We start from the raw sequence: 57671 nt of genomic DNA on the forward strand, positions 1-57671 counted from the left end.
AGACTCAATGTTGATGGTTTGTAGACGAATACCGGCACCATAGTTGTCGAGATAGGACTGCAGACGACTAGCGACCGAGCTACCCAGAATTTCACGACCCGAGGTCAGGATATCGATCATATCGGTACCACCAACGACGTGACGGAGCGCCGAATCCAGTGCGTTCTCAATCGAGATGGCAGGATCACGTACGTTAAGTACGAAATCGCCCGGATTAGCCACTTGGTACTGGGCAGAAATTTCCACTTCGACGATGTTTTCGTCGCGGGTCAGCATCGACTGCGTTTGTGACAGCGAACGCACACGTGTCACGTTGACCATGCGGACATCATCAATCAACGGCGGATTCCACTGGAGACCGGGGTTGACAACGCCTTGGTATTCACCAAAGCGGAGTACAACACCACGTTCGGATTGGTCAACCAGATAGAAGCCCATGGCCGCCCAGATAGCCAGTGCCACGATAATCAGCAAGCCTGGCAGCGCAAAGGGGTTGCGGTTTTTATCACTACCGCCACCGCCGGTTTTTTTACCACCGCCTTTTTTACCACCACCCAACATACCGTTGAGCTTGTCCTGAAACTTTTTCAGCGCTTCATCCAGGTCAGGAGGCCCTTGGTTGTTGCCCCCTTTATTACCGTTATTGCCGCCGCCGTTGCCATTGTTATTGCCACGGTTTCCATCACCATCATTTCCACCGCGTCGGCCGCCGCTACTCCAAGGGTCGTGCTGGTTGCCACCACCAGGCTCATTCCAGGCCATACTTCTTCTCCACTAAGGGTATTCGCTCGCGCATCTGGCTTCGTAAATCAACGAAGCGCTGGCGTTTTGATATTATTGCTATGTAAATCTTGTACCGTTTTTATACAAAAGCAGATACTGACAGCGTACTAGACATTAAACGGTGAGGCTACCAATCTTCAGTTTCCTGCAACGCTGCAGGTAAATAGGTATTGGCACGCTCGCCTAGCTGAGCCATTAGCTGGTTGAAATCGCGCCGCGGCAAACGCACATCCAGCACCGACTGCCCCTGCTCGTCAAAAGCCTCTTCGCGAACAGCATTCAACTCGTGAAGGCCAGCGCGCAGCTTACCTTGCTCAGGAGTGAGTGTCAGCGAAAAGCCAATGACATCGTTGGCCAGGCGCTCGGTTAATGCTTCATGGAGTAGCTCAAGGCCCTGCCCCTGCTGGGCCGAGAGCCAAACCACTTCGGGTACGCCATGGCCATCACGCTCTATGCGTGGGGCACTATCGAGCTTATCAATTTTGTTCATGACCTTGAGTACCGGCACATCATCCGCGCCGATCTCTTTGAGCACTAACTCCACCTGCTCCACGTTTAACTCGCGGTCAGGGTCTGCGGCATCAATGACGTGCACCAACAGCGACGCTTCCGATGCTTCTTGAAGCGTGGCTTGAAATGCCTCAACTAACTTGTGTGGCAAATGGCGAATAAAGCCCACGGTATCGGCCATCACGACGGCGCCAACGTCTTCAATCTCAAGCCGTCGCAGCGTGGGGTCAAGTGTCGCAAACAGCTGGTCGGCGGCATACACCTCGGCGTTGGTCAAGGCGTTAAACAGCGTCGACTTCCCGGCGTTGGTGTAACCGACCAGCGATACGCTATGAATTTCCGCGCGCGCACGCGCACGGCGATTCTGGTCGCGCTGGCTACGTACTTTATCGAGGCGTTTATGAATCGATTTAATTCGCCCGCGCAGCAGGCGGCGATCCGTTTCAAGCTGCGTCTCACCCGGGCCGCGCAGGCCAATCCCGCCTTTTTGGCGTTCAAGGTGTGTCCACCCACGAACCAAGCGAGTCGACATATATTCAAGCTGAGCAAGCTCTACTTGCAGCTTACCCTCATGCGTTCGAGCCCGCTGCGCAAAGATATCGAGAATCAGACCGGTACGGTCAAGCACTCGGCATTTGAGCTCTTGCTCAACATTGCGCTCTTGAGAGGGACTTAAGCTATGGTTGAAGATCACCAGCTCAGCCTCGTGAGCCGCGAGCAATGCCCGCAGCTCTTCCAACTTACCTGACCCAATAAAGGTGCGCGAGTCAGGTCGGTGGCGGCTAGCAGTGAGTAGAGTCGCAGGCTCTGCACCCGCAGAGCGTACGAGCTCTAAAAACTCACCCGGGTCTTCACGTTTTTGTTCATCATGAAAATCGACATGAACAAGAACTGCCGTTTCACCGGCGTCTGGGCGTTCGAAAAACAATCAATACCTCGTGGACTCTCTTGCTGCTTCAGCGGTGTTAAATCTCCGCATCTTGCTCTGCCGGGTCTTGCGCAGGCAGGCGTACGTTGCGAGATGGAACAACCGTAGAAATAGCGTGTTTATAAACCATCTGACTGACGGTGTTACGCAACAGGATAACAAACTGGTCAAACGATTCGATCTGGCCCTGCAGCTTAATGCCGTTGACCAAAAAGATAGAGACCGGAATGCGCTCCTTGCGCAGAATGTTCAAGTACGGGTCTTGAAGGGACTGCCCTTTGGACATGTTGCTCTCCCTAAAACTGTCGTTGGGGTTAATTATCAAATGGCGTGCCCTACTGGTGCTACGCCGCACTATTTATTACTGCCCGAAAGGCCGAGTGATGCCCGAAGAGCTTTGAGGTTCGCGACAGGCCCAATCACTCAGCCAATCGAAAACACACTTACTAAGTTACTATCTTAGCGGACTATCTTACGCTAAGCACCGCTGTCACGCACGAGTTTCAGCACCTGATCCAGCGCGTCTGAACGCTGTGAATCAACCCAATTAAGCTCTGGCCAGCTTCTTAACCAGGTTAATTGACGCTTGGCTAGCTGACGAGTTGCGATCACGCCTCGCTCAACGAGCGAGGAATAGTCATACTCACCTTCCAGGTACTCCCACACTTGGCGATAACCAACACTCTTCATCGCCGGCAGGCCTAAATGTAAGTCATTACGCTTTTTGAGGGCGGCGACTTCATTTATCAAGCCCTCACCCAACATTACTTCGAAACGCTGGGCAATGCGTTGATGCAAAAGCGCCCGATCATTAGGTGCCAATGCTATCGACAACACACGCCAGGGAAAGGTTTCCGGCTGTTGTTCCGCCCATAGCTCACTCATTGGACGCCCACTGGCGTAGTACACTTCCAGCGCACGCATTATGCGCTGGGGGTCATTGGGATGGATACGCTGAGCAGAGATCGCGTCCACCTCAGCCAACTGCTTATGCAGCGACGATAGCCCTTCACTTTGCCATTGCGCTTCGAGCCGCTGACGAATGACCGGGTCAGCAGAGGGTAAATTCGCCACACCTTCGATTAGCCGCTTGTAATAAAGCATGGTACCGCCGACCAGGAGAGGAACTCTGCCCGCCGCGCTCATTTGTCGCATTAGCCGTAGCGCATCTTCACGGAAGTCGGCGGCGGAATAGGGTTCGGCAGGATCACGGATATCGATCAAGTGATGGGGCGCTCGGGCAATCTCAGCCGCGCTGGGTTTGGCGCTGCCAATATCCATGCCGCGATACACCATCGCCGAGTCAACGCTGATCAGCTCGTGCCCCAGCCGCTCGTGGAGCGCCATCGCGGTATCGGTTTTCCCGGCGGCCGTTGGGCCCATCAAAAAAATCGCCCAGGGGCGCGTATCAGCCATGCGCGGTTCCATCAGGTAAGAAAAGAGTAGCTGTAAAAGAGTAGTGACTATTGCCCGCGCAAGAAGAGCCGATCGAGCGCTTTAAGCCCCATCTGTGTCCAGGTAGGGCGGCCATGATTGCATTGGTCGCTGCGCTCGGTGCGCTCCATATCCCGCAGCAGCGCGTTCATTTCGTCGATCGTCAGCCGTCGGTTGGCACGTACGCTGCCGTGGCACGCCATGGTGGAAAGCAGCTCATGCAAGCGCGCCTCGACTTGATGGGTACGTCCATAACGCGCCAGCTCCTCCAGCATCTGACGCACCAGCGCTTCAGGGTCAGCCTGGGCAAGCAAGGCGGGCAATTGGCGCACCAGCAGCGTCTCTGGCCCGGCAATATCGAGCTCAATGCCCAGCTGGGAGATCGCCTGTTGCTCGCTCTCAGCAGTGGCCACCTCTGCCCGGCTAGCGGCAATGGAGACGGGCACCAGCAACGGTTGCGCATCCAACCCTTTAGCAGCGGCCAGCTGTGTTTTCATACGCTCATAGACAATGCGCTCGTGGGCGGCATGCATATCCACCAGCACCAGCCCTTCGGCGTTCTGGGCCAGAACATAGATACCGTGCAACTGCCCTAGCGCAAAACCTAGCGGCGGCGCTGCAGTGGGGTCGTTGTCGGGCATTGCAAGGGGCGCTTCACGCACCTCACTGCCCCGCCCACTGGGGACATTCGGCTGAGGCGTTAATAGCGTCTCTTCATGATCGGGGTGAAGCGCCTGATAGCCCTGCATAAAGCGCCGCACGCGCGCCGCACCTGGGTGGCGATCCGGCGAGTGGGTTAATGCGATGCCCTGCTGCTGCCATCGGGGCTGCTCGGCGCTCGCCTCTGAAGCCACGCCCTGTGGCGATGCGCCTGGCGTATTGGCCTCATCGGCAACCCCCTCGTCTGAACTATCGCCCGAACTATCTCCTGAACTATCTCCTGAACTCTCAGCAGGTTTAGCGGAGGCCAGGCAGTGGTGGAGGCTCGAATAGAGAAAATCATGCACCATGCGGCCATCGCGAAAGCGCACTTCGTGCTTGGTGGGGTGAACGTTGACGTCCACCACATCCGGTTCGAGCTCCAGATAGAGCACAAACACCGGATGACGGCCGTTAAACAACACGTCGCGATAGGCCTGGCGCACCGCGTGGGCAACCAAACGGTCACGCACCACCCGCCCGTTAACAAAAAAGTACTGCTGGTCGGCCTGGGAACGCGAATGGGTGGGTAGACCCACCCAGCCGCTTAGCCGCAAACCGCCCGCTTCGCGCTCGATATAGCGGGCGTGCTCGATAAAATTTTTGCCTAGCAGCGAGGCAATCCGCCGCTCCCGGGCCGACGCTGAGTGACCGGCAGGCAGTTGGTGAATGACTTTTTGGTTATGGCGCAATACCCAGGTGATGTCGTAACGCGATAGCGCCTGGCGACGAAACGCCTCTTCCACGTGGGCAAACTCGGTCTTTTCAGTCCGCAGGAACTTGCGCCGAGCGGGGGTATTAAAAAACAGATCGCGCACGCCGACGCTGGTGCCACGGGGGTGCGGTGCTGGCGTCACTCTGGCGTCCATACCCCGCCCTTCGGCTACCACTCGCCAGCCGTGACGGGGATCCTCTTCGGCATTGGAGATCAGCTCCAGCCGTGAAACGGAGCTAATTGAGGCCAACGCTTCGCCGCGAAAACCTAGTGAGCTGACACCCTCTAAATCTTCCAGACTGCCAATCTTGCTGGTGGCGTGGCGGGCCAAGGCCAGCGGCAAGTCCTGTTCGCCAATGCCGATACCATCATCGCGCACCTTAATCAGCCGCGCGCCACCCTGCTCAATTTCCACCTCGATGCGCTGGCTACCGGCATCGATAGCGTTTTCAATCAGCTCTTTGGTTACCGATGAGGGGCGCTCAACCACCTCACCGGCGGCTATCTGGTTAGCCAGCCGCGGGTCGAGCACATGAATACGCGGTGCAGTAGCGGKCACATCAGTCAACACGACACCTCATGAACGGGGAATCTGTAACACTTGGCCAACGCGGATCACGTCACCATTCAGGTCGTTGGCCTGCTTCAACTGATTCACCGGTACGCCGTGGCGCACGGCAATCGCCGACAGGGTATCTCCCGACTGAATACGGTACTCATTACCCGACGGCTGGCGTTGGTTATCACGCTGCCAGGCAAGCAGGCTGGCCGGCGGTGGGAAGCGCTCAAAGTGATCGCGCAGCCCACTGAAAATTGCTTGCGAAAGCCCCGACTGGTGCACAGGGTCGCGTAGACGACGCTCTTCGTCGGGGTTCGAGATAAACCCCACCTCAATCAACAGCGAGGGGATATCGGGAGACTTTAATACCATAAACCCAGCCTGCTCGACGCGGGACTTATGTAGCCGATTAATTCGCCCTAACTGTTCCAACACCTGCCCGCCGATAGACAGCGAATCGTTTAAGGTAGCGGTCATGGTTAAGTCCAACAATACCCCGCGCAGCACCTGATCTTTATCGCGCAAAGAGAGGTTGCCATCAACGCCGCCAATCAAGTCGGAGCGGTTCTCGCTATCCGCCAGCCACTGGGCGGTTTCCGAGGTAGCGCCGCGCTGGGAGAGCGCATACACCGAACTGCCTTGAGGGCGTGGGCTAGTAAAGGCATCGGCATGAATGGAGACGAAGAAGTCCGCCTTCTGCTCCCGCGCCAATGCGGTACGCTGGCGCAACCCTATATAGTAGTCGCCGTCGCGCGTTAGCACCGCCTTGAAGCCCGGCGTGTCATTGACCTCCGAGGCCAAACGACGGGCAATTTCCAGCACCACGTCTTTTTCACGGGTACCTGAAGGGCCGATGGCCCCTGGGTCTTCGCCACCGTGACCGGCATCGACGGCGATAATAATGTCTCTACGCGGATGCGGCTTGGCTTCCTGAACCTCAACCGGTACTGAGTCACTGGGTGGCTCTGCTGTGCCCGGCAACTGGTTTTGCGCCGATGCCCGCTGGGCCTGAATTTCCTGATCCCGAATCATCGCCTCGATAGGGTCGATCGGGTTCTCAACGGCGCTTTCACCGGGATATTCGAGATCCACTACCAGGCGGTGCCCGTATTGATCATTGGGCGTCAGGGTGAAATGACGCGGCTCAATCTCACGGTTAAGTTCAAGCACCACCCGCAGGCCACCTCCCTCCCGTACGCCTGTGCGTACCGATTCAATCGCACTGTCATTCAAAGGCAGCGTGCTTGGGTCGGTACCCATTTGGGTATCATCTAAATCAATCACCAAACGCGCAGGATTCTCCAGCGAAAACACGTTGGCATTGGTGGCAGCGGAGAGATCAAATACCAGCCGGGCATGATCCGGCGCCGCCCACAAACGCATACTTTCGACGCTGGACGCTTGAACATTAACCGCCGCTAGGGCAAAAAAACTGGCGGCCAATAAACGATATACGCGTGCCGCTATGCCCTTTATTTCCATTGAATCACACCACTCTCCAACTGGTCGGAACTTAGCTTACTTGCGTTACTTAGCTGACGTTGCAAGGAGGTCAATATGCGTTCACCTTGCTCACTACCCGCGGCCAAGGAGACCAAACGCCCTGGATCAGCCACTTCCAGCACCAGACGAAGATCCGGCACTGGCAGCCATCCTTCACCGCGGCTGGGCCACTCAATAATGCAAATCGCATCGTCGGCCAGCACGTCACGACCACCGATAAACTCTAGCTCTTCTGGATCAGACAAACGGTACAAATCTAGATGATAGATCCGCTGGGAGCCTAGTTCGTAAGGCTCCACCAGCGTATAGGTAGGACTTTTAACCGCCCCTTGATGCCCGTAAGCGCGCAGAATGCCACGTGTTAGTGTCGTTTTACCGGCACCCAGTTCACCCTCTAGATACACCCGTCCGCGTCCTTGCAACACTTGCCCTAATGCTTCGCCAAAAGCTACCTGGGCCTCTTCACTGTCTAATCGCACCTGCATGTGGGCTGCCTTCACGGATTAATCAATTTTCGCGCATAGGATGCCAGATCGCTGGCCAGCAGGCCACGCTCGCCTTCTTCCTCGGCTGCGCGATCTGCCGCTAGCGCGTGCACCATGGTACCCAGCCAAGCGCTAAACTCCACGTCACCACGCTGCGCCATCAGTGCCCCCAGCATGCCGCTGAGCACATCGCCCATACCCCCGCTGGCCATGCCTGGGTTACCGTAAGGGCACACCACCAAGCCACTGGGGCCAGCAATTAAACTGCCTGCACCTTTTAGAATCACCACGCCCCCCCGGGCACGTTGCAGTGCCAGGGCGGCGGCAGGCCGATCCGCCTGAATATCGGCCACTTCACAGCCCAGCAGTCGCGCGGCTTCACCGGGGTGCGGCGTCAATACCCAGTTATCGCGGCGAACATCCGGCCACTGGCGCGCCAAAAGATTCAAGCCATCGGCATCAACCACCAAGGGCGCGTCTGACTGCAGCGCACTCTGTAGCACCGCCTGCCCCCAAGCAGCCTGACCCAGCCCTGGCCCGACCACCACAACGTCAACGTTGTTGGGCAACTCAGCGGCCTCAGCGCCACCGCGAACGCCATGGGCCATCACTTCCGGGCAGCGCACCAAGCTGGCGGCAATATGTTCAGGCGCCGTTGCCAAACTCACTTTACCCGCCCCCAACCGCGCGGCGGCCTGGCAGGCAAGTAGCGCCGCCCCGCCAAATCCAGGAGCCCCGCCCATCACCAGTACGTGGCCCATATCCCCTTTATGGTGGGTACGCAGGCGGGGCGCAAAGGCCTCTTCCAGTAACGAATCATCCAGCCGCCAAGCCGTGGGCGGAATATCAAAATAGGCCTGAGCCTTGACGCCTAGGGGGCGAAAATCTATTTCGCCGGTATAGGCCGGCGCATTCCCTGTGTGCAAACCCACCTTATCGCCAATAAACGTCACCGTGCAGGCGGCTTTAACGGCAATACCCAGCACGGCGCCAGTATCAGCCACTAACCCAGAAGGAATATCAATCGCCAGTACCGGCTGATCTGCGGCGTTAATCATTTCAATAGCCCGCTTGAAGCGCCCTTCTACCTCACCGGTCAAACCGGTACCTAGCAGTGCATCGACAATTATTTCGCCAGTAAGCACTATCCCGGCGCTCCACTCTTCGCAGCCTACGCCTGCGGATGTCGCCAGCGCTGCTGCACGCGCCGCGTCGCCGCTTAGTTCCTCAAGGGGTTTAAGGGTTACCCGCTGCACTTTAAGGCCAGACTGCATGGCCAGCGCTGCCAGCACATGACCATCGCCGCCGTTGTTCCCGCTGCCACACATCACGGTGATGCCACGCGCTTGGGGCCAGCGCGAGCGGAAGCTGTGCCAAGCGCTCGAGGCGGCGCGTTGCATCAACGCAAATCCATCGATACCACCGGCAATGGTGCGGCGATCGAGCTCCTGCACCTGGGCGGCTTTATATAATGGGCGTAGCATGGAAGTATTCGGGATCGACACGATCGCTCCTTTCACATGTTTTGATGGCTGCCAATGCGTTAGCATAGCGCGGCTAACGTCTAGCCGTTGAGTATCAACTTCCAATTCCTTTGGCTTTTCATTTTTCGCGACAAAACGGCGCCCATGCTTTCAGAAAACACTCTTACCGATCTTGCCGACCTGATTAAAACCTGGGGACGCGAGCTGGGCTTCCAGCAGGTAGGTATTACCGATACTGAACTGTCCGCTCATGAAGCCCACCTCGACGCATGGCTGGAAAACGGCCATCACGGCGAAATGGGCTTTATGGCCAAGCATGGCACCAAGCGTACCCGTCCTGCAGAACTTGAACCCGGCACTCAGCGCATTATCAGCGTGCGCATGGATTACCTGCCTGCCGAAGKGGAGAGCACCAAGGTGCTTGGCCAGCCCAGCCGCGCCTATGTTTCGCGCTACGCTTTAGGGCGTGATTATCACAAGCTAATACGCAAACGGTTAGCCCTATTAGCAAAAAAAATTGAGCAGGAAGTCGGCGACTTCGGTTATCGCGCCTTTGTCGACTCCGCGCCGGTCATGGAGCGCGCCCTAGCGCAAAAAGCCGGGCTCGGTTGGTTCGGCAAAAACGCCATGCTACTCAACCCCAAGGCGGGCTCGCTATTCTTTCTGGGCGAACTCTATACCGACCTCCCGCTACCCATTGATGCACCCTTTGAGCATGAACACTGCGGAAGCTGTAGTGCCTGCCGAACGGCCTGCCCCACCGGCGCCATCGTGGACGACAAAGTGGTCGACTCACGCAAGTGCATTTCCTACCTCACCATTGAACTGCACGGCGCTATTCCGGTTGAGTACCGTCGCGCCATGGGTAATCGTATTTACGGCTGTGACGACTGCCAGCTTGTGTGCCCGTTCACTCGCTTTACCCATATTACCCAGGAAGATGACTTTGCACCGCGCTACGATCTAGACCGCGCAACGCTTATCAGCCTGTTTTGCTGGGGTGAAGCGGAGTTTCTGGATAAAACCGCCGGCAGCCCAATCCGGCGCATTGGCTACGAGCGCTGGCTGCGCAATATCGCCGTTGGCCTGGGCAATGCACCCTGGAGCGAAGCCGTAGAGGCCGCACTGTGGGCACGCAGAGCCTACCCAAGTGCCCTGGTACGCGAACACGTCGCCTGGTCGCTTGAGGAGCAGCGCCTTAAACGCAGTGAGCGCATTGCCACTGACGCGTCTTAAACGCTACTCTTCTTAGCTATTCTTCTTCGTCGCTGCGCTGATCAACGCGCAAAAACGTATTGCGATAATGAGCGAGCTCGGCAATCGACTCTTTAATATCGTCCATGGCCAAGTGCACATTTTGCTTACTAAAGCCGGCCAGCGCGCCGGGGTTCCAGCGTTTGGCGACCTCTTTAAGTGTCGACACATCGAGATTGCGGTAGTGGAAAAAGTTAAGCAGCGCAGGCATCTCACGCTCCAGAAAACGCCGATCCTGATGGATACTGTTACCGCACATCGGCGACGAGCCTGCCACCGCGTACTGCTGTAAAAACGCCAGGGTTTGCTGCTCGGCTTCAGCAGTTTCCACTTGGCTGGCTTTAACACGGGCAACTAAGCCCGACTCGCCGTGGGTTTTCTGATTCCAGTCATCCATCTGCGCCAGCAAGCTGTCCGGCTGTTTCACCGCAATCACCGGCCCTTCCGCGACCACGTTTAAATCCGCGTCAGTAATCAGTGTGGCCACTTCAATGATGCGCTCTATATTAGGATCCAGACCGGTCATCTCTAGATCAATCCACACCAGCAGATCATCCCGTGGCACCGCTGAATCCGTCTTTTCGTTGCTCATTACCGTTCTTCCTTTGCCCAAATGGCCATTAATATCATCCAAGTGTGCCTTAAATAAGCCCATCAAGCAGCTATACAGGACAGCTTGGCTAGTTGGTAGGTACAATGACCGCCATTGTAACGATCATCAGGTGATCATGAGCAAACGTAAATTAAGTCGCCAGCAGCAGTGGCGAGTCGAGAAAGTCCAGGCGGAACGTGCCCAGCGTGCGGAAAAGCGCGACGTACAAGACGCTGAAAAACTTGCCGCGGGCGAATACGGCGCAGAACAGCCGGGCCGTGTCGTTGCTCACTTTGGGCGCACTCTAGAGGTGCGCAACAGCGACAATGAACCGGTTCGCTGCCACTTACGCGCCAATTTGGACGGCCTGGTCACCGGTGACCGGGTGATTTGGCGCGCCGGGCAAGAAGGCTCCGGCGTGGTCGTCGCTCGAGAGGAGCGAGACAGCGTGCTCAAGCGCCCTGACGCCCGCGGCCTGCTCAAACCGGTAGCTGCCAATATTGATCAGCTGTTGATTGTGTTCGCAGTGGAACCCGCGCCCCACGCCAACCTTATTGATCGCTATCTGGTGGCTGCCGAAGCCACCGGTATAGCGCCGGTGCTGGTGCTCAATAAAACCGATTTGCTGCCGGAAGATGGTGGCGAGCTGGGTAAACTACTCGAGCGCTATCGTGAGTTGGGCTATCCCGTGGTGCGCACCACCACCGCCACAGAAACGGGGCTAGACGAGCTGCGCAGCCAGCTTGAAGGGCGTACGTCGGTGTTTGTTGGCCAGAGCGGCGTCGGCAAGTCATCGCTGATCGACCTTTTGCTACCCGACGAAACCCTGCGCATTGGCGCGCTTTCGGAAGATTCCCGTAAAGGTACCCATACCACAACCACGGCACGCCTCTACACCATGAGCCGCGCTGAAGTGGCTGACGGCGATCTCATCGATTCTCCAGGTATTCGCGAGTTTGGCTTGGTGCACCTTAATGAGCAGGAAGTCACCGACGGCTTTATTGAGTTTCACGACTATATTGGCCACTGCCGTTTTCGTGACTGCCGCCACCGCAATGAGCCCGGCTGCGCTTTACTTGCAGCGGTTGAGGCAGGCAAGATTCATCCAGCACGCTTTACCAGCTATCGGCGCATTCTCGATAGTTTGGATAGCTAGGATTTACAGGAGTTAGTCATGAGCACAGCAAGCCAATCGTCGGAAGCCAACCTGCTGCCGCTGATCGTTGAACCCGAACAGCTGCAGGAGCATTTGGGTGATTCACAGCTACTGATTATCGATGTGCCGGTCAACGGCGACAGCTATCGCCAGGGCCATGTACCCGGCGCTATATTCCTCGACTTCCGCTACTTGATGCGCGGCGAAGGGCCGGTGCCCAGCGATGTTCCCGATGTGGATGCGCTATCAAGACTATTTAGTGCCTTAGGCCTGACACGCGATACCCATGTAGTGGCTTACGATGACGAAGGCGGCGGCTGGGCGGCACGGCTACTGTGGACGCTAGACCTGATCGGCCACACCCGCTACTCCTACTTAAACGGTGGTATTCACGCTTGGCGCGATGCAGAATTCGACGAGAGCATCGAACCGACAGCCCCGACACCCAGCGATTACCATGCTGAGATCCTCAACCCCGATGCCCTGATCACTTGTGAAGAGATCAAAGAGAAGCTCAGCGATAAGCAGTTCGCGGTATGGGATGCACGCTCCAAAGATGAGTACGATGGCGTACGCGGTAACAATAAGCACCTGGGCCACATTCCCGGCGCGGTCAACATGGACTGGCTGCAGGCCATGGATCGCTACCGCGCGCTGCGCATCCGCGATTACGCCGAGCTTATCACCGAGCTAGGCGCACTCGGCCTCACGCCCGACATGGAAATTGCCACCCACTGCCAGAGCCACCACCGCAGCAGCTTTACCTGGCTGGTAGGTAAAGCCTTGGGCTTCAATATGCGCGGCTACGCGGGCTCCTGGGGTGAATGGGGCAACCGCGACGACACACCGATTGAGAAGTGAAAATATTACTGTGACTCTTTCCCAAAAAGCCTTTTCGCTACTCCAATATCCGCTGCCTCACCACGCGCTCTCGCGCCTGACTGGCAAGTTCGCCCAGTGCGACAATCCGTGGGTGAAAAACACCCTGATTAACGCCTTTATCAAACGCTTTAATGTGGATATGAGCCAAGCGCTGGAGCCCGACCCCACCGCCTACGCCACGTTTAACGACTTTTTCACCCGCGCGCTAAAAGCCGATGCGCGCCCACTGGGCGATGGCATCCTGAGCCCCGCCGACGGCACGCTCTCCCAATACGGGCTGCTACAGGCTGGGCAACTGGTACAGGCAAAAGGCCACACCTACTCCGCCCAAACCCTGCKCGGCGGCGATACCGCTCTGGCAGAAGAGTTTCTGGATGGCAGCTTTGCAACGGTTTACCTATCGCCACGGGACTACCACCGGGTGCATATGCCGGTAACCGGCACCCTGCGAGAAATGATCTACGTCCCTGGGCGATTGTTCTCGGTCAACCAAGCCACCGCCAACTACGTGCCAGGTCTGTTTGCCCGCAATGAACGATTAGTCTGTATCTTTGATACCGAGCAAGGCCCCATGGCAATGGTATTGGTCGGTGCCATGATTGTCGCCGCCATTGAGACCGTCTGGTCTGGGCAGGTAACACCACTCTCGGGTTACCCTCAGCGCATGCAGTTTGGCCAACCGATCACACTAGAAAAAGGCGCCGAGATGGGCCGTTTCAAGCTCGGCTCCACGGTCGTCATGTGCTTCGCCAACCAGGTCAATTTCGCACAGCTTCCCCCTGCCACCATGGTGCAAATGGGGCAGACGCTAGGAGCGGGCCACACCCGATAGAAAAATCGCGACACAGCGCCTTGCCCGGGCGCTGCACTGCGCCTCGTCAAGGCACAAACTGCGGCCAAGCAGCGCGTCAATATGCCACTCACCGAGCAACATACCCATAAACATACCGGCTGCTTCGCGGGGATTATCGAGGTTAAGGCGACCGGCGGCGGCCTGTTCGCCAAGATACATCGCTAACGCCTGACGCGTCTGGTCGGGGCCGCGAGTAAGGAACAGCTCGCAAAGCTCGGGGGACCGCTCGGCCTCAAAGGCCAAGCCGCGAACCAGACGAATCACACCGGGGTCACACACCAGCGTCAACATGCGGCGTCCCAGCTCATAAAGCACCTGCTCTAGGGCATGATGATCCCGCCGCCCCTCTTCCAGCACGGCCCAGGCGGTAGAGATATGGCGCTCCATGGCCGCGGTAAATAACCCCTCCTTGCTGCCAAACTGCTTGTACAGTGTCGCCAGTGACCCACCCGCGCGGGCAACCACTTCATTAACACTAGCGCCTGCATAGCCCTGTTCAAGAAAGACATCTCGGGCAGCGTCCAACAGGCGTTCGCGACGCGCCATACCCCGTGAAGTCACTATGGCATCCGCCCTATTAGGGCAATCGGGCGGACCTGATATTGTTGAACGAGGCATTTCCACTCCCGTTGAAGCATCCGAGTAATCGTCAATGATAGAGGCGCTAAGCGTGAATGACATGTGTTAGTGCTAGATATGTAGTGTAGCATTCATTACACTATGTATCTTCACTTCCAAGGGTGGTGTCTGCACCTCCCAGGAAAGCCCCTTTGTGACGGTAGGTATTGAGGAGTGGCCATGACAACGGATGGCAAGCGCAGCGAGGCTCAGGCCAAACACCAGCGCGACGATTCAGTCACAGGTCGAAAGGCAGGATCCAAAGGAAAAGCTAAGCGTAAACTACTCATCGTACTGGTCGGGCTCACTGCCTTGTCGGCGTTAGCCTGGTGGGGGCTGGGCTGGTGGCAAACCGGCCGTTTTATCGAAGAAACCGACAACGCCTATGTGCGCACCGACAGTGTCGCGGTGCGCACCGAGCTTTCAGCGCGGGTCGCCGAAGTAGCGGTGGACGACAACCAGATAGTGAAACAAGGCGATTTGCTCGTACGCCTGGACGCCGAAAGCTACCACGACCAAGTCACCCAGGCTGAGGCGCAGCAGGCCGTGGCGGCGGCCTCTATTGCTCAGTCCCGTCGTCAGGTGGAACTCCAACAAGCAGCTATCGATCAAGCTATAGCGGAGCAGCAGGCCACCCAGGCTAACGTTGATCAGGCGCGTCAGCACCTCGAACGCTCCTCCTCCCTGGCTGCCAACAACTATGCCTCACGCCAGCAGCACGAGGACGACCAAGCCACACTGCGGGTTGCCGAAGCCAACCTGGCTAAAAGCCGTGCCGCCGTCGTATCGGCCCGGCGACAGTTGGCCGTCGCCGAGAGCGATGTAACCCGCGCCGAGGCTAATCTAGATGCTGCCAGCGCCGATCTTGACTATGCTCGCCACCAACTGGACAAGACCCAAATCGTCGCCCCTCGCGATGGGGTGATCGGTAACCTGAGGGTCGAGACCGGTACGCTGGCACAGCCATCGTTGACACTTCTGCAGTTAGTGCCGATTGATTCGGCCTACGTGGCGGCCAACTTTAAGGAAACCCAGCTCACCCGGATCCGTGTCGGCCAGCCGGTCGAAGTGCACCTTGATGCCTACCCGGACATCACTTACCAGGGGGTGGTCGACAGCTTGTCGCCAGCCACCGGTACCGAGTTCAGCCTGCTGCCCCAGGACAATGCCACCGGCAACTTCAACAAAATCGTCCAGCGAGTACCGGTCAAAATTCGTGTTACCGGCCCCGCCGAGGCGCTAGGCAGTTTGCGCGCAGGGTTATCCGCAGTGCCCGAAGTCGATACCCGTGATTTGAACCCTCGAAAGGATGATGCGACCGAAGAGAGTCATCGTCCGATGGCCACATCTTCCGGCACTCTGGCCGATTCGTGAGCAACGTGGCCGCAGGTTCAGTCGCAGGCGTCAGCGATATGCCACCCTGGCCGCAGCGCATCGGCTTCATCGCCGCAGTGTTTGGCATGTTTATGGCGATTCTGGATATTCAGATTGTCGCCAGTTCGCTCAACGAGATCCAAGCGGGTCTGTCGGCTAGCGAAGACCAGATCTCCTGGGTGCAGACCGCCTACCTGATCGCCGAGATTGTGATGATCCCGCTATCGGGCATGCTGATGCGGATCCTCTCGACCCGAGTCGCCTTCACCCTCTCCTGCGTCGGCTTCACCCTGGCGAGCCTCGGCTGCGCGCTGGCCACTTCGATTGAGCAACTCATCGTGCTGCGGGCCATTCAAGGCTTTATGGGCGGGGCGATGATTCCCATTACCCAGGCGGTGAGCTTTTCAATTTTTCCCCGGCGCGTGATGGGCAGCGTCCAGGCAGTGATCGGTATGGTGGTGACCATGGCACCCTCGGTCGGCCCCACGGTAGGCGGCTATATTACCGACACACTGAGCTGGCACTGGCTGTTCCTGGCCAACGTGATTCCCGGCGTACTGGTCTGCTGGCTGGCGTGGTCTTACTTAGATATCGACAAGCCTAACCACGCGGTAGCGCGCAACCTGGACGTCATCGGGCTGATACTGATCGCCTTGTTTCTCGGCTCGCTGGAGTTTGTGCTTGAGGAGGGGCCCGGCGACGACTGGTTCGCCAGCCAGCGGATAATACTGTTCAGCCTGACTTGTCTGGTAGCGGGGGTGTGGTTTTTTACCCGCACCTTGCGCCACGACCATCCGATTGTCGATCTGCGCGCTTTTGCCAACCGCAACTTCGCGATCGGCGCGGGAATGGGTTTTATCATCGGCATTGCGCTCTATGGGCTGGTCTACATCATGCCGCTGTTCTTCGGTTTTGTGCGCGGCTATTCGAGCCTGCAGATCGGCCAAGTGATGTTTGTCACCGGGGTAACGATGTTTCTGTGTGCACCGGTCGTCGGTCAGCTGACCAACCGCCTTGACCTACGCATTATGCTGTTCATTGGCCAGCTGCTGGTTGGCGTGGGCACCATGATGAACAGCAACCTCACCGTAGAGTCGGGTTTCTGGCAGTTCTGCGTGCCCCAGATCGTACGCGGCATGGGGCTGATCATGTGTATCATCCCAGCCTCACGTATCGCCATGGGCACGCTGCCGCCCAGCGAGGTGGGCAACGCCAGCGGGCTGTTCAGTGTAATGCGCAACCTGGGTGGCGCTATTGGGCTGGCGCTGCTTGATACCGTGCGCGATATTCGCGAGGACTTTCACTGGAACCAACTGATTCCGGCCATCGATACCAGCCGTGAAGTGGTGGTGGCAGAGATCGCCAAGTACCAGACGATGCTCGCCGGCTCGGTGCCCGATGCCTACCACGCCGCCGTCGCGATGCTGGCCCAGAGAGTCTCACAGCAGGCCCAAGTACTGGCCTTTAACGACATTTTTACCTGGCTGGGGCTAATCTACATCGCCACGGTGCCGTTGGTGTTCTTACTTAAACGCATCGAGGCTTAGGCCCTAGGCTTACGCCGCCCCTAGCAATTGGGTGTCGAGAACGCCAGCACCTCTTCCAGACGCGCCTTACCTAGTGCCAGTTGAATCAAACGATCAATCCCCAGCGCCACCCCGGCACCTGCCGGCATCCCGTGTTCAAGGGCGGCCAGCAGGCGCTCATCGATATCCACTTCCGGTAAACCTAACCGGCGGCGCTCGGCGTTATCTTCAGCAAAGCGGGCGCGCTGCTCAGCCGCATCGGTCAGCTCATCGTAGCCGTTGGCCAACTCAATACCGTTTAGATACAGTTCAAAGCGGGACGCTACCCATTCACCGTCGGCATCTTGGTGGCGGCGCGCCAAGGCTGCTTGGCTTGCCGGGTAATCAATCACCACACTTAGCTCATGCTGGCCTAGCTGCGGCTCGATCACCATGCTCATCAACAGGTCAAGGCAGGTATCACGGCCTTCGCCAGCTAAGGACTGGGCAGTCATTTGCGCCCGCTTAGCGGCCAATGAGCGCAGCTTTTCCAGCGAGGTGGTAAAAGGGTCAACCTCTAAGTGAGTATGAAACAGCTCCCGGTAGCGGTAATGCACAAGCGGTCCCGGGAAACTGGGTAGCAGCGACATGACCAGGGTAGCGGCCTCATTAATCAGCTTTTCCAGCGTAAACTGTGGTCGATACCACTCCAGCATGGTGAATTCGATATTGTGGCGGGCGCCGATTTCAGCGTCGCGAAAACTTCTGGCGAGCTGAAAGATCGGCCCACTGCCAGCCGCTAACAGCCGCTTCATATGAAATTCAGGGGAGGTTTGCAGCCACAGACGGCGCTGACCTTTATCCGTCCGCGCCAAGGTGTGCAGCGACACCAAATGCACATCCGTACTGCCCCCCTGCCCCAGCACCGGTGTTTCTACTTCCAACACGTCACGCTGGGCAAAAAAAGCTCGCACTTTGGCCATTAACCGCGCACGAGCGCGGAGCGTTTCAATTGACGCCGAGGGTTGCCAGTCAATGGCCATCACTACTCCTTAGACACACGATTCACAAGTAAAAATGGCCMCGCACAAGGCGTGGCCATCAAAAAGTGCGAGTAAAAAGTGATTAAGCGCGGGAGACGTAGTCGCCACTGCGGGTATCAATTTTCAATACTTCGCCCTGATTGATAAATAGCGGTACGCGGACAACAGCGCCAGACGACAGCGTCGCAGGTTTAGAACCGCCCTGCGCAGTATCGCCTTTCAAGCCAGGATCTGTTTCAACGACTTCCAACTCAATGAAATTGGGCGGCGTCACAGAGATCGCCTTGTCATTCCAAAGCGTAATAATGTAGGGCACCTGCTCCTTGAGCCATTTCTCGGTGTCACCCAAGGCTTTCTTCTCCACCGCGTACTGCTCGAAGGAGCCATCGGTTTTCATAAAGTGCCACATGTCGCCGTCGGTGTAGAGATATTCCATCTCCAAATCCATGACATCAGCACCTTCCAGCGAGTCACCGGACTTGAAAGTCTTCTCACCCACGCGGCCGGTCATCAGGTTGCGCAGCTTAACGCGGTTAAACGCCTGCCCCTTACCCGGCTTGACCAGCTCATTTTCAACGATCGAACAAGGATCGCCGTCGAGCATTACTTTCAGACCGCCTTTAAATTCATTGGTAGAATAGTTCGCCATATTGCCTCTCAATTACCTATTCTTAACGACTTTGTCTGCGAAGCCGCAGCTTCACGCTTGTGATCAGTGCGCCGCATGATAACCCGAAGGAGGGCTTTTTTGCAGGAGAACATCATTATTGCCGCGTCTGAAACGCAAAGCCATGGCAGCTCAATGGCACGACCCACTTGGCAGCAGCAACTTTCCCATGCCATTCGCGACCCTCAGGCACTATGCCAACGGCTGGGGCTCAGCCGCGAATGGTTGCCCGGCGCCAAGTTAGGCCACGAACTGTTTGAGGTATGCGTGCCTGAAGCGTATCTCACCAGAATAGCCTATGGCGACATAAACGACCCGCTGCTGCGCCAAGTAATACCGCTAGGCGAGGAAGCGCTTACGCCTCAGGGCTACGTTGTCGACCCCCTGGAAGAGGCCGATCACCGGCCCGCTAAAGGGTTGATTCATAAGTATGCGGGCCGGGTGCTGCTGATCGCCAGCCCTAACTGTGCCATTAACTGCCGCTACTGCTTTCGCCGCCATTTTCCCTACAGCGACAATTCACCTTCCAGAGCCCAGTGGCAGGAAGCCCTCGACTACTTACACAACGACACCACTATCCACGAGGCGATTCTTTCTGGCGGCGACCCGCTGGCCGCCAATGACCGCCAATTGGCATGGCTGGTGGAACAGCTAGAAAGCATCCCGCACCTTAAGCGGCTACGCATTCATACCCGCCTACCGGTCGTGGTTCCTGACCGCATTGATGACGCCCTACTCAATTGGTTATCCACCACCCGACTACAAAAAGTCGTGGTGCTGCATATTAACCACGCCAACGAGATTGACCAGGCAGTCGTTGATGGCTGCACGCGGCTTAAACAAGCCGGGGCGACGCTACTCAATCAGAGCGTACTGCTGCGCCGAGTGAACGATAGCGTCAGTGCGCTTGCAGCGCTATCTGAGCGGCTATTTGAAGCGGGCATTTTGCCCTATTACCTACATGTATTAGACCCCGTGCAGGGCGCTGCGCATTTTGATGTGCCGGATAGTGAAGCCAGTGAACTCGTTGCTCAACTGCGCGATCATTTACCGGGGTTCTTGATGCCACGCCTGGTGCGGGAAATTCCTGGTAAGGGCAGTAAAACACCTCTTTGACGCTGACCAAGCGACACAAATCAGTGCAGAAGCCCACTTTTTCGCACTATTAAGATGCATGAAGCGGGCCCATGCCCCTGCCGCTCTGCAGGATTTTGCACTGTAATTATCTGAAACGGAAAGATTTAGATTGAATCGGCCACGATTTTGCCTTGTATCTAAGCGTAACAAACGGGGTATCGGTGGCTAACGCTGCCACACAATTTAGTTTCCAATAGATCGCTAGGGTTCCGACACCATCAACGTACGCCCCCTGATGGCTGTGGCTGGTCCGAGAGCAATCGACCTAACGCTAAGGCGTTAGGTTACACGGCGGGACAAAAGCCCGGGAGGATAAGGTGCAGTGATGCGCCGATGCCCCCGAGTTTTCTCTTAGCCGCTGGAGGCTGCCATGACCCGTTGCAAGCGCATTTCCCCAAATCGTGTATCCCCAAACCGTACTTCGAAAAGCCTATCCCTTGCGCCGCTATCGGCTGCCCTGGTGATAGCCGCTCTTACCTCCCCMCTCTCGGTTACTTCTGCCCAGGCCCAAGAGCGCGATGAATTCAGCGTCTGCTGGTCGATTTATGCTGGCTGGATGCCCTGGGCCTACGCCGATGTTGAAGGCGTCGTCGACAAATGGGCCGACGAGTACGGCATCAGCATCGATGTGGTGCAGGTCAACGACTACGTTGAGTCAATTAACCAGTTTACCTCGGGCAATGTTGACGGCTGCGCCATGACCAATATGGATGCGCTGACAATCCCCGCCGCCAGTGGGGTTGACTCCACCGCACTGATTATTAACGACTACTCCAACGGTAACGACGGCATAGTGCTCAAAGGCAGCGACGATCTAGCCGATATCGAAGGCCGCGAGGTCAATCTCGTTCAGTTCAGCGTCTCCCATTACTTTCTCGCTCGCGCCCTTCAGAGCGTCGGCTTAACCGAACGCGACATCGAAACAGTCAACACCTCCGATGCGGATATTGTTGGCCTGTTCTCTAGCGACACCACCGAAGCCGTGGCCGCCTGGAACCCACAGCTAAGCGCTATTGCTGAGATGCCCGACAGTAACGTGGTGTACACCTCAGCGGAAATTCCCGGTGAAATCCTCGACATGATGGTCGTCAACACCCAAACCCTGGCGGACAACCCAGAACTTGGTCATGCCCTGGTAGGCGCTTGGTACGAAGTGATGGACTTGATCGAAGCAGACGACGAGAACGCGCTGAGTATTATGGCTGACGCTGCAGGCACTGATGTGGAGGGCTATCGTAATCAGTTAGACGCCACCTACCTCTACACCGMCCCTGCCGAAGCTATCGAGTTGATGGAGAACCCCGAACTGCTTGACACCATGGAGCGCGTAGCCGAATTCAGTTTTGAGCACGGTCTACTCGGCGATATTGCACCCAATGCAGGCGTGGTCGGCATCGAAACCCCCAGTGGCGTATTCGGCGATGAGAGCAATGTGCAACTGCGCTTCGACCCTAGCTTTACCCAAGCTTACCTCGACACTCAGTAACGGGGTCCTCCTGCATTAGCGCGATGGGAGCGGCGCCTGCCGCTCCCTCTGCACTCATCTTCTGTGGACAACCGCCATGAAGCGATTGATTAACCTAGCGCCCTCCCGGGGCAGCCGCTGGCTTTTAGGCCTACTGCCTTTTTTGCTATTGGCGATGCTGTATATGAGCTTCTCCAATGCAAGGCTGGCGGAAAACCCTGATGACCGCCTGCTGCCTACGCCCTCGACCATGGCCAGCACTTTTTACCATTTGGCCACCGCTGAGAACGTGCGTACAGGGGAGGTGGTGCTGTGGACAGACACCTTTGCAAGCCTGGAGCGCATCGTCATTGGAGTGGGGATCAGCGCGTTGATTGGCTTGGTCGTGGGCATCTTAAACGGCGGCATTCCCATCCTTCGTGCCAAGTTCTCGCCGCTGGTCACCGKCGCCTCACTGATTCCTCCCATGGCGATACTGCCGATTCTATTTATCGCCTTTGGTACCGGCGAAGCCGCCAAGATTGCACTGATTGTGATTGGGGTAACGCCCTTCCTTATTCGTGACCTACAAGGCCACGCCTTGCGGCTACCCGACGAGCAGTTGATCAAAGCGCAAACCTTAGGCGCCAGCTCCTGGCAGGTGTTGTTAAGAGTTCTGCTGCCACAACTTACCCCACGGCTATTAAACGCCACCCGTTTGGCACTGGGCACCGCTTGGCTGTTTTTGATCGCCGCCGAAGCCATTGCCGCCCAGGAAGGGCTTGGCTACCGCATCTTTTTGGTACGCCGCTACCTCTCCATGGACGTGATTCTGCCCTACGTGGCCTGGATCACCCTGCTGGCGTTTTTGCTTGACCAGCTGTTGGCCTGGGTATCGCGGCTGGCATTCCCTTGGTACCACGCTGGCGAAGGAGATAACTCATGAGCCTGCTAGCGGCCAAACGGCTAGAAAAGCACTACGGCAATCATGTGGTGCTCGAAAATCTTAATTTCAGCGTTGAGCCTGGAGAATTTGTCACCTTAGTGGGTGCTTCAGGCTGCGGTAAAACGACTTTTCTGAAAATGCTGTTAGGTACCGAAGCCATTTCGCGCGGCAGCTTAACCCTGGATGATCAGCCCATTCCCAATGAGCCAGGACCAGATCGCGGCGTGGTGTTTCAGAAGTACTCGGTGTTCCCCCACTTAACCGTGCTCGGCAACGTAATGATTGCCGATGAGTTACACAGCTCAAAACTGCTGGGCAAAAGCTTCGGTGCCGCCAAGCGCCGCGCAATAGAAAAAGCGCGCGCTCGGATTGAAGAAGTCGGCCTGGGCCACGCGCTTAATAAATACCCTCATGAGCTTTCCGGCGGTATGCAACAGCGCCTGGCCATTGCCCAGGCGCTGATGATGCGGCCACGCATTTTATTACTCGATGAGCCTTTCGGTGCGTTAGATCCCGGCATTCGCCAGGATATGCACGTGCTGATCAACCGCCTGTGGCAAGAGCAGCAGCTGACCATCTTTATGATCACCCACGACCTTAAAGAAGCCTTTGAGCTGGGCACACGGCTGTGGGTATTTGATAAAACCCGCCACGATCCCCAGGCGCCGGAAGCCTATGGCGCCACGATTACTTACGACTTACCTATTTCACGCGATCGTCCTTCGAACGAACTTAAAGAAGCGCTTCACCAGGGCGGCCTGCAAACTCACACCCAGGAGACGCTGCTATGACAGACGCTGTTATGAATAGCCAACCCGCTTACACCACCCMCTTACCCGGCGGGCATCACTGGTCGCTGCGCCTGCGCCGCGGCACCACCCTCACGCTGACGGCCAAAGAGGCCGACAGCAACGTGGGGCTTTTGTGCTATAACCCGGAAAACCTGCTGGAACGCTTAAACCTGCCCGATACCTTGAAGGGCCAGCACACCTTTAAGCTTACCCAGGGTCACTGCCTTTACTCAGATATGGGGCGCATTTTCGCCTCTATCACTCATGACGACCTGGGCTGGCACGATAGCGTTGGCGGCAACCTGATGCCCCATCACTTGCTAAAGAAAGGCTGGCAGCCGGTCAGCTATCAGCAGGCTCACAACGACTGGACGCTTACTGGCTTCGACGCCTTTTTGGTTGAGCTTGCCAAGTACGGCCTGGGCCGTCGGGATATGGCGGCCAACCTCAACCTGTTTTCTCGGGTAGAAAGCGACGACGAAGGCAAGCTGCGCTATGTGCCCGGCCACTGCCAGCCGGGCAAAAGCGTCACGCTGCGCTTTGAGATGGACACGCTTGTCCTGTTGCATACTTGCCCTCACCCCCTCGATCCCAGTGCTGACTACCCCCACCGTGGCGTGGACATTGCCCTCGGCACCGCCGAGCCGGTGACAGAAGACGACCCCTGCTACCGCTCGCGGCCTGAAAACGCGCGTGGTTTTGCCAATAACCGCCTTTACCACCTCGGCTTATAAGGGAGACACCGCATGATTATTGAAAGCACTCTACGCCCCGAAAACGCCTTGAGCCGCACAACGGTGAACGCAGGTGATCACTACATTGGCACAGTCAAGCGCGGCCAAACCCTGCGCATTCTCGATTTAGAGGGTAACCAGGCCGCCGACACGCTGTTCTTTAGCGCTGACGATACCAGCGAACGCTACAGCGCTATGGATACGGTACGCGAACAGGGCGCGGTTTATCTCACCGCAGGCACGACGCTAATGTCCAGTGAAGGCCGCGCCATGCTGACGATCAGCGCCGATACCTGCGGCCGTCACGACACCCTGGGCGGCGCCTGCGCCAGCGAAAGCAACACCGTGCGTTACGACCTGGAAAAGCGTCATATGCACTCCTGCCGAGATAACTGGATGCAGGCCATCGCCAACTTTCCAGAGTTCGGCCTGACCAAGCGCGATATCACCCACAACATCAACTTCTTTATGAACGTGCCGGTCACTGCCGACGGCGGGCTGACCTTTGAAGACGGCATCTCCGCGCCGGGCAAGKATGTGGAGATGATCGCTGAGATGGATGTGATCGTGCTGGTCTCCAACTGCCCTCAGCTCAACAACCCCTGCAACGGATACAACCCAACGCCCATCGAGCTATTGGTTTGGGAATAAGTACTTCGCCCTAGGGACGACCCTAGAAGGCCAAGCAACCTGCGGGACGACCCGCCTTTGTTTGCAGGCAGTGCCATGTCCATCAATACAACGTTTAGCAAAGTTCTGATTGCCAATCGCGGCGCCATTACCGCACGCATTTTACACACGCTGAAAGCCCTCGGTGTGGGCAGCGTGGTGGTTTACGCAGATGCGGATCGCGACGCCCCCTACGTCCACCAGGCCGATGAGGCTTACTCTCTCGGCGAAGGCGGCGCCAGCGATACCTATCTTAATATCGATAAGTTGATCGCCATTGCCCAACAGAGCGGCGCCCAGGCAGTGCACCCCGGCTACGGCTTCTTGTCAGAGAACACCCGCTTTATCGCTGCCTGCGATGCCGCAGGGCTGACCTTTTTAGGCCCAACCGTCGAACAGATTGAGCAGTTTGGTCTTAAACACCAAGCGCGTGCGCTGGCCGAAAAAGCCGGTGTACCGCTAGTACCCGGCTCCGAGCTGCTTGCAAGCGTTGATGAAGCACTCAAAAGCGCCGAGCAGATTGGCTACCCGGTGATGCTCAAATCCACCGCCGGTGGTGGCGGCATCGGCATGCAGGTATGTCAAAACGCCGCCGAACTTGAGCGCGCCTTTGACTCGGTCAAAGGTCTGGGCGAGCGCAACTTCGGTGACGGCGGCGTGTTTCTCGAGGCCTATATCGCCCGCGCCCGCCATATCGAAGTGCAGCTCTTTGGCGATGGCCAGGGCAATGTCGTTGCCCTGGGCGAGCGTGATTGCTCGACCCAGCGCCGCCACCAAAAAGTGCTCGAAGAGTGCCCGGCCCCTAATCTACCGGAACATGTTCGCCAGGCGCTGCACGCCACCGCTGTTCAGTTGGGCAAAGCGGTCAACTACCGCAGCGCCGGTACCGTTGAGTTTATTTACGATACCCAGCGCGAGGCATTTTATTTTCTTGAAGTGAATACCCGGCTCCAGGTTGAGCACGGCGTCACCGAGATGGTGTATGGCATTGATATCGTTGAGTGGATGGTAAAACTGGGCGCAAATCAACTGCCCACGCTTGAAACACTGACAAAAGATCTCGCCCCCAGCGGTCACGCAGTGCAAGCACGCCTCTACGCCGAAGACCCCGCCCACGATTTTCGCCCCAGCGCAGGTTTGCTGACTGAAGTTGATTTCCCACAGGCTGACGGCCTGCGTATCGACCACGCCATAGAAGCCGGGCTGGAGATCTCAGCGCTCTTCGACCCCATGCTAGCCAAAGTAATCGCTCACGCCAACAGCCGCGACGCTGCTATTGAGCAGTTAGCTGCAACGCTTGATACCGCCAGTGTTTATGGCATCACTACTAACCGCATCTGGCTGGCCCATGTGCTGCGTGCCGAGCGTTTTCAACATGCCGACCTGGATACGCACTGGCTTGCTACCCTTGAGTGGGCGCCCCCCGTCGTAGAGGTGATCGCTCCTGGCACAATGACGACGATTCAGGACTTCCCAGGCCGCCAGGGCCACTGGGATGTGGGTGTGCCGCCTTCCGGGCCATTTGATGACTGGTCATTTCGCCTGGGCAACCGCCTGCTGGATAACCCCACCGATGCCGCCGGGCTTGAAATCACCCTCACCGGTCCAACGCTACGCTTTCACCGTGCGACCCAGATCGTGCTGGCAGGTGCCAGGCTCCCCGCTACGCTAGATGGAGAAGAAGTAGCCTTTTGGCAGGTAGTGGATATTCCTGCCGGTTCCACGCTGACGTTGGGCAAGGCCGCGGCGGGCGCTCGCGCCTATCTATTGGTACGCGGCGGTATTGCCTGCCCTCGTTACCTGGGCTCCCGCAGTACCTTTACCCTGGGCCAGTTTGGCGGCCACGGCGGCCGCGCGCTAAGAAGCGGCGATATGCTAGATTTACCTCTGCTCTCGCCTACCTCGGCGGCTCAGCTTGATAAGACGCTCATCCCGACCTTTGGCAATCAAGGCAGCGGTAAAACCTGGCGAGTGGCGGTACTTTACGGCCCCCACGGCGCGCCGGACTTTTTCACCGATGACGATATCGAGCGCTTTTTCGATCACGAATGGGAGGTGCACTACAACTCCAGCCGCACAGGGATCCGGCTGATTGGTCCACGCCCCGAGTGGGCGCGAGCCGACGGCGGCGAGGCGGGACTACACCCCTCCAATATTCACGATAACGCCTATGCCTTTGGCACTATCGACTTTACCGGCGATATGCCGGTTATTCTGGGCCCCGATGGGCCTTCACTTGGCGGCTTTGTCTGCCCCGCCACCGTAATCCGCGCCGAACGCTGGAAGCTGGGACAGCTCGCCGCGGGCGATAAAGTACGCTTTGTCCCGGTCAGTCTTAACACCGCTCGCACCCTGGAAGAGCGCCAGCTAGACCAACTGGCGTCTCTCACAGCAGCGCCCGTCGAAGAGATTCAGCCAGAGCGTGACACCCCTGTTGTGCGCGACGTACCCGCCGAGCAAGCCGGTGAGCGAATTGTCTACCGCCGCGCCGGGGATGATTTCCTGCTGATCGAGTTCGGCGCCATGGAGCTGGATATCGCGCTGCGCTTTCGGGTTCACGCCTGGATGCTGTGGCTACGGGAACACTCGCTGCCCGGTCTGCGGGAATTAACCCCCGGTATTCGCTCGCTGCAGATTCACTATGAGCCATTAGCACTGTCCTTGGATAAGCTGCTCGCCCATCTGCAAAAAGCCGAGCAGGCGCTAATAGATGTGGAATCGCTGGAAGTGGAGTCGCGGGTGGTGCATCTACCGCTCTCCTGGGACGACCCCGCCTGTCAGGAAGCCATCGATAAATACCAGCGCAGCGTGCGCCCGGATGCGCCCTGGTGCCCCAGCAACCTGGATTTCATTCGCCGTATCAATGCGCTTGAAAGCGAACAGCAAGTGCGCGATATCGTCTTCGATGCCCGCTACCTGGTAATGGGGCTGGGGGATGTCTACCTGGGTGCGCCTGTGGCGACTCCTCTTGACCCGTGCCAGCGGCTGGTGACCACCAAGTACAACCCCGCTCGCACCTGGACAGCTGAAAACTCCGTGGGCATTGGCGGCGCTTACCTGTGCGTTTACGGTATGGAAGGCCCCGGCGGCTACCAGTTTGTTGGCCGTACGCTGCAAATGTGGAACCGCTACCGCACCACGGCACACTTCGAGACCCCTTGGCTGCTGCGCTTTTTTGATCAACTGCGTTTTCATGAAGTCAGCCACGAAGAGCTTGAGCAAATTCGCCGCGACTTTCCCCATGGTCGATATGACCTATCTATTGAAACCGCACGTTTTCGCCTAGCGGACTACCAAGCCGAGATCGATAAAAATGCTGAAGCGATTGAGACCTTCCGCACCAAGCGCGAAGCTGCTTTCCAGGCAGAAATAGCCGCTTGGCGGGCCAATGGCCAATTCACATTCGAAGATCAGGCACCGGAAAGCGCCGAAGTAACAGCGCTGGATGACAACGAGCTAGGCATCGAAAGCCCCGTCACCGGCAGCCTTTGGAAGTTACTGGTTGCAGAAGGTGAGCAGGTAACCGCTGGCCAACCGGTGGCACTGGTGGAATCGATGAAAATGGAAGTTGAGATCACCGCCCACTGTGGTGGCCGCGTCGTTCGCCTGCCGCTTACAGAGGGAGCATCGATTGCCCCCGGGCAGCCCATCGTGGTGCTTAGCAGTGAAGCGGAGGCAACCCCATGAGCCAATCAACGAACGATCAGCGCCTCGCCGATTTTCAGGCGATCCCAGTGATCGATATTCATGACCTGCTACATGGAGATGTAAGCGCGCGCCAAGCCGTTGCCGAGCAACTTGGCCGCGCCGCCCGAGAGGTGGGTTTCTTTCAAATGGKGGGGCACGGCATTGATCGCCCCCTTCGCGAAGGGCTAATCAGCCAAGCCAAGCGCTTCTTTGCCCAGCCAACCGAGACCAAAATGGAGCGCTATATTGGTCTTTACCACCACCACCGGGGCTATGTGCCGCCCGGTGAAGAGTCGCCGGATCCCAAAAAGCCGGATATGAAAGAGGCCTTCGATCTTGCCTTTGAACTCCCCAGCGATGATCCTGAGGTCTTGGCAGGCACTCCCCTGCTCGGCCCCAATCCCTGGCCCGACCTTGAGCACTTTCGCGAGCCGGTCGCAGCCTATTATGACGCGGCCTACCAGGTTGGCCGCACACTGATGGGCGGCTTTGCCCTAGCGTTAGGGCTTAAAGAGAACCACCTACTTCACCATGTGACTAAACCGCCCAGCCAGCTGCGCCTGATTCACTACCCCTATAACCCCGATGCCGAAGATGCTCAGGGCATTGGTGCCCATACAGATTATGAGTGTTTCACCCTATTGCTCCCCACCGCACCGGGTCTTGAGGTGATGAACGGCGCAGGTGAATGGATTGATGTGCCGTTTCGAGACGACGCCTTGGTGGTCAATATCGGCGATATGCTGGAGATATGGAGCAACGGCGAGTTTGTCGCCACCTCTCATCGGGTGCGTAAAGTAAAGGAAGAACGCTACTCTTTCCCGCTGTTTTTCGCCTGCGATTATCACACCGTGGTCGCCCCGCTGCCCGAGCTGGTGACCCGCCACGGCCAAGCATATTACCCACCGCTTAAAGCGGGGGATCATCTCTACGCGCAAACGATTCAAACCTTTAAATACCTGCGTGAACGGCTAGCCCAGGGAGAAATCGCGCTGCCCGATGGCGCCCGCGAAGTGGGCAGCCTTGGCCAGCACGGCAAGCATAAGGAAACCCCATAATGAGCGTTTCCTTACCCAGTATCCCGCGCGAATTTCGTGGGGGTTGGCAGCGCACGCTTTATGCCGAGCCCGCCACCGAGCCCTACCAACAGGCCGATAGTACCAGCCAGGTTGTCTGGCTCCAGGGCGAGCACTGGCATGCTGATTTACGCCTACCTGCCAACGGCCCGGATTTTTCCGGCATTACCGGCCTAGAAGCGTGCAACCGATCACAGCTTGAGTGGTTGGCAAGCCTGACCGCCTTTGCGGGCGTTACCCAAACCGAAGAAGGGCTATGCATATGGCACCGCTATCAGGATCTTTGCCCCAGTTTAGAGCGTGATGTTGGCCTACTACGCTGGCTTGATGACACCACCCTAGAAGAGCGGCCCCCCCATGGGCTCTACGTTGAGCACTGGCAGCGGCTTTCCGGTAACGCCGTTGAAGAAGTAGTTCGTTGCGATGAGCAAGGCCACCTTCGCTGGCTGCAGCTGGGCGAATACGCCATAGCGATTACCCCTCGCTCCGCAACGGCCAATCTAGCAGCTTTATTTGAACCAGTAAGTGACTTAACTGAAGGCGCTTTACGCTGGCGCGCCAGCCTTTGCTTCGACTACTTAGAGCGCAGCCAAAACGGTTGGCAGATAGTGCTTTCGACTCACCCCTGGCGGGTGGGTGAGCTACTTTCAGTATCAACGTTTAATGACGGTCACCGTTCACAGATAGGAGTTTAATAATGTTACCCATCGCATCACTGGATATTGCGACCCTTCACACCGCCTACCAACAGGGTGAGCTTACCCCCGCTGCGTTAATCGACGAGCTGCTGGCCCAAGCTGAAAGCCACGGCAAAGAGCCCGCCTGGATTACTCGTTTAACGCGAGAGCAACTGGAGCCTTACCTACAGCGCTTGGAAGGCGAATCACCAGACACACTGCCGCTTTACGGCATTCCCTTTGCGATGAAAGACAATATCGACTTGGCGGGAATTCCCACCACGGCAGGTAGCCCGGCGTATGCCTATACGCCAACCGAAAATGCTTTTGTGGTGCAGCAGTTGATCGGTGCGGGCGCGATCCCGATGGGTAAAACCAACCTGGATCAATTTGCCACTGGTCTGGTGGGTGAACGAGCGCTGGATGTATACGGTACGCCTGCTAATGCCTTCGATCCTAAGCTGGTACCCGGCGGCTCCAGCAGCGGTTCGGCGGTGGTCACTGCGGCGGGGATGGTCAGCTTTGCGCTGGGCACCGATACCGCTGGTTCTGGGCGCGTGCCCGCCTGCTTCCATAACCTTTACGGGGTCAAGCCAAGCCTGGGGCTGCTTAGCACCCGAGGCGTAGTACCTGCCTGCGCGACGCTAGACACCATTAGCCTGTTTACCTTCACTGCCGACGATGCCGCTAAAGTGCTCGGCATTACCGCTGCCTATGATGATCAGTGCGCTTGGTCGCGGAAGCATGACTTTGCTGTGCACGGTAAACGCTATGGCAAAGCCCCTGCGGCGTTCCGCTTCGGCGTGCCGCTGGAATCCCAGTGGCAAACCGATGAGGCGTATACCAAGGGAATGCACCACGCGATTGCCGAACTGGAAGCTCTCGGCGGTGAGAAAGTCGAGTTGGACTGCTCGCCATTACTCGCAGCAGCACGCCTGCTTTACGAAGGCCCTTGGGTGGCGGAACGCTACCATGTTATTCGCGAGTTGATGCAATCACATCCTGACGCTATCCACCCGGTAACGTTTGAAATTACCCAAGGCGGCGCTACACCACTGGCCGTGGACGCCTTCGATGCGCGCTATAAGCTCGCCGAATTTAAGCGCCAAGCCGACGCGTTAATCGCTAACGTCGATATCATGCTTTCGCCCACCACAGTCACGCACCCAAGCAAGGCCGAAGTAGCGGCGGACCCCATCGGCGTTAACTCCCGCCTGGGCACCTGGACTAACTTTATGAACCTGCTCGACTACAGTGCTCTGGCCGTGCCTGTAGGCTTTAGCGAGCGCGATTTACCAGTGGGCGTGACACTGTTTGGGCCGGTGTTTGCTGACTTAACGCTGCTCTCCCTCGCCCGTGCCATAGAAGCCCGCTTAATGCTGCCGTTAGGTGCCACAGGCGTTGCCCATCCGGCGTTATCTGAGCCCTTAACCAATGCCCAAGACGGCACCATGGAGCTGGTAGTGTGCGGTGCACACCTGCAAGGACTGCCGCTTAACCACCAATTGACCGAACGCGGCGGCGTATTAGTGAGCACCACCCAAAGCGCGCCGCGCTATAAGCTGTTTGCCCTGGCAGGCGGGCCGCCCAAACGCCCAGCATTGCTACGCGACGAAAACGGCCAAGCCATTGAAGTGGAAGKGTGGCACCTGCCCATCGAAAGCGTGGGCAGCTTTTTAGCAGGCATTCCCGCCCCGCTCGGTTTAGGCCAAGTGGAGCTTGCCGACGGTAGCTGGAAGTGTGGCTTTATTTGCACCGCCGGAGCGCTTAATGAAGGTGGCGAAGCACAAGACATCAGCGAATTTGGCGGTTGGCGCGGATGGCTGGCGAGTCGTTCATAGCGCCAACATATCAGGCCCATCTAGTCGATGGGCTTTTAAGCGAAACAGATTTTTAACCTACGGCTCACGAACGAAACGCTCATACTTTTCTAATTGGGCCAGCGTACTGAGCCACCAGCTCATCCGCTGTGATTAGCAAAAAACCTTCAGCCTCTGCCTGGGCCACCAAAATCCGATCAAAGGGGTCTTTATGAATGCTAGGTAAATGAGCGACGTTAAGTGTATGCAGTGAACTGATGGGGAGTTCTAAATAGCCATTATCCACCAACCCTCTTCGCAATAAGTGCGGGTCAACTTGAAAATCAGGGCGCTGCAGGCTGTTCTTGATCACCACTTCCCAGATGCTGGCGGCGCTAAAGTAGAGCCTATTATTCTCGTCATTGATCAGCGATAGCGCATCCGCCGGGAGTTGCTCCGGTGACGCCGCTGCCCAGAGCAAAACATGCGTGTCCAGAAGCAGATTCACATCAGCCTCCAAACATCTCAGCTATTTCCTCCTGCCCCATCCGATCAAAGTCATTAGGCACTTTAAACTGGCCTGCCAAAAAACCTAGCCGCTTCTGCTGACCAGGCAGAGGGCTGTCAATCGCCGTTACCCGCGCCATCGGCTTACCCGCTTTGGCGATAATAAACCCCTCGCCCTCGGCAGCCCGCGCGACTAGCTGCGACAAGCGCGTTTTGGCTTCGTGTATGTTGATAGCTTCCATATGAAGTTCTCCCGAGAAACACGACTTAGTTCAATTAGTTTAGTTTATTCGAGATAGGCAATTTTGCAATGCCTTACCTCCACTGAAAAAAAACAGTGCGACGTGTTGCGACATTTGATCAGGTTACGGCCCCCAGATCATAAAGGTACCGTTTTCTGCTAAAGTTATAGTGCTAACGATTTCTGACGTTGAATTAGCCTCAATGTCAGGCTTTCCACTCAGCAGGAGGCCAACACGTTATGTCGTCACCCCTCTCATCAAAATCGGGCGCTATCGTCCTTCTGATAGCCTCACTCGCCGGGCTTGCAATCGCTCTATATGCCTATTTCACACCACTTACCGGGGTCACGGGAACACTCGGGGCACTGGTTGCCATTGTGGCCTGTTGCGTTCTTGCGGTGATGGCGCTATTGCTCATGAAAGTCAAAACACGCGGGGCCTCCCTCMCACTGAGAGGGCTTATTCTGCTAGGGCTCGCCGGTACATTTTTCGCCGCAATGCTGCTCCATCAGTGGTGGATTGGCGTTGCCATGGTGCTCGGCCTGATCGGTTTGATTGTGGACATGGTTCGCCCAGCGCCTCACGCACGCCTCACTCACAACTAAGGAGCTGCCCATGCCAACTTTATTATCCGCCCCGAGCACTCCGTTTAAATTTGTCACATCGGGCTTAGGCGCGATTACCGCTCTGGCTATTTGCTTTACGCCCTTGCCGCTACTCGCTCAGGAGCCGTCAGTAGATACACAGCAACCCACTGCTCAAGAACAGTCAGGTGAACAGGCATCGCCAGGGGAGCAAGAGAACGACACACCGGAAGAATCGACTAGCGCCGCCCCCATTCCGCTGGTGCCTGGAGAGCCGACCTGGGACAGTTTTCATGGTCAGCTCAACGCCCAGAAATATAGCCCGCTTGATCAGATTAATGCCCACAACGTTGGCGAATTGGAAAAAGTCTGGGAAGTGCATACCGGCGATGTAGCGGATGGTTCAGGTGATTTACCAGCGACCGTTTGGTCTGCCACTCCGGTGTTTGCCAACGACACGCTGTATATCGGCACCCCCTTCTACCGGATTCTGGCCCTAGACCCCGCGAATGGCGAAGAGAAATGGAGCTTCGATACGCAGTCCTCTCTCGAAGCGCTGACCCAGCCCGCCCTGAAGAATCGCGGTGTGGCTTATTGGGAAGCGGATACCCCGGAAGCAGGCGAGCCCTGCCAAAAGATCATCTACATGGGCACCATGGATGCGCAACTGTTCGCGGTCGATGCCGATAGCGGTGAACAGTGCGCAAACTTTGCCGATAACGGCGTGTTGGACGTCAACCAGTGGAATGACACCAATGAAAAATGGCCGTTGTCGCTGCTACAGCCACCCACTGTGGTGGGCGACCATCTAATTCTTGGCTGGGCAGGCATGGACTGGGCCTATGAAGAGGCTCCCCCTGGCACCGTATTTTCAATCAATGCCCGCACCGGCGAGCTCGAATGGACGTTCCAGGCGCTGTCTGATGAGATGCGCGAGCAGAGCGGCACCGCCAATGTCTGGACGCATATGTCCGCCGATGAAGAGCTTGGCCTAGTCTATTTACCGGTCTCCTCCCCTTCACCGAACTACTGGGGCGGTAACCGCAGCGAAGAAGTGCCGCTAGGCACATCGACCACCGCGGTGGATATCGAGACCGGCGAAGTGGCTTGGTCGCGGCAGTGGGTTCACCACGATATTTGGGATTACGACATTAACGCAGCCCCAACGCTGATGGACATTACCGTCGATGGCGAAGAGATCCCGGCGCTGATTCAGGCGACCAAAATGGGCTTTCTGTTTGTGGTCAATCGAGAAACCGGTGAAGATGTTTGGCCGATTGAGGAGCGCCCAGTACCCAGCGGCGACGGTAGTGTTGAGGGCGAAGTCTATGCGCCGACTCAACCCTTCCCCACCAAACCCGCGCCACTGTTAGATCAGTCCGAGAAACCCAACGTCTGGGCGCTGGCTGATGCGGTTAGCTTTGGGGAGTGCTCTGCACTGTGGGACGATCTCAGCTATGAAGGCATGTACACCCCACCGACGACCCAAGGCGAAGGCACCCTTGGCTTTCCCATCAGCGCGGGTGGCGTTCAGTGGGGCGGCGTAGCCTTCGACCCCGAAAGCCAGACAGCGATCGTCAATACCTCGCACATTGTGCAGTACATAAAACTCTATAATCGCGAAGATTATGACAAAGCGGATAGCGGATCCGGCAATGAAAGCGGTTTTGCCCCACAGGAAGGCGCGCCCTATGGGATGCGTTTAGAGGTCGCGCTCAATCGGTTGGGCATGCCCTGCTGGGAACCACCCTTTGGTGAGCTTGTTGCCCTCGACATGACGACAGGTGATATCAAATGGCGTCGTCCCATCGGCGCATCGCAACAGTACGGTTTCTATATGCCAGAGAGTTGGGGCTCGCCCACCATTGGCGGCCCAGCGGTAACCGCTGGCGACGTTATCTTTATTGGCGCTTCCATGGATGCCAAGGTGCGTGCCTACTCGCTGGAAACCGGTGAGGAGCTGTGGTCAGATCAGACCGAAGCCCCCTCCGTCTCGAACCCTGCTGTCTACGAGTACAACGGTCGCCAATACGTCGCCTTTGTTTCCGGTGGCAACAGCATCTTGAAAGATCAGGTAGGTGATCAGGTTGCCGTTTATGCCTTGCCGGAATAACGCTTGCGGTTGATCAATAGAAAACAAACGGGGCGGCCTTAAGGCCGCCCCGTTTATGTTACATCCCATCTTCTTAGTTAGTCTCGTCGACTTGCCTTGGAGTACGTTTGGCTAACGCATGGTTAGCAGTTTTAAAACATACCCGCATCAACGGCACTAGCAGCCACAGCAGCGGCGTCAACAGCCAGCGATAGGCAAATCGCGCCACTATCAGCACCGGCAGTAGCACAACCAGCCAAATAAGAAACTGGCCCAACCATACCGGCCAGCCTAGCCAGGTAGAAAGGTTGGCGCCCAGCGCGCTAACTAGGCTTGGGTGGCGAACCACCACATAGGCGGTGCCCGCTACCGCTGCAATCTTGGCCATACGCGGCAGAGTCGCAAAACGCCCGCTGGTGGCAACAACTCCCTGGCGCAAGCCAACACGAGCGCCCTGGGCTTCAACGCTCCCTACCCGCGCAGCACGAGCGGCCTTGCCCGCCCGCAGCACCTTAACGGTGCTGGCCATGACCAGTAGATCGACACCGGCCCAGCCCAAATCGGCTGCGCCAATAGCGTCGCCCCGCCGCCACTGGCTTTCGAGATCGCGCAGGCCGCTGGTAAAGAAATCGCCAACGCCCGAGACCAGCCGTTCGCCCTGTAGCCACTCCACGTCGCCTTGTTCACTGACTACAAACTGGTTGAGCAGCGCGTGACCATTGGCATCCAGCAGCGCAATACCCATCTGCCCGCGGCGGTAAGGGGTGAGCGCCGAATCCGCGTCGCCCTCTTCATCGCTCCACCAATGACTAAGCTGCTGATAGCGCTCACCAACCCAGTGCTGCGCCCTTAGCGTCGCTACATCGTGGCTGCGAAAGTAGCTGATAGGCAGTACGGCGTCGGCGCCAAAGCGCACCAGCACCTGCTGAAACTGAGGCGATAAACCGTACTCCACCAGCACATCGCGGGCTATATCACCATGGCGTAACATCGCCAGCGAAGCGCTCATCCACAGCGCCTGATCGGCGGCGTAGCTGAGAAAAAGCGCGTTGAGCTCTGGCGACTCCTGCTTAAGCGATGCCTCTAGAGCGGGCAGCGCCCGCTGAGCTTCCAGGCGTACCAGCTTGGACTCAAACGGCTCGTGGGAAGCCACGGCTGATGCTAACCCAGCCAGCACTAACGCGATTAACACTATGATCTGCCAGGGCCGCATCGCTTTCCACCTTGTTATGTTGGCAATCGACTACTAGCCCAACGTCTCCGCCGTCACGTTCGCCGCCGCAGGCTGGGTGGAGTGGTGGCGATTGATCGCGCTAAGGACGCCTTTCATGGAGGCACTGGTAATGCTCTCATCGGTGCCTACACCAAACACCGCTTTGCCATCGATGCGCACTTCGACATAGGCAATAGCTTCAGCGTCGGCGCCCTGGCCACGGGCGTGCTCGTGGTAGTCGATGATTTCCACATCGTGCCCAGCGGCGGCCAACGCTTTAATAAAGGCCGCTAGCGGGCCGTTGCCCTCACCAGTAAGCGTTTGCCGCTCACCGTTTTGTTCGACCACGGCATCCAAGGTGATTTTAGGGCTGTCGGGCTCCGACGACAAACGATGGCTCACTAGCGCGAAAGGTGAGCGCTGCTCTAAATACTCATCGGCAAAGGCCTGATAAATCATCTGCGAGGTAATTTCTTTACCGGTGCGCTCAGCCACTTCCTGCACCACCTGGCTAAACTCGATGGAGAGCCGACGAGGTAGCTCAATACCGTGTTCCTGCTCTAGCAGGTAAGACACCCCGCCTTTGCCCGACTGGCTGTTAACCCGGATCACAGCTTCATAGCTGCGGCCCACGTCCAGCGGGTCGATGGGCAAATAAGGGACGTCCCAAACGGCATCAGGATTTGCGCGCCGATCCGCCATGCCTTTTTTGATCGCGTCCTGGTGGGAGCCAGAGAAGGCGGTAAACACCAAATCGCCCACATAGGGGTGACGGGGATGGACCGGTAGCTGATTGCAGTACTCCACTTCACGCATGATGGGAGTGATATTGGAGAAATCGAGCGCAGGGTGAACGCCCTGAGTGTACATATTCATTGCCAGAGTAACGATATCCACATTGCCAGTACGCTCGCCGTTACCAAAGAGAGTACCCTCAACCCGGTCGGCCCCAGCCATCAGCGTTAACTCGGCTGCCGCTACGCCGGTGCCGCGGTCGTTATGGGGGTGAACGCTGACGATCAGATGATCACGGTTTTTGACGTGGCGGCAGAACCACTCAATTTGATCGGCATAGTTATTCGGCGTGGCAACTTCTACCGTGGCCGGGAGGTTCACGATCATGCGCTTATCAGCGCTGGAACCATAAGCCGCCATGACCGCTTCGACGATCTCAACGGCAAAATCCATCTCGGTAGTGGTGAACAGCTCAGGCGAGTATTGAAACGTCCAGTTAGTTTCCGGTGCAGCGTCCATCTGCGCGCGTATCTGCTGGGTCGCCTCTACGGCGATTTGCACGCACTCAGGCTTATCGACGTTAAACACCACCCGGCGAAACATGGGATCAGTGGCGTTATAAACGTGGACAATGGCGTTCTTGGCGCCTTTCAAGGCTTCAAAGGTGCGTTCAATCAAGTGCGGGCGCGCCTGGGTCAGCACCTGAATGGTCACATCCTCAGGGATTTTATCCTGCTCAATCAGCGAGCGCACAAAGTCGAAGTCCGTTTGCGATGCTGACGGAAACCCTACCTCTATCTGTTTAAAACCAACGCTGAGTAGCATGTCGAATAAGCGCTGTTTACGCTCCTGATCCATAGGGTCGATCAGCGATTGATTGCCGTCGCGCAGGTCAACACTGCACCAGATAGGCGCTGATTCAATGCGCTGGCTCGGCCACTGACGGKCCGGTAGATCAACGGCCACAAAGGGGCGGTACTTTTTGGCAGGATCAGTCAACATCATGGCGGCTCTCCTAAAATCAGTCAGTTGTGGGTTTGTCAGTGTGCTTTACCGCCCGCGTCATTCTGGTGTGTGGGGGCTGTCGAGTAGGCTTGAGCGAGGGCTGACTCCATGCGGTCAAGCTGTGCTTTCAGCCCGCGAACATCATTGCGTAGCGACTGCAGCTCGGCTTCTTCGCCTTCGCCGTTGTCCAGCGCCATTTGCGCGCTCTCTTTCTGCATCACATCCAGCACAATACCAATCATCATATTGAGAAAGATAAAGGCATTCAAAAAGATAAAGGTTAAAAAATAGATCCAGGCATAGGGATAAACCTCCATGGCCGGATAGAGCACCGCAGTGGCCCAGCTCTCAAACGTCGCCACCTGAAATAGCGTCAGCATGGCCAGGGAGATGTTACCCCATAGGCCCTCGTCGACATTGTGGAACAGAAAACTGCCAATGGCGGCGTAAATATAGAAGATGATAAACATCAGCAGGACCACATAGCCCATCCGCGGCACCGATTTCACCAAAGCGCTAAGGAGCATCTGTAGTTCAGGTATCATTGATACCAAGCGGAGTACCCGGAAAATACGCAGCAGCCGTGCCAGCAGCACCATTTCCGAGTCGTCCATGGGAATTAGGCTGGCGGTGACAATCAGGAAGTCAAAAACATTCCAGCCCTTTTTAAAAAAGCTAAGCAGGCTGCGTTCTGCGGCCATTCTGATTAAAATCTCAATCAGGAAAAAAATCGTCACTGCGATATCGAGATAGAGCAGCCACTGCTCAACCTGGGAAGTTTCGTCGTAGGTCTTGGCCCCTATCACCAGGGCGGAAAGGACGATAATGGCAATCACCACCGCTTCAAAAAACTTATTCGAGCGCAGCTTTTCAAAACGGGACTGCCAGGTAGTAAAGGAGTTACTCATGTAACAAAAAATCTCTTAACGGTTAATCCGCACACTTTATACTAAAATTACACACCTGCTACACAAGTGATATCCTGTTGTTTCACTTGATGTATCCTACGCCACCAGAACGCCTCTATAGGCGCCCTGTCGGTACTCTTTTGTTTAGACGCTGGATGACCCCATGACACTGCTTTGGATAGCCTTATTGCCTCTGCTAGGCGTACTGGTGCCGGCACTCACCGCACAGCGCGGGCGCGGTTTCTGCTCACTTGCGACGGCTGTGCTGCCGGCGACTGCCTTAGTAATGACGCTACTCAACGTGCCGGCTCTGCTAGACGGCGAGCAGCTGCGTTTTTCGGCCACCTGGATGCCTGAACTGGCACTGAACCTAGCGTTTCGCCTGGATGGACTGTCGCTACTGTTCAACCTGCTGATACTCGGCATTGGCCTGTTGATTATTCTCTATGCACACTACTATTTAGCCAAAGATGAACCCTATGGCCGATTCTACGCCTTCCTGATGCTTTTTATGGCGTCAATGGTGGGTATTTCAATATCAGACAACCTGATACTGCTTTGGCTGTTTTGGGAATTAACCAGTCTGTCATCTTTTCTGTTAATTGGCTTTTGGTCCTACCGCAGCGACGCTCGCAAAGGCGCACGTATGGCGCTAACCGTAACGGGCGCAGGCGGCCTGGCACTGTTGGCAGGCTTACTGCTACTGGGCGATATGGCAGGCAGCTTCAACATGGGCGATGTATTGGCCAGCGGAGACGTTATTCTTGCCGACCCGCGCTATCCGCTTATGTTGGGGTTAGTCCTGTTGGGTGCCTTTACCAAATCAGCCCAGTTCCCGTTTCATTTTTGGTTACCTCATGCCATGGCGGCCCCCACGCCGGTATCAGCCTATCTACACTCGGCCACCATGGTGAAAGCAGGCATTTTCCTGATGGCACGGCTACACCCCGCTATTGCGGGCAGCGAGCTATGGAGCGTGGTGGTCTCGTTGGTGGGTATCATCACCATGCTTTATGGCGCCTGGTTTGCGCTGATGAAAACCGACCTCAAGGGCATTTTGGCGTTCTCCACCGTTAGTCATTTAGGCTTGATCACCGTGCTGTTGGGCATCGGTAGCCCCATGGCCATTTTGGCTGCCCTGTTTCACATTCTGAATCACGCCACCTTTAAAGCCGCCCTGTTTATGAGTGCCGGCATTATCGATCACGAAACCGGCACTCGGGAGTTGAAGCAGTTGGGGGGGCTGAGAAAAGCCATGCCTGTGACGGCGCTACTGACCACCCTGGCTGCGGCAGCAATGGCGGGCGTACCGCTATTTAATGGCTTCTTATCCAAAGAGATGTTCTTCACCGAGGCGCTGGCGACACCCGTTTTAGGTGGCCTAAGCTGGTTATTACCCGCATTAGCGGCGCTTGGCGGCATTCTTTCCGTGGCCTATTCACTGCGTTTAGCACACGCCGTTTTCTTTAAACCCGCCCGTGAAGCCCCTCCGAAATCTCCTCACGAGCCGCCACACCTCATGCGGTTGCCGGTAGAAATATTGGTAGTCCTGTGCGTGGTAGTGGGCCTGTTCCCGGCCTTTATGGCAACAGGCTTACTTGAACTCGCCAGCCAAGCGGTGATCGGTAGTCCGCTCGATTTCCACCTGGCTATCTGGCACGGCGTAAATCTGCCACTCATCATGAGTTTGCTCGCCTTCATAGTGGGTATTGCACTCTATTGGCGCCATGCCGAGGTGCGTCGATTTACCCAGCAGTTTGCCGGAGTGGATGCTCGGCGCGTGTTTGAACGTATTCTTGTTTCCATGGGCTATCGCGCCGAGCAGCTTATCGCCGCGCTTGAAGGCAATTCGCTACAGCGCTATGTGGGCTGGCTGTGGCTGGGCGCACTAGTCATGGGTGGGATCGGTCTGGTCCAGATCACCGACTTAACGGGAGCTGCTGGCAATCAAGAGCTGGATGGTATCCTTATACTTGGGGCGGGGATGTTGATGTTTGGCGGCGTAGCCACTGCTGCCACTCACCGCTACCGGCTGATTTCACTGCTGATGCTATCGGTCGTCGGGCTATTTGTGGCGCTCACCTTTGCCCGCTTCTCAGCACCCGATTTAGCGCTGACACAGCTTTCGGTGGAAGTGGTGACCATGATTCTGCTGATGCTGGCGCTGTTTTTCCTGCCGCAGAAGACCCCACGGGAATCCAGCCCACTGCGCAACGTTCGCGATATGCTGCTGGCAGGCACGCTAGGCTTGGTGATTGCCAGCCTTAACTACGCGGTCATGACCCGCGAGACGCTGTCGATTTCCAGTTTCTTTGTGGAGAACAGCAAGCCCGGTGGTGGCGGCTACAATGTGGTCAACGTGATTCTGGTCGATTTCCGGGGATTTGACACCCTAGGTGAAATCACCGTACTGGCCATCGCTGGCCTGGCGATCTTTAAGCTACTCAACCGCTTACGCCTGTTTATGCCGCACAGTGACGGCGAAGGCCGGGTATGGTCACCTGACCGCTACCCAGCGGTACTCACGTCAATTTCAATGACGCTGCTGCCACTGGCMCTGTTGGTATCTGCCTTTATCTTCCTGCGCGGCCATAATCAGCCTGGGGGTGGCTTTATCGCCGGGTTGATTACTGCGGTCGCCTTGATCCTGCTGTACATGGCCCGGGGTGTGGCGTGGGCGCAAGAACGTTTGGACTTCCCGTTCCAACCGGTAGCCGTCATTGGGGTGGCGATAGCCACTCTAACCGGGCTGGGTAGTTGGCTATTCGGCCATCCGTTCTTAACTTCGGCCTTCGGTTACTTCTCGCTACCACTGATCGGTACCTTTGAACTTGCCACCGCGTTGCTCTTTGACCTGGGCGTTTATTTAGCGGTAGTGGGTGCCACGCTGATGATTCTTGCCAATCTGGGCAAGGTCACCACCGCCCACCGCCCGGTTACTGAAGCTTCAGAAAAAGATGCCGACGCCAGCGCGGCAACGCCCTCTGCCAAGGAGCCTCGCTAATGGAACTGCTCTATGCGATGACCACCGGTGTATTGACCGCCTGTGGCCTGTACTTGACGTTGCGAGGCCGCACCTTTCCAGTAGTGGTGGGCCTTACGCTGCTCTCTTACGCCGTGAATCTATTCCTGTTTTCGATGGGCGGCTTAACCACTGATGGCCCCGCTATTGTGTCTGAGGGAACTGACTACGCCGACCCGCTCCCCCAGGCGCTGGTGCTCACTGCCATTGTGATCGGCTTTGCGATGACGGCCTTTGTGGTGATCCTGGCGATGCGGGCGCGTAGTGAAGTGGGTAACGACCACGTCGACGGTAAAAAGGAAGACCGAGAATGATGCAGCACCTGATTGTTTTTCCTGTTGTTCTACCGTTAGTGGCGGGCATCTTACTGCTCTATCAACGCCAAGGACTGGTGCGCTATAAGCGTATTGTCAGCGTTGCCGCCACTGCGCTACTGCTGCTGGTAGCGATTGGCTTGTTACGCCAAGCCGCTAGCGGTGAAATCACTTACTACGCACTCGGTGACTGGCAAGCCCCGTTTGGCATCGTACTGGTACTTGATCGCCTCTCGGCGTTAATGCTGCTGCTGACCGCTGTATTAGCCGTTGGCGCAGTGGTCTTTGCCTGTGCGGGTGACGACGAAAAAGGCAGTAACTTCCACGGCCTTTTTCAGTGGCAGTTGCTGGGCATTAATGGGGCTTTTTTAACCGGCGATTTGTTCAACCTGTTCGTCTTCTTTGAAGTACTGCTGCTAGCTTCTTACGCCCTGCTACTGCACGGTGGCGGCAAAGCGCGCATTCAGGCAAGCGTCCACTATGTGGTGCTCAACCTGGCGGGCTCTTCGCTGTTTCTGATTGCGGTGGGAATTCTCTACGGCGCCACGGGCACGCTGAATATGGCCGATATGGCCATCCGGGTCGCTGACCTACCGACAGAACGCGACGGTTTAGTGACCGCCGGTGCACTAATGCTGCTGGTGGTGTTTGGGTTAAAAGCGGCGATTCTACCGCTCTACTTTTGGCTGCCCAAGGCCTACGCCTCCGCCCCGGCCCCGGTGGCTGCACTGTTTGCGATTATGACCAAAGTGGGGATTTACGCCATTCTGCGCGTTTACTCACTTATTTTTGGCGATAGCGCTGGCGGCTTGGAGGCGCTGGAGCAGCCCTGGGTATGGTGGCTATCGCTCGGCACTCTGGCAGCCGCAGGCGTTGGGGTAATGGCCGCGCGAGATCTGCGCTTGCTGGTGGCTTACCTGGTGTTGGTGTCGGTGGGCACGCTGCTGGCAGGTATTGGCATGCGCTCACCTCAGGCGGTCTCTGCGCTACTCTATTACCTGATCCACACCACGCTAATCACTGGTGGTCTATTCCTGCTAGCGGAAATGATTGGCCTACAACGCGGTAAAGCAGGCACCCGTTTGGTCAAGGGTCGCCCTATGGTGCAAGGCGCCGTACTCGCCATGCTGTTTTTTGTCGGCGCTATCGCCGTCGCGGGCATTCCACCGTTTTCCGGCGCTTTCGGCAAGGCGTTGATGCTTAATGCCGCCGAGGGCACCCAGCGCTTATGGCTCTGGCCACTACTGCTGCTGACCAGCCTGGCCTCGCTGATCGCCCTCTCCCGGGCTGGCTCTACGCTATTTTGGCGTAGCCACCGGGGCACCACCAGCGGTAGCTCACTACCCGCTTGCCAGTGGTTTGGGGTTATCTGGCTGCTGAGCGCAGCGCCGCTATTAGTCGCACTTGCAGGGCCTGTGAGCGGCTACACTCAAGCCACAGCTGAGCAATTAGCCAACCCCCAGGTGCTGATTCGCACGCTACTACCTGATGCTGGAGATGCCCAATGATCGCCCCGCGTTCCTGGCTACCCACGCCTGTATTATCGCTACTTTTGCTGGTCGTGTGGCTGCTGTTAGTACGCAGCTACGCCTTTGGACAATTCGTGTTGGGCGGCTCGTTAGCTATCCTGATTCCCCTGCTGACCCACCGCTTTTGGGATGCACGGCCTCTGATCGCTAAGCCTTTCGCCCTACTGCGGTTTATCTTCCGGGTACTGGGAGACATTATCACCGCCAACTTTGAAGTGGCTTATTTGATCGCCAACCCCTGGCGCAAACTAAAGCCTCACTTTATCGAATACCCGCTAATGCTCGAAGAGCGCTTCACCATCACGTTACTCGCCAGCACCATCAGCCTGACACCGGGTACCGTGTCGGCCAATCTGCGTATGGATGGTAAGTCACTGCTGATTCACGCCTTAAATGTCGACGATGAAGAGGCGCTGATTAACCAGATTCGTGAGCGCTACGAACGCCCGCTCAAGGAGATTTACGAATGCTGAGCATTGCGCTTTATATCACCTTAGCGCTGGTGGTGATGGCACTGTTGATGAACCTATATCGGCTGACCATCGGCCCTAGCCTGCCCGACCGAGTACTGGCTCTAGACACCATGTACGTCAACTCGATTGCACTCATTGTGTTGTTAGGGCTGTGGCTGAACAGCAAAACCTACTTCGAGTCGGCGCTGCTGATCGCGATGCTAGGTTTTATCAGCACCGTGGCGGTATGCAAATATATTCTACGCGGAGACATCATCGAATGATTAACATGAACTATCGAATGATGAATCTAGGTCAGGGGGAGCTATGTCAGTAATCATTGAAGCGCTTATTTCACTGCTGCTGATCGCTGGCGGTATCTTCGTTTTCATCGGTTCGCTGGGGATGGCGCACCTGCGCGATTTCTATATGCGTCTGCATGGCCCTACCAAGGCCACCACCTTGGGCATCGGCTGCATGCTGATCGCTTCAATGCTGTATTTCTGGAGCATTGACGGCAAACCGGATGCTCAAGAGCTGCTGATTACGCTATTCCTGTTTATTACCGCCCCCGTCAGCGCCCACCTGTTGGCCAAGTCAGGCCTGCACCTGCGCTTAAAACACGCTGATAAAACCCAGGGTAAGCCGGTAGAGCTGCGCCCTGAGGAAGTAGGCGACAAACCAGTACCGCATCCGGATAAAGGTCATGGCTAAAAACGAATAGAGGCACTAAAAAATATAAAACAAGGCGGCGCCCAGTGGCACCGCCTTTTTTTACGGCGTTAAATCCTGCTGATGGTAGCCCAGCAGATAGAGCACACCGTCAAGACCCACCGACGATATCGCTTGGCGTGCCTGGGCACGTACCAGAGGTTTGGCGCGAAACGCGACCCCCATCCCCGCTTTGGCAAGCATTTTTAGATCGTTGGCGCCGTCACCCACCGCAATCGTTTGACCCAGGCTAAAACCTTCCCGCAAAGCAATGGACTCTAATAGTGCGGCTTTGCGTTCGGCATCGACAATCGGTTCGCTAACTGCGCCTGTGACCTTGCCCTCCTCGATGATCAGCTCATTAGCATGTATCTCGTCAAAACCCAGCTTTTCCTGCAAGTGAAGAGCAAAGTAGGTAAAGCCGCCAGAGAGAATTGCGGTTCGATAGCCCAAGCGTTTTAGATTGACCATCAGCCGTTCAACGCCGTCCATCAGCGGAAGCTCCGCAGCGATTTCCGCCAGCACCGACTCATCCAAACCGCCCAGCTTACTCATCCGCTCGCGGAAACTTGCTTTAAAATCAAGTTCGCCGCGCATGGCCCGCTCGGTGACTTCTGCGACCTCTTCACCAACGCCATGGCGGCGCGCCAGTTCGTCAATCACTTCGGCTTTGATCAGCGTGGAGTCCATGTCGAAACAGACCAAACGGGGCTGAACGTGATCTCGCGTATCTGCTTGGATAACAATATCCACGCCCAGGGTTTCGCTCAGTACCAGTGCGGCATTGCGCACGGCCTCAACATCTACCTCGCCTACCAGACGCTGCTCAACACAGTCGATACTCTCGCCCTGCTGTATATCAGCAAGGCGCTGGGTGCTCTTTTGCTGTAGACCAAATTGCACGATAAGCGCGTCTATCTGAGCCTGAATATCCGCGGTGAGTCGCGGCGCTAAAACGGTTAGGATCAAGTCACCGTTTGCCATCACTTAACTCCTACCATTATTTATTCCCCTGCCTCTAAACGGTCAACTTTTTGGAAGCCGCGGGGCAGCTTGCTGCCGCGTCGGCCACGCTCGCCACGATAATAGGCCAGATCGTCGGCTTTTAGGGTTAGCTTGCGCTTACCGGCATGAATCATTAGTGCATCGTTAGACGCCAGCACGGTAAGACCGCAGACAAACTCTTCTCTGCGCGCAGCCCTTGGGCCGGGTATATCGAGCATTTTATTGCCTTTGCCTTTGGACATCTCAGGCAGTTGATCTAGCGGGAACAGCAGCAGTCGGCCTTCGTTTGAAACCGAGGCCACCCACAACTCGTCGCCCTCAGGCACTTCAACCGGCGCCATCACATTGCAGCCTTTGGGCAGGCTAAGCACCGCTTTACCGGCTTTATTTTTACCGGTGAGCGTATCAAGGCGCGCCACAAAGCCATAGCCACCGTCGGTAGCGAGCACAAAGCGGCGTTCGGGCGGCGCAAACATCAGCCCCGCCATTTTTGCCCCGGCGGCGACATTAGCACGCCCGGTAACCGGCTCACCCTGGCCCCGGGCACTGGGCAGGTTATGCGCCGATAGCGTATAGGCACGCCCGGTGTCATCCAACAACACCAGCGGTTGGTTGGTTTTACCTTTGGCCGCTAGCTGGAAGCTATCCCCAGCTTTGTAGGAGAGCCCTTCGGGATCAATATCATGCCCTTTGGCGGCACGAATCCAGCCTTTGTCCGACAACACCACGGTAATCGGGTCAGCGCCCAACAGCTCCACTTCAGACAGCGCTTTGGACTCTTCACGTTCCACCAGTGGTGAACGGCGTTCGTCGCCGTGCTCTTTACCCGCGGCGCGAATCTCTTTTTCGATCAGGGTGGTGAGCTTGGCTTCGCTGCCTAGCAGGCCTTCTAAATACTTGCGCTCTTTTTCCAGTTCGTCCTGCTCTCCGCGAATTTTCATCTCTTCGAGCTTGGCAAGGTGACGCAGGCGCAGCTCTAGAATCGCTTCCGCTTGACGCTCGGAGAGACTAAAAGTCGCGATCAGCGAGGCTTTCGGGTCATCCTCTTCACGGATGATGCGGATCACTTCGTCCAGATCGAGGTAGGCGATCAGCAGGCCTTCCAGGATATGCAGGCGGTCTTCGACTTTACCCAGGCGGTGCTCTAACCGGCGGCGCACTGTGCTGCGTCGGAACTGCAGCCACTCGCCCAGCATTTCGGGCAGCGGCATCACCCGTGGGCGCCCATCCAGGCCGATCACGTTCATGTTCACCCGCACGTTCTTTTCCAAGTCGGTGGTAGCGAACAGGTGCGCCATCAACGACTCAACGTCAATGCGGTTGGAGCGTGGCTCAATGACCAGGCGCGTTGGCTCTTCGTGGGTCGACTCATCGCGCAGGTCGGCCACCATGGGCAGCTTTTTGGCCTGCATTTGCGCGGCAATCTGCTCCAGCACCTTGGCGCCGCTGACCTGATACGGCACAGCGGTGATAACAATATTGGCTTCTTCGCGGATATAGCGCGCGCGCAGCTTGACCGAGCCACGGCCGGATTCGTAGAGCTTACGCAGATCCGCGGGCGGGGTAATAATTTCCGCATCGGTGGGGAAGTCCGGCGCGGGCACGAATTCCATCAAATCGGKGGTGGTGGCCTTGGGGTTGCGCAACAGGTGGCAGGKGGCTTCGACGATTTCCGAGACGTTATGGGGTGGAATATCGGTAGCCATGCCCACGGCAATCCCAGTGCCGCCGTTAAGCAGCACATGGGGGAGCTTGGCAGGTAGAACCAGTGGCTCCTGCATGGTGCCATCGAAATTAGGCGCCCAGTCAACGGTGCCTTGGCCCAGTTCGCCGAGCAGCACTTCGGCAAACTTGGAAAGTTTGGCCTCGGTGTAACGCATGGCGGCGAAGGATTTAGGGTCGTCGGGGCTACCCCAGTTGCCCTGGCCGTCAACCAGCGGATAGCGGTAGCTAAATGGCTGCGCCATCAGCACCATGGCTTCGTAGCAGGCGCTATCGCCATGGGGGTGGAACTTACCCAGTACGTCACCGACGGTACGCGCCGACTTTTTGTACTTGGCGTTAGCGTGCAGCGCCAGCTCGCGCATGGCGTAAATGATTCGCCGCTGCACGGGTTTCATGCCGTCGCCGATATTGGGTAAGGCGCGGTCGAGAATGACGTACATCGAGTAGTCGAGGTACGCTTTTTCAGTGTAGTCGCGCAGGGAGAGACGTTCGACGTCGCCCTCCGCTACTTGAATATCCATGTCGATTATATCCTACCTTGACAACAAAACCGCCCCAGTCGGGGCGGCTGATAAGCGGACGCGCGGCCACTTAACATGGCTCGCTATGTTAATTGATACCTTTCGTTTGGTGCCTTCGTCTCGTGTGACAGTGCAGCCGCTTGAGAACTGCCATGAAACTCATCAAGCAATCCTTTCAAGCGCTGGGCCTGGAGCGACAGCTCATTGGCAGCACCAGCGGCCTGGCTGACCAAGCCAGCGTTCTGTTGAGTTACCGTATCCATTTGGGTAACCGCCCGGTTGATCTCGTCAATGCCGTTAGTCTGCTCGCCAGACGCTTGGCTGATTTCACTGATCCGTGCGGTCACCTCTTCAATCGCCACCACTATGTCTTTCATGGCAGATTCAGCTGCCTGAGCATAGCCACTACCGGTCGCAATCTGCTCAGAAGTGGTTTTAATCAGCCCATTAATGTTTCTGGCAGAGGCAGCACTGCGTGACGCCAGCTCGCGAACTTCGCTAGCCACCACAGCGAACCCACGGCCATGCTCACCCGCACGCGCTGCCTCAACTGAGGCGTTTAGCGCCAATATATTGGTTTGGAAAGCAATATTCTCAATCACACTAACAATGGTAGACACTTCACCGGAGCTTTCGTTGATCGCCTCCATGGATTGCGCCAGCCGCGATACCTGTTCACCACCTTGCTTAACTTTTTCCGCTGACTCTTTCGCTCGCTGATCCGCCTCTTGGGCGTTGTCAGCGTTGCGCTTCACCGTCGCGGCCATCTCTTCCATCGTGGAAGAGGTCTCTTGCAAAGAAGCCGCCTGCTGCTCGGTGCGGCTAGAAAGCTCGGTATTGCCCGCGGCAATTTCCGTCGATTCACTGGCGATAGCATCAGCTACGCTGCGCACGTCGCCGAACAGATGCTGCAGTTTATCCGAGTAGCGGTTTACAGCGCTGCGTAGCTCGCCAATTTCATCGTCGCGATAAATAGTCAGCTCMCGGCTAGAGCCACCCTGCCCTAACTGATCAATCTGCAGCGTGGTACTGCGAATTTGCCGCAACAGGATGCGTCCACCCCACCAACCCAGTGCAAGCAACAGCGCTAACAGGGGCAGAATGACAACCAGCAAATCACGCGTTAAGGTTCGCGCCAGCGCCGTCACTTCTTCTTGCGGCGTCATTAACCCAAGCGTCCAACCGGTATCCTGCATATCAAACAAGCGCACCGAGGCGGGAGSATCCAGCACTCCTGCTGTCTCAACGCTGATTTCGTCGCGCCCTTCATTGAGGCCATCAATAACGGGCTGCAACCAAGGCATATTGCTGGTTAAATTCGCTAAGCCCTGCATTTCATCCGTTTCCAGGTCAGCACCTGGGAAATGAATTACATTACCCGCACTATCAAGCACAAACGCATAGCCACCGGTAGCACCGCCGTTTTCGGTTAAGAACTCGGCAACACCTTCTAGCTGCATATCAATAGTGGCCACGCCCGCAAACTCATCATCAAGATAGTAAGGGACGCTACACGTCACCATTGCCACGCCCGTGGCAGGGTCACGATACGCCGTTGACCATACGCATTGCCCCGGTTCGGCACCACGGGCGCTGCTGTACCACTCTTCATCCTGATAAGGCGACATACCGGGGGCATTATAATCATCTAAAAACTCAAGCCCGCCTTGCTCGTTTCTTGCCCAGAAGAAACTAAAACGCTCAACCCCCTCTTCAAATGCATTGGGCTCTGGCCAGATGCCACCGCCAACAATGACGCTGTTACTATTGTCATCCACCACTCTTGGGAAGGCTTGCAAATAAAGTTCTTCTTCGCGAGGTAACGACTCAGCCAAGGCGGCAAGACTCGAGGTATTGCCTTCAACCCGCGATAACTGCGCGTCCAAAGCGTTGACTATCGAACCGCCTGTTCGATCCACCAACGACTGGCTTGCTTCAATCMCCAGCGGKTGGCCACGCCACGCCATCACGGCGTAGATACTGGCGGCCATCAGTAGCATAAGTGCGAGTGCGGCCAGCGTTAGCTGCCTAGATATGGTTTTAAACAACGTTTTCCCCTTGAATGTGCGGTTTTTAGAGTTTGTAAGCCCTACATTCAACTATCGGCTAAAGCACGAGTTACTGTAACAACGCCTTGTTAACGCTTATCTATTTTATTTATACCTCGATATCAGCGAGGTTGCCGTAATCTTCCAGCCACTTTTTGCGATCACCGGCACGTTTTTTGGCCAGCAGCATATCCATCATTTCCATGGTGCCATCGCCATCGGTCAAGGTGAGCTGCACCAGGCGCCGGGTTTCCGTCGACATGGTGGTTTCACGCAGCTGCAGCGGGCTCATCTCCCCCAGGCCCTTGAAACGCTGCACATTAGGCGTGCCGCGCTTACTGGCCAGTTGCTTGAGAATGGCGGCTTTTTCGCTCTCATCCAGGGCGTAGTGCACTTCTTTACCCAGATCAATCCGGTAGAGGGGCGGCATCGCCACATAGACGTGGCCGGCATCGACCAAGCTCGGGAAATGGCGCACGAACAGCGCGCACAGCAGCGTGGCGATGTGCAGGCCGTCGGAGTCGGCATCGGCGAGAATACAGATCTTGTGGTAGCGCAGTTTTTCCAGATCAGCGCTGCCGGGGTCGGCGCCGATGGCCACGGCGATATCATGGACTTCCTGGGAGCCGTAGATATCGTGCGTTTCTACTTCCCAGGTATTCAGGATCTTACCGCGCAGCGGCAGTATCGCCTGCGTTTCGCGGTTGCGGGCCTGTTTGGCACTGCCGCCGGCAGAGTCCCCTTCGACCAAAAACAGCTCGCTTTGCGCGGGGTCTTGGCCGGAGCAGTCGGCCAGCTTACCGGGCAATGCCGGGCCGGACGTGACCTTTTTACGAGCGACCTTCTTGGCTTTTTTCTGGCGATTCTGCGCCGCGCTGATGACCAGTTCGGCAATCGCTTCGGCTTGATCCACATGATGGTTTAGCCATAGCGAGAAAGCGTCTTTAACCACGCCGGAAACAAAACCAGCAATCGTGCGCGATGAAAGCCGTTCTTTGGTTTGCCCGGCAAACTGTGGGTCGAGCATTTTTACCGAGAGCACAAAGGAAGTGCGCTCCCATAAATCATCGGCGGTGAGCTTGATGCCGCGGGGCAACAGGTTGCGGTATTCGCAGAACTCGCGCAGGGCATCCAAGAGCCCGGAACGGAAACCGTTGACGTGGGTGCCGCCCTGGGGGGTAGGAATTAGGTTAACGTAGCTCTCCAGCAGCGCTTCGCCGCCTTCGGGTAGCCACTGGATGGCCCAGTCCACGCCGTGTTCGTCGTCGCTAAAGTGGCCGACAAACGGCTCGGGGGGCAGCACTTCATAGCCATCGGTGGCTTCTACCAAATAGTCGCGTAGGCCGTCGGCGAACTCCCACTCAGTGGTGGTGCCCTCGGGCTCTACCAGCTTGACCTTGAGCCCAGGGCAAAGCACCGCTTTGGCACGCAGCAGGTGTTTGAGCCGCGTTAGCGCTAGTTTGGGACTATCGAAGTAGCTCTCATCGGGCCAGAAACGTACCAGGGTGCCACTCGTCCGCTTGGGCGCTTTACCAATTTCATGCAGCTCTTCGACTTTTTCACCGAACTCGAAGGCCATGGCATGGCGTGCACCGTCGCGGGTGACTTCGACATCCAGTCGGCGCGATAGCGCATTCACCACCGAAACACCGACACCGTGCAGGCCGCCGGAGAAGCGGTAGCTGGTGGAGGAGAACTTTCCTCCCGAGTGCAGTTTGGTAAAGATCAGCTCAACGCCGGATACCCCGTGCTCAGGGTGCAGGTCGATAGGCATGCCGCGGCCATTGTCCTGCACTTCGATCCCGCCGTCGCTATGCAGCACGACGTGGATCTCGGTGGCGTGGCCTGCTAGAGCCTCATCGACACTGTTATCAATGACTTCCTGGGCAAGGTGGTTGGGGCGAGTGGTGTCGGTATACATACCGGGACGCTTACGTACCGGCTCGAGGCCCGACAGGACTTCGATGGAACTCGCGCCGTACTGAGAGGCATCAAACTGGGTCATGTAACGTCGGTTCCCTGAAAAATCGTACTGGCAGCCATATTGAATGCTGAATCGAGTAATTGGCGGCTGGCAAAGAAGCACAGGATAGCGGAAAAGCAAAAAGCTGTATATCTAGCCATGCTTATTACCAGGGGCGCCGGGGACAGGACAGATCACTCTTGCTCCGCCGCCCAAAATGCCTCAATCAACCCACGGCTTGAGGCATCCATCCGCGATAGGTCTCCTTCACCGTCGATGATTTTCTGGGTATCGGTGGCAATCTGTTTACCCAACTCAACGCCCCATTGATCGAACGGGTTGATATCCCAAATCACCGCTTGAACAAATACCTTGTGCTCGTAAAGCGCAATGAGCGCCCCCAGCGTAGAGGGCGTCAGTTGATCAAGCAGCACCGTGGTGGAGGGCTGATTGCCCCGATAACGTTTATGCTCCGGTCGTGGGCCGTCATCTTCCAAAGCATCGTCACCGAGCATCAACACACGGGACTGGGCAAAGCAGTTAGCCAGCGCCAGGCGGTGCTGGGTTTTAAGGTGGCGACGGGTATCCGGGTCTTCCACCTCATCATAACGCTTGAGCGGCGCGATGAAATCGCATACTACCGGCTGGGTGCCTTGGTGCAGCAACTGGTAAAAAGCATGCTGGGCATTAGGGCCAAGCTGGCCCCAAAGTACCGGGCATGTGGAGTAGTTAACCGGCTGGCCTTGGCGGGTGACCGACTTGCCGTTGGACTCCATCTCAAGCTGTTCAAGGTAGGCGGCAAAATACTCCAATCGTCCATCGTAGGGCAGTATGGAGTGCGCGCGGATATCCAGAAAATTAACGTTCCAGATTCCTGCTAACGCTAGCAGCACGGGCAGGTTCTCCGACATTTCTGCCTTGGCGAAATGGTGATCCATGGCGTGCGCACCGGCTAAAAATTCGCGGAAATTCGCCATCCCCACCACCAGTGCAATCGGCAAGCCGATAGTGCCCCACAGCGAGTAGCGCCCGCCGACCCACTCCCAAAAAGTTAACTGATGGTCGTCCGCAATGCCCCACTCGGTCATTTTCTCGGGGCTCGCCGACACCCCGATAAAGTGCTGGCGAACAACTAACTCTGCGCTGATCGGCGTCGCGCCATGCTGAGTCAAACGACCCAGCAGCCACTCCCGGGCAGTGTTAGCGTTGGAGAGCGTATCAATGGTCGTGAATGATTTGGACGACAGCACAAAGATGGTGGTTTCAGGATTCAACCGACTCAGATAATCCGCTAACTGCGAGCCATCCATGGTGGAAGCAAAATGCACCTCAACCGGGTGAATATCTTTGGGACGGAAATCCGCCAACGCATGGGTGACCATCAAGGGTCCCAGATCTGAACCGCCAACGCCCAGATTCACCACATGGCGAATCGGCTTGCCGGTGGCACCGCGCCACTGCCCTGCGTGCAGCCGGCTCACCAAGCGCTCCATTTGGGCAAGGCTTTCGTGCACGGCAGCGACGATATCTTCACCTTCAACATCAAGCGAGGCATCGGCGGGCAAACGCAACGCTGTATGTAACGCCGGACGGTTTTCGCTAACATTCACTCGCTTACCGCTTAGCAGTGCCTCAATCGCCGAGGGCACCCCCGCTTCAGTCGCCAGCGTAAACAGATGCTCGAGCGTATCGTCATCCCAGCGCTGTTTGGAGAGATCCAGCGTCAAGCCCGCCACCTGGCGAGTAAAACTCTCCCAGCGCGAGGGCTCGGTGCCAAACAGCGTTTTTAGGTGAACGTGCTGCAGCGTTTCAGCGTGATGCTTTAACGTCTGCCACGCGGGTAACGTATCGGGGGTAGCGCTTGATGCTGAGGCCATGTGGCATCTCCAGTGGCGTCGTTCCATGCAAGGTCTGTTCTGGCGTACTGTTCTGACTTACGAAGGACGCGTAAACTACGCAGCCTCATTAACAATACCGGCTTGCCCATGAGTGATGCATCTTACCGTGACGCTATCTTTTCGACACCCCTTGACCGCGTAGCGCGGTTCTCTTTCGATGAGAAGGTCGTCGCATGCTTTCCTGATATGATCCGTCGATCAGTGCCTGGATACGGGCAAATTCTGGGCATGCTGAGTTTAATTGCCCAGCGCCACCTTCGCCACGGTGCCCATGTATATGACCTGGGCTGCTCCCTTGGCGCCTCCGGGCTTGCACTGGCGGGCGCGCTGCCGCCTGATGCTTTTCGCTACACAGGTGTCGATCTTTCCCCCGCCATGGTGACTCAGGCACGGCAAACCTTCGCTGACGAGTGCCCAGCGTACGCTATGCAGGTCGAAGAAGCCGACATTCGTACCCTAGAGTATGCGCCTTCGGGCATGATCATTCTCAATTTTACCCTACAGTTTCTACCCGCCGCTGACCGCGATGCGCTACTGGCGCGGCTTTATGCAGCACTGGAACCCGGCGGCGTGCTGATTCTTTCCGAGAAAACCGTCGATGCCGACGAGCGCGATAACGCCTGGCGGGTCGAACGCTACCACGACTTTAAGCGCGCCAATGGCTACAGCGATTTAGAAATCAGCCAAAAGCGCACTGCCCTGGAAAACGTGCTGGTACCGGACACACTGGACGCACTGCATGGGCGGCTAAAGCAGGCAGGCTTTCCGCGCTCAATGACTTGGTTCCAGTACCTCAACTTTGCCTCGCTGATTGCGTTTAAGGAGGGCTAAAGGTGGCACCGTTATCCGACGATCATCGCGCAATTTATCAGGCGTTTTTAGATCAAGCTACACTGGATGCCTCGCTAACMCCCTGGCTAGCGAAGCTGCCTGAGCAGCTAGCTTATGGGCTTGACCGCAACCGCCACGGCGACTTGTCTGCCTGGGAAAAAGCTGTGGCCAAACTGCCCACGCTGCCCTCTGAGCGGCGCGTGGATTTAAACAGTGATACCGTCAGCGTTGAGCTCGACCTTAGCGATAGCCAGCAGCGCCAATGCTTTAACCTGCTTAGAAAGCTTGCCCCGTGGCGTAAAGGCCCTTTTCAGCTAGGCGGCATTTATATCGACACCGAGTGGCGCTCTGACTGGAAGTGGCAAAGAGTGGCGCCACACCTGGCACCGCTAAAATATCGCAAAGTGCTCGATGTGGGTGGCGGCAGCGGTTACCACGCTTGGCGGATGGCCGGGGCAGGGGCTGCTTTTGTGCTAATCATCGACCCTTCGCCACGTTTCTACTGGCAGTTTCAGGCAGTACGCCACTTTGTGGGTGATGCGGATGGCGGCAGAACGCAGTTTTTACCCGTGGGCATTGAAGATGTGCCTGAGAATCTGGGCTTTTTTGATACGGTATTTTCCATGGGCGTGCTCTATCACCGCCCTGCCCCGCTGGAACATCTTCAGCAGCTAAAAGCCGCCTTGGCACCGGACGGCGAGCTGGTGCTGGAGACCCTGGTAGTCGAAGGCGACGAACAGACCGTATTTGTGCCCGGCGAACGTTACGCCGCCATGCCCAACGTCTACTTCCTGCCCTCTTCTCAAGCGCTCTGCCACTGGCTGGAGCGCTGCGGTTTTACCAACGTGCGCGTGGTTGACGAAGCCGTTACCACGTTAGACGAGCAGCGATCGACGGAGTGGATGACTTACCAATCGTTGGCCGATTTTCTTGACCCGAACGATCGCAGCCGCACAATCGAAGGTTACCCAGCACCGCGGCGGGCGGTGATTTTGGCGAATAAGGCGGGGTAGATAACATGTCGCCCGCCCCAGCGGCAACTTCAAAATGGGGCTTAGCCGAAAGCCATAGTTTTAAGCCATCATGCTCGCCCTCATGGTGTTCCATCACTTTTTATTTCCAGGTTTAGCTCTTCTTCTATCGCTAAATAATTAGGAACCAAACTTACCATTAGGTTTTCTCTTCCTTTCCATTTTGTATTTTTGACAACTGATCGATGAGAAGCCCTCGCCTCCTCTAGCTCTTTCCAGCTAACCTGCTCGTAAAATTTTTTCCAATGAGCGCTTTCGACTATTCTCTTTCCTTCTTTATCATGAAGCCTGGTAGTAAAATCTAAATCGCGAAATGGCTCTAACTGAGGAATGTCTGGAAGAGGTTGAGATACATCCATATAACGACATAACATATCCCATGCCGCCTGATGCTCCGCGACACCTCCATCTACTTCTAATATAAAATCAAGTGGCTGATAAGCGGTAGGTGAACGGCTATCATTAGGATAACGATGAATTATATTTAAAGCGTATTTGTGGTCACCTAATAAGCTTACTTTCCTGACAATATAAGCATCAAATTCATAAAACAAAAACTCTCCCCACGGTGCAACAACTTTTCCAGTCTTGCGTGAAAAATAAAATTCGTTCAAACCGCGTAGAGACAACCGATGGTATTTATGATCATTTTCCACCCACTTAACTACTAAATACGCTCCTGTCATAAATACAACTATCCAGCCTATAGGGCTTATTAGCACTGCTAGCAGAGAGTATGGATCCATCTTATAAGCAATGATTACAGAAATCGAAAATATGCAATAAAAAAACTTCTCAGATGAACTTGCACTACCCCAAAACCTAAACCAGTCATTATATAATCTTCCAAAATAACTTTTAATGACGTCAAAATCATTAAACGCCTCATTTATTCTCATTAACCAACGCGTGTCGTTCACTTCGCAATCTTTTCTTCGTTGGGGATCCATAAAAAACGCTGAGGGAGTTTCAGAATACTGATATGACGTAGGGTGCACTCCTAGGTAAGAAGACCACCCAAGACGTTTTACAAGCTTCTTTTTCTTAAGTCTAAAATCCGCATACGCATTTTCTTGAGCAGGGATAGAGTCTAATCTAAACGCCGTTTCTGAATACCCAGACTTACAACCATTAGGTGAATACTCTTTCTCTGAGAGTAATTTCTCGTCTTCAATTTTATCAGTCATAATATCTCTAGCTTACTATCATTTTAAGCTTTAATCTTCCGGAAAAAATAGAGCCCTTCACATGCCTACTCCTGCCCTCCAAAACTAAGAGGGTTAATACAACAACCGCAGCTCCAATCATCTCCTTGCTTATATTGTCTTATA

At 56.5% G+C, this 57671-nt stretch carries 49 protein-coding genes and 1 riboswitch (1 of these 50 running past the window's edge); of the genes, 26 read left to right on the plus strand and 23 right to left on the minus strand.

Annotated features, from left to right (window positions below; all coding sequences use genetic code 11):
• The 8 genes from hflK to HALO_RS14950 all read right to left on the minus strand — a co-directional run.
• Positions 1-762, minus strand: the 5' portion of a protein-coding gene (hflK, locus tag HALO_RS14915; protein ID WP_035578275.1) for an FtsH protease activity modulator HflK. 516 nt of this gene lie to the left of the window's left edge; 762 of the gene's 1278 nt are visible here — the first part of the coding sequence; its start codon is at positions 760-762; the stop codon falls past the left edge of the window.
• 148 nt (positions 763-910) lie between these two features.
• The gene (gene hflX, locus HALO_RS14920; protein ID WP_035578272.1) at positions 911-2221 is read right to left on the minus strand and encodes a ribosome rescue GTPase HflX; all 1311 of its coding nucleotides are present in this window, start codon (positions 2219-2221) and stop codon (positions 911-913) included.
• 37 nt (positions 2222-2258) lie between these two features.
• The gene (hfq, locus tag HALO_RS14925; RefSeq protein WP_007114649.1) at positions 2259-2507 is read right to left on the minus strand and encodes an RNA chaperone Hfq; all 249 of its coding nucleotides are present in this window, start codon (positions 2505-2507) and stop codon (positions 2259-2261) included.
• A 191-nt stretch (positions 2508-2698) separates the two neighbouring features.
• Positions 2699-3637 (minus strand): tRNA (adenosine(37)-N6)-dimethylallyltransferase MiaA, encoded by a 939-nt coding sequence (miaA, locus tag HALO_RS14930; protein ID WP_035578269.1) that lies wholly within the window; start codon positions 3635-3637, stop codon positions 2699-2701.
• A 47-nt stretch (positions 3638-3684) separates the two neighbouring features.
• Positions 3685-5628 (minus strand): DNA mismatch repair endonuclease MutL, encoded by a 1944-nt coding sequence (gene mutL, locus HALO_RS14935; RefSeq protein ID WP_050714187.1) that lies wholly within the window; start codon positions 5626-5628, stop codon positions 3685-3687.
• 18 nt (positions 5629-5646) lie between these two features.
• The gene (locus tag HALO_RS14940) at positions 5647-7110 is read right to left on the minus strand and encodes an N-acetylmuramoyl-L-alanine amidase (protein ID WP_035578266.1); all 1464 of its coding nucleotides are present in this window, start codon (positions 7108-7110) and stop codon (positions 5647-5649) included.
• The gene (tsaE, locus tag HALO_RS14945; protein ID WP_035578264.1) at positions 7101-7616 is read right to left on the minus strand and encodes a tRNA (adenosine(37)-N6)-threonylcarbamoyltransferase complex ATPase subunit type 1 TsaE; all 516 of its coding nucleotides are present in this window, start codon (positions 7614-7616) and stop codon (positions 7101-7103) included. The genes HALO_RS14940 and tsaE overlap by 10 nt, the downstream gene beginning before the upstream one ends.
• A gap of 11 nt (positions 7617-7627) precedes the next feature.
• The gene (locus HALO_RS14950) at positions 7628-9100 is read right to left on the minus strand and encodes an NAD(P)H-hydrate dehydratase (protein WP_035578261.1); all 1473 of its coding nucleotides are present in this window, start codon (positions 9098-9100) and stop codon (positions 7628-7630) included.
• Positions 9101-9244: 144 nt separating this feature from the next.
• Here HALO_RS14950 and queG point away from each other — a divergent pair, with 144 nt between their 5' ends.
• Positions 9245-10336, plus strand: a complete 1092-nt coding sequence (gene queG / locus HALO_RS14955; RefSeq protein WP_050714188.1) for a tRNA epoxyqueuosine(34) reductase QueG — start codon at positions 9245-9247, stop codon at positions 10334-10336.
• 16 nt (positions 10337-10352) lie between these two features.
• Here the strand turns inward: queG and orn are convergent, their stop codons facing one another.
• Complete coding sequence (gene orn, locus HALO_RS14960; protein ID WP_035578256.1) at positions 10353-10946, minus strand: oligoribonuclease; 594 nt, start codon at positions 10944-10946, stop codon at positions 10353-10355.
• A gap of 136 nt (positions 10947-11082) precedes the next feature.
• Here orn and rsgA point away from each other — a divergent pair, with 136 nt between their 5' ends.
• Genes rsgA through asd form a run of 3 tightly spaced genes read left to right on the plus strand, consistent with a single transcriptional unit; the run spans position 11083 to position 13816 of the window.
• A complete protein-coding gene (gene rsgA / locus HALO_RS14965) occupies positions 11083-12102 on the plus strand; it encodes a small ribosomal subunit biogenesis GTPase RsgA (protein ID WP_035578253.1) in 1020 nt (339 codons plus the stop codon).
• A gap of 18 nt (positions 12103-12120) precedes the next feature.
• Positions 12121-12963, plus strand: a complete 843-nt coding sequence (locus HALO_RS14970) for a sulfurtransferase (RefSeq protein ID WP_035578251.1) — start codon at positions 12121-12123, stop codon at positions 12961-12963.
• A gap of 10 nt (positions 12964-12973) precedes the next feature.
• Entirely contained in the window at positions 12974-13816 is an 843-nt protein-coding gene (gene asd, locus HALO_RS14975; protein ID WP_050713588.1) for an archaetidylserine decarboxylase, read from the plus strand.
• Here asd and HALO_RS14980 read toward each other — a convergent pair.
• The gene (locus tag HALO_RS14980) at positions 13793-14455 is read right to left on the minus strand and encodes a TetR/AcrR family transcriptional regulator (RefSeq protein WP_050714189.1); all 663 of its coding nucleotides are present in this window, start codon (positions 14453-14455) and stop codon (positions 13793-13795) included. The two genes, asd and HALO_RS14980, sit on opposite strands and share 24 nt — an antisense overlap.
• A 180-nt stretch (positions 14456-14635) precedes the next feature.
• Here HALO_RS14980 and HALO_RS14985 point away from each other — a divergent pair, with 180 nt between their 5' ends.
• Positions 14636-15829 carry an HlyD family secretion protein gene (locus HALO_RS14985; RefSeq protein WP_081899042.1) on the plus strand — a complete coding sequence of 398 codons (1194 nt, stop codon included), beginning with the start codon at positions 14636-14638 and terminating at the stop codon, positions 15827-15829.
• Between the two features lie 38 nt (positions 15830-15867).
• Positions 15868-17376, plus strand: a complete 1509-nt coding sequence (locus tag HALO_RS14990) for a DHA2 family efflux MFS transporter permease subunit (protein ID WP_035578246.1) — start codon at positions 15868-15870, stop codon at positions 17374-17376.
• A gap of 20 nt (positions 17377-17396) precedes the next feature.
• Here the strand turns inward: HALO_RS14990 and epmA are convergent, their stop codons facing one another.
• Both epmA and efp read right to left on the minus strand, forming a co-directional pair.
• Entirely contained in the window at positions 17397-18377 is a 981-nt protein-coding gene (epmA, locus tag HALO_RS14995) for an EF-P lysine aminoacylase EpmA (RefSeq protein WP_035578243.1), read from the minus strand.
• Positions 18378-18459: 82 nt separating this feature from the next.
• A complete protein-coding gene (gene efp / locus HALO_RS15000; protein WP_035578240.1) occupies positions 18460-19026 on the minus strand; it encodes an elongation factor P in 567 nt (188 codons plus the stop codon).
• A 99-nt stretch (positions 19027-19125) separates the two neighbouring features.
• Between efp and epmB the strand changes: the two genes are divergently transcribed.
• The 10 genes from epmB to atzF all read left to right on the plus strand — a co-directional run bounded on the left by epmB (position 19126) and on the right by atzF (position 32046).
• On the plus strand, positions 19126-20160 hold the full coding sequence (gene epmB, locus HALO_RS15005; protein WP_035578238.1) for an EF-P beta-lysylation protein EpmB: 1035 nt from the start codon (positions 19126-19128) through the stop codon (positions 20158-20160).
• A gap of 211 nt (positions 20161-20371) precedes the next feature.
• Positions 20372-20494, plus strand: a riboswitch (guanidine-I (ykkC/yxkD leader).
• A 57-nt stretch (positions 20495-20551) separates the two neighbouring features.
• On the plus strand, positions 20552-21667 hold the full coding sequence (locus HALO_RS15010) for a putative urea ABC transporter substrate-binding protein (RefSeq protein WP_050713589.1): 1116 nt from the start codon (positions 20552-20554) through the stop codon (positions 21665-21667).
• Positions 21668-21743: 76 nt separating this feature from the next.
• Positions 21744-22571: an ABC transporter permease gene (locus HALO_RS15015; RefSeq protein ID WP_050713590.1), complete on the plus strand. Its 828-nt coding sequence runs from the start codon at positions 21744-21746 to the stop codon at positions 22569-22571.
• Positions 22568-23362, plus strand: a complete 795-nt coding sequence (locus HALO_RS15020; protein ID WP_035566453.1) for an ABC transporter ATP-binding protein — start codon at positions 22568-22570, stop codon at positions 23360-23362. The genes HALO_RS15015 and HALO_RS15020 overlap by 4 nt, the downstream gene beginning before the upstream one ends.
• The gene (locus HALO_RS15025) at positions 23359-24096 is read left to right on the plus strand and encodes an urea amidolyase associated protein UAAP1 (protein ID WP_050713591.1); all 738 of its coding nucleotides are present in this window, start codon (positions 23359-23361) and stop codon (positions 24094-24096) included. Before HALO_RS15020 ends, HALO_RS15025 begins: the two co-directional genes overlap by 4 nt.
• A 12-nt stretch (positions 24097-24108) precedes the next feature.
• Entirely contained in the window at positions 24109-24747 is a 639-nt protein-coding gene (locus tag HALO_RS15030; protein WP_050713592.1) for an urea amidolyase associated protein UAAP2, read from the plus strand.
• A 75-nt stretch (positions 24748-24822) separates the two neighbouring features.
• Positions 24823-28452 carry an urea carboxylase gene (gene uca, locus HALO_RS15035; protein ID WP_035578229.1) on the plus strand — a complete coding sequence of 1210 codons (3630 nt, stop codon included), beginning with the start codon at positions 24823-24825 and terminating at the stop codon, positions 28450-28452.
• Positions 28449-29510: an isopenicillin N synthase family dioxygenase gene (locus HALO_RS15040; RefSeq protein ID WP_050713593.1), complete on the plus strand. Its 1062-nt coding sequence runs from the start codon at positions 28449-28451 to the stop codon at positions 29508-29510. Before uca ends, HALO_RS15040 begins: the two co-directional genes overlap by 4 nt.
• The gene (locus HALO_RS15045; RefSeq protein WP_050713594.1) at positions 29510-30223 is read left to right on the plus strand and encodes a hypothetical protein; all 714 of its coding nucleotides are present in this window, start codon (positions 29510-29512) and stop codon (positions 30221-30223) included. The genes HALO_RS15040 and HALO_RS15045 overlap by 1 nt, the downstream gene beginning before the upstream one ends.
• Before the next feature lie 2 nt (positions 30224-30225).
• Complete coding sequence (gene atzF, locus HALO_RS15050; protein ID WP_050713595.1) at positions 30226-32046, plus strand: allophanate hydrolase; 1821 nt, start codon at positions 30226-30228, stop codon at positions 32044-32046.
• A gap of 79 nt (positions 32047-32125) precedes the next feature.
• Here atzF and HALO_RS15055 read toward each other — a convergent pair whose 3' ends face one another.
• Together HALO_RS15055 and HALO_RS15060 are read right to left on the minus strand one after the other, a co-directional pair.
• Positions 32126-32512, minus strand: a complete 387-nt coding sequence (locus tag HALO_RS15055) for a type II toxin-antitoxin system VapC family toxin (RefSeq protein ID WP_035578224.1) — start codon at positions 32510-32512, stop codon at positions 32126-32128.
• 1 nt (position 32513) lies between these two features.
• Positions 32514-32753, minus strand: a complete 240-nt coding sequence (locus tag HALO_RS15060; RefSeq protein WP_035578222.1) for a type II toxin-antitoxin system Phd/YefM family antitoxin — start codon at positions 32751-32753, stop codon at positions 32514-32516.
• 239 nt (positions 32754-32992) lie between these two features.
• Here HALO_RS15060 and HALO_RS15065 point away from each other — a divergent pair, with 239 nt between their 5' ends.
• Both HALO_RS15065 and HALO_RS15070 read left to right on the plus strand, forming a co-directional pair.
• On the plus strand, positions 32993-33358 hold the full coding sequence (locus HALO_RS15065; RefSeq protein ID WP_050713596.1) for a hypothetical protein: 366 nt from the start codon (positions 32993-32995) through the stop codon (positions 33356-33358).
• Between the two features lie 10 nt (positions 33359-33368).
• The gene (locus HALO_RS15070; protein WP_035578219.1) at positions 33369-35450 is read left to right on the plus strand and encodes a pyrroloquinoline quinone-dependent dehydrogenase; all 2082 of its coding nucleotides are present in this window, start codon (positions 33369-33371) and stop codon (positions 35448-35450) included.
• Between the two features lie 73 nt (positions 35451-35523).
• Here HALO_RS15070 and HALO_RS15075 read toward each other — a convergent pair whose 3' ends face one another.
• From HALO_RS15075 to HALO_RS15085, 3 genes are read right to left on the minus strand one after another with little or no spacing between them, the layout of a single operon-like run.
• On the minus strand, positions 35524-36642 hold the full coding sequence (locus HALO_RS15075; protein ID WP_035578217.1) for a hypothetical protein: 1119 nt from the start codon (positions 36640-36642) through the stop codon (positions 35524-35526).
• Between the two features lie 33 nt (positions 36643-36675).
• Positions 36676-38382 (minus strand): 2-isopropylmalate synthase, encoded by a 1707-nt coding sequence (gene leuA / locus HALO_RS15080; protein ID WP_050713597.1) that lies wholly within the window; start codon positions 38380-38382, stop codon positions 36676-36678.
• 35 nt (positions 38383-38417) lie between these two features.
• Complete coding sequence (locus tag HALO_RS15085; RefSeq protein WP_035578209.1) at positions 38418-39290, minus strand: ion transporter; 873 nt, start codon at positions 39288-39290, stop codon at positions 38418-38420.
• Between the two features lie 163 nt (positions 39291-39453).
• Here HALO_RS15085 and HALO_RS15090 point away from each other — a divergent pair, with 163 nt between their 5' ends.
• The 6 genes from HALO_RS15090 to HALO_RS15115 are packed head-to-tail and all read left to right on the plus strand — an operon-like array spanning position 39454 to position 45321.
• Positions 39454-42294, plus strand: coding sequence for a monovalent cation/H+ antiporter subunit A (locus tag HALO_RS15090; RefSeq protein ID WP_035578207.1), 2841 nt, complete (start codon positions 39454-39456; stop codon positions 42292-42294).
• Positions 42294-42626 (plus strand): Na+/H+ antiporter subunit C, encoded by a 333-nt coding sequence (locus HALO_RS15095; RefSeq protein WP_035578205.1) that lies wholly within the window; start codon positions 42294-42296, stop codon positions 42624-42626. Before HALO_RS15090 ends, HALO_RS15095 begins: the two co-directional genes overlap by 1 nt.
• The gene (locus HALO_RS15100) at positions 42623-44134 is read left to right on the plus strand and encodes a monovalent cation/H+ antiporter subunit D (protein ID WP_035578203.1); all 1512 of its coding nucleotides are present in this window, start codon (positions 42623-42625) and stop codon (positions 44132-44134) included. Before HALO_RS15095 ends, HALO_RS15100 begins: the two co-directional genes overlap by 4 nt.
• The gene (locus HALO_RS15105) at positions 44131-44628 is read left to right on the plus strand and encodes a Na+/H+ antiporter subunit E (protein ID WP_035578201.1); all 498 of its coding nucleotides are present in this window, start codon (positions 44131-44133) and stop codon (positions 44626-44628) included. The genes HALO_RS15100 and HALO_RS15105 overlap by 4 nt, the downstream gene beginning before the upstream one ends.
• The gene (locus HALO_RS15110) at positions 44622-44891 is read left to right on the plus strand and encodes a K+/H+ antiporter subunit F (protein WP_008958594.1); all 270 of its coding nucleotides are present in this window, start codon (positions 44622-44624) and stop codon (positions 44889-44891) included. The genes HALO_RS15105 and HALO_RS15110 overlap by 7 nt, the downstream gene beginning before the upstream one ends.
• Before the next feature lie 43 nt (positions 44892-44934).
• Entirely contained in the window at positions 44935-45321 is a 387-nt protein-coding gene (locus tag HALO_RS15115; protein ID WP_035578198.1) for a Na+/H+ antiporter subunit G, read from the plus strand.
• Positions 45322-45381: 60 nt separating this feature from the next.
• On the opposite strand, the gene serB is transcribed toward HALO_RS15115, so the two are convergent.
• The 5 genes from serB to pgi form a co-directional block, all read right to left on the minus strand.
• Positions 45382-46302 carry a phosphoserine phosphatase SerB gene (gene serB, locus HALO_RS15120; RefSeq protein WP_035578196.1) on the minus strand — a complete coding sequence of 307 codons (921 nt, stop codon included), beginning with the start codon at positions 46300-46302 and terminating at the stop codon, positions 45382-45384.
• Positions 46303-46322: 20 nt separating this feature from the next.
• Entirely contained in the window at positions 46323-48569 is a 2247-nt protein-coding gene (parC, locus tag HALO_RS15125; protein ID WP_050713598.1) for a DNA topoisomerase IV subunit A, read from the minus strand.
• Positions 48570-48652: 83 nt separating this feature from the next.
• On the minus strand, positions 48653-50617 hold the full coding sequence (locus tag HALO_RS15130) for a methyl-accepting chemotaxis protein (protein WP_231896722.1): 1965 nt from the start codon (positions 50615-50617) through the stop codon (positions 48653-48655).
• Between the two features lie 109 nt (positions 50618-50726).
• Entirely contained in the window at positions 50727-52622 is a 1896-nt protein-coding gene (parE, locus tag HALO_RS15135; protein WP_035578191.1) for a DNA topoisomerase IV subunit B, read from the minus strand.
• Positions 52623-52774: 152 nt separating this feature from the next.
• Positions 52775-54457: a glucose-6-phosphate isomerase gene (gene pgi, locus HALO_RS15140; RefSeq protein WP_035578189.1), complete on the minus strand. Its 1683-nt coding sequence runs from the start codon at positions 54455-54457 to the stop codon at positions 52775-52777.
• Between the two features lie 108 nt (positions 54458-54565).
• Here pgi and cmoA point away from each other — a divergent pair, with 108 nt between their 5' ends.
• Together cmoA and cmoB are read left to right on the plus strand one after the other, a co-directional pair.
• A complete protein-coding gene (gene cmoA, locus HALO_RS15145; protein ID WP_035578187.1) occupies positions 54566-55309 on the plus strand; it encodes a carboxy-S-adenosyl-L-methionine synthase CmoA in 744 nt (247 codons plus the stop codon).
• Between the two features lie 2 nt (positions 55310-55311).
• Positions 55312-56322: a tRNA 5-methoxyuridine(34)/uridine 5-oxyacetic acid(34) synthase CmoB gene (cmoB, locus tag HALO_RS15150; protein WP_035578185.1), complete on the plus strand. Its 1011-nt coding sequence runs from the start codon at positions 55312-55314 to the stop codon at positions 56320-56322.
• A gap of 80 nt (positions 56323-56402) precedes the next feature.
• Here cmoB and HALO_RS15155 read toward each other — a convergent pair whose 3' ends face one another.
• Positions 56403-57527, minus strand: a complete 1125-nt coding sequence (locus HALO_RS15155) for a hypothetical protein (protein WP_050713599.1) — start codon at positions 57525-57527, stop codon at positions 56403-56405.
• Positions 57528-57671: the final 144 nt, after the last annotated feature.

Origin of the sequence: Halomonas sp. R57-5, assembly GCF_900070345.1 — a bacterium.
GTDB lineage: Bacteria > Pseudomonadota > Gammaproteobacteria > Pseudomonadales > Halomonadaceae > Vreelandella > Vreelandella ventosae_B.

Coding starts and splice junctions, on each gene's coding strand:
- hfq (WP_007114649.1), bottom strand. CDS start 2,507: ATGTCCAAAGGGCAGTCCCTTCAAGACCCGTACTTGAACATTCTGCGC.
- miaA (WP_035578269.1), bottom strand. CDS start 3,637: ATGGCTGATACGCGCCCCTGGGCGATTTTTTTGATGGGCCCAACGGCC.
- HALO_RS14940 (WP_035578266.1), bottom strand. CDS start 7,110: ATGGAAATAAAGGGCATAGCGGCACGCGTATATCGTTTATTGGCCGCC.
- tsaE (WP_035578264.1), bottom strand. CDS start 7,616: ATGCAGGTGCGATTAGACAGTGAAGAGGCCCAGGTAGCTTTTGGCGAA.
- HALO_RS14950 (WP_035578261.1), bottom strand. CDS start 9,100: ATGCTACGCCCATTATATAAAGCCGCCCAGGTGCAGGAGCTCGATCGC.
- orn (WP_035578256.1), bottom strand. CDS start 10,946: ATGAGCAACGAAAAGACGGATTCAGCGGTGCCACGGGATGATCTGCTG.
- rsgA (WP_035578253.1), top strand. CDS start 11,083: ATGAGCAAACGTAAATTAAGTCGCCAGCAGCAGTGGCGAGTCGAGAAA.
- HALO_RS14970 (WP_035578251.1), top strand. CDS start 12,121: ATGAGCACAGCAAGCCAATCGTCGGAAGCCAACCTGCTGCCGCTGATC.
- HALO_RS14980 (WP_050714189.1), bottom strand. CDS start 14,455: ATGCCTCGTTCAACAATATCAGGTCCGCCCGATTGCCCTAATAGGGCG.
- HALO_RS14985 (WP_081899042.1), top strand. CDS start 14,636: ATGACAACGGATGGCAAGCGCAGCGAGGCTCAGGCCAAACACCAGCGC.
- HALO_RS14990 (WP_035578246.1), top strand. CDS start 15,868: ATGCCACCCTGGCCGCAGCGCATCGGCTTCATCGCCGCAGTGTTTGGC.
- epmA (WP_035578243.1), bottom strand. CDS start 18,377: ATGGCCATTGACTGGCAACCCTCGGCGTCAATTGAAACGCTCCGCGCT.
- efp (WP_035578240.1), bottom strand. CDS start 19,026: ATGGCGAACTATTCTACCAATGAATTTAAAGGCGGTCTGAAAGTAATG.
- HALO_RS15020 (WP_035566453.1), top strand. CDS start 22,568: ATGAGCCTGCTAGCGGCCAAACGGCTAGAAAAGCACTACGGCAATCAT.
- uca (WP_035578229.1), top strand. CDS start 24,823: ATGTCCATCAATACAACGTTTAGCAAAGTTCTGATTGCCAATCGCGGC.
- HALO_RS15045 (WP_050713594.1), top strand. CDS start 29,510: ATGAGCGTTTCCTTACCCAGTATCCCGCGCGAATTTCGTGGGGGTTGG.
- HALO_RS15060 (WP_035578222.1), bottom strand. CDS start 32,753: ATGGAAGCTATCAACATACACGAAGCCAAAACGCGCTTGTCGCAGCTA.
- HALO_RS15070 (WP_035578219.1), top strand. CDS start 33,369: ATGCCAACTTTATTATCCGCCCCGAGCACTCCGTTTAAATTTGTCACA.
- HALO_RS15075 (WP_035578217.1), bottom strand. CDS start 36,642: ATGCGGCCCTGGCAGATCATAGTGTTAATCGCGTTAGTGCTGGCTGGG.
- HALO_RS15085 (WP_035578209.1), bottom strand. CDS start 39,290: ATGAGTAACTCCTTTACTACCTGGCAGTCCCGTTTTGAAAAGCTGCGC.
- HALO_RS15095 (WP_035578205.1), top strand. CDS start 42,294: ATGGAACTGCTCTATGCGATGACCACCGGTGTATTGACCGCCTGTGGC.
- HALO_RS15100 (WP_035578203.1), top strand. CDS start 42,623: ATGATGCAGCACCTGATTGTTTTTCCTGTTGTTCTACCGTTAGTGGCG.
- HALO_RS15105 (WP_035578201.1), top strand. CDS start 44,131: ATGATCGCCCCGCGTTCCTGGCTACCCACGCCTGTATTATCGCTACTT.
- HALO_RS15110 (WP_008958594.1), top strand. CDS start 44,622: ATGCTGAGCATTGCGCTTTATATCACCTTAGCGCTGGTGGTGATGGCA.
- HALO_RS15115 (WP_035578198.1), top strand. CDS start 44,935: ATGTCAGTAATCATTGAAGCGCTTATTTCACTGCTGCTGATCGCTGGC.
- serB (WP_035578196.1), bottom strand. CDS start 46,302: ATGGCAAACGGTGACTTGATCCTAACCGTTTTAGCGCCGCGACTCACC.
- parE (WP_035578191.1), bottom strand. CDS start 52,622: ATGACCCAGTTTGATGCCTCTCAGTACGGCGCGAGTTCCATCGAAGTC.
- pgi (WP_035578189.1), bottom strand. CDS start 54,457: ATGGCCTCAGCATCAAGCGCTACCCCCGATACGTTACCCGCGTGGCAG.
- cmoA (WP_035578187.1), top strand. CDS start 54,566: ATGAGTGATGCATCTTACCGTGACGCTATCTTTTCGACACCCCTTGAC.
- HALO_RS15155 (WP_050713599.1), bottom strand. CDS start 57,527: ATGACTGATAAAATTGAAGACGAGAAATTACTCTCAGAGAAAGAGTAT.